Annotated in this window: 46 protein-coding genes and 1 pseudogene (1 of these 47 cut by a window edge); 29 read left to right on the top strand and 18 right to left on the bottom strand. The window is 67.1% G+C overall.

The genetic code is table 11. The features are described from left to right. From ACF8O7_RS08490 to ACF8O7_RS08455, 8 genes are all read left to right on the top strand, one after another. On the top strand, positions 1-1,846 hold the 3' portion of the coding sequence (locus ACF8O7_RS08490; protein ID WP_046988109.1) for a xanthine dehydrogenase family protein molybdopterin-binding subunit. Its footprint begins 545 nt before the window's first position; only the last 1,846 of its 2,391 coding nucleotides appear in the window; the start codon falls outside the window, past its left edge; the stop codon is at positions 1,844-1,846. Positions 1,847-1,856: 10 nt separating this feature from the next. Continuing rightward, positions 1,857-2,648, top strand: a complete 792-nt coding sequence (locus tag ACF8O7_RS08485; RefSeq protein WP_392443117.1) for an FAD binding domain-containing protein — start codon at positions 1,857-1,859, stop codon at positions 2,646-2,648. A gap of 157 nt (positions 2,649-2,805) precedes the next feature. Continuing rightward, complete coding sequence (locus ACF8O7_RS08480) at positions 2,806-3,747, top strand: MoxR family ATPase (RefSeq protein WP_043790495.1); 942 nt, start codon at positions 2,806-2,808, stop codon at positions 3,745-3,747. Further along, positions 3,744-5,000 carry a VWA domain-containing protein gene (locus ACF8O7_RS08475; protein WP_392443115.1) on the top strand — a complete coding sequence of 419 codons (1,257 nt, stop codon included), beginning with the start codon at positions 3,744-3,746 and terminating at the stop codon, positions 4,998-5,000. The genes ACF8O7_RS08480 and ACF8O7_RS08475 overlap by 4 nt, the downstream gene beginning before the upstream one ends. 38 nt (positions 5,001-5,038) lie before the next feature. Beyond that, the gene (locus ACF8O7_RS08470) at positions 5,039-5,770 is read left to right on the top strand and encodes a CoxG family protein (RefSeq protein ID WP_061288281.1); all 732 of its coding nucleotides are present in this window, start codon (positions 5,039-5,041) and stop codon (positions 5,768-5,770) included. A gap of 129 nt (positions 5,771-5,899) precedes the next feature. Then, positions 5,900-6,970: an XdhC family protein gene (locus tag ACF8O7_RS08465; protein ID WP_063326869.1), complete on the top strand. Its 1,071-nt coding sequence runs from the start codon at positions 5,900-5,902 to the stop codon at positions 6,968-6,970. Positions 6,971-7,140: 170 nt separating this feature from the next. Next, positions 7,141-7,833: an AzlC family ABC transporter permease gene (locus tag ACF8O7_RS08460; protein ID WP_392443111.1), complete on the top strand. Its 693-nt coding sequence runs from the start codon at positions 7,141-7,143 to the stop codon at positions 7,831-7,833. Between the two features lie 5 nt (positions 7,834-7,838). Next, a complete protein-coding gene (locus tag ACF8O7_RS08455) occupies positions 7,839-8,177 on the top strand; it encodes an AzlD domain-containing protein (protein ID WP_353178716.1) in 339 nt (112 codons plus the stop codon). A 2-nt stretch (positions 8,178-8,179) separates the two neighbouring features. Here ACF8O7_RS08455 and ACF8O7_RS08450 read toward each other — a convergent pair whose 3' ends face one another. After that, entirely contained in the window at positions 8,180-8,569 is a 390-nt protein-coding gene (locus tag ACF8O7_RS08450) for a nuclear transport factor 2 family protein (protein ID WP_046988116.1), read from the bottom strand. A gap of 422 nt (positions 8,570-8,991) precedes the next feature. On the opposite strand from ACF8O7_RS08450, the gene ACF8O7_RS08445 reads away from it, so the two are divergent. From ACF8O7_RS08445 to ACF8O7_RS08430, 4 genes are all read left to right on the top strand, one after another. Next, positions 8,992-10,599 carry an efflux RND transporter periplasmic adaptor subunit gene (locus tag ACF8O7_RS08445; protein ID WP_392443107.1) on the top strand — a complete coding sequence of 536 codons (1,608 nt, stop codon included), beginning with the start codon at positions 8,992-8,994 and terminating at the stop codon, positions 10,597-10,599. 45 nt (positions 10,600-10,644) lie between these two features. Next, a complete protein-coding gene (locus ACF8O7_RS08440) occupies positions 10,645-13,776 on the top strand; it encodes an MdtB/MuxB family multidrug efflux RND transporter permease subunit (protein WP_047471886.1) in 3,132 nt (1,043 codons plus the stop codon). Positions 13,777-14,124: 348 nt separating this feature from the next. After that, entirely contained in the window at positions 14,125-17,286 is a 3,162-nt protein-coding gene (locus ACF8O7_RS08435) for a multidrug efflux RND transporter permease subunit (protein ID WP_047325839.1), read from the top strand. A 23-nt stretch (positions 17,287-17,309) separates the two neighbouring features. After that, a complete protein-coding gene (locus tag ACF8O7_RS08430) occupies positions 17,310-18,809 on the top strand; it encodes an efflux transporter outer membrane subunit (RefSeq protein WP_392443103.1) in 1,500 nt (499 codons plus the stop codon). 3 nt (positions 18,810-18,812) lie between these two features. On the opposite strand, the gene ACF8O7_RS08425 is transcribed toward ACF8O7_RS08430, so the two are convergent. Continuing rightward, positions 18,813-19,178: a hypothetical protein gene (locus tag ACF8O7_RS08425; protein WP_392443101.1), complete on the bottom strand. Its 366-nt coding sequence runs from the start codon at positions 19,176-19,178 to the stop codon at positions 18,813-18,815. 13 nt (positions 19,179-19,191) lie between these two features. Here ACF8O7_RS08425 and ACF8O7_RS08420 point away from each other — a divergent pair, with 13 nt between their 5' ends. Next, the gene (locus tag ACF8O7_RS08420; protein ID WP_392408512.1) at positions 19,192-19,965 is read left to right on the top strand and encodes an ATP-binding cassette domain-containing protein; all 774 of its coding nucleotides are present in this window, start codon (positions 19,192-19,194) and stop codon (positions 19,963-19,965) included. Between the two features lie 36 nt (positions 19,966-20,001). Here ACF8O7_RS08420 and ACF8O7_RS08415 read toward each other — a convergent pair whose 3' ends face one another. The 4 genes from ACF8O7_RS08415 to ACF8O7_RS08400 are packed head-to-tail and all read right to left on the bottom strand — an operon-like array spanning position 20,002 to position 22,708. Continuing rightward, positions 20,002-20,808 carry a LytR/AlgR family response regulator transcription factor gene (locus ACF8O7_RS08415; RefSeq protein WP_392443098.1) on the bottom strand — a complete coding sequence of 269 codons (807 nt, stop codon included), beginning with the start codon at positions 20,806-20,808 and terminating at the stop codon, positions 20,002-20,004. Position 20,809: 1 nt separating this feature from the next. Continuing rightward, positions 20,810-21,898 carry a sensor histidine kinase gene (locus tag ACF8O7_RS08410; RefSeq protein WP_392443095.1) on the bottom strand — a complete coding sequence of 363 codons (1,089 nt, stop codon included), beginning with the start codon at positions 21,896-21,898 and terminating at the stop codon, positions 20,810-20,812. Positions 21,899-21,927: 29 nt separating this feature from the next. Beyond that, positions 21,928-22,263 carry a 2TM domain-containing protein gene (locus ACF8O7_RS08405; RefSeq protein WP_244386634.1) on the bottom strand — a complete coding sequence of 112 codons (336 nt, stop codon included), beginning with the start codon at positions 22,261-22,263 and terminating at the stop codon, positions 21,928-21,930. A 34-nt stretch (positions 22,264-22,297) separates the two neighbouring features. Beyond that, positions 22,298-22,708 (bottom strand): DUF2306 domain-containing protein, encoded by a 411-nt coding sequence (locus ACF8O7_RS08400; RefSeq protein WP_392443092.1) that lies wholly within the window; start codon positions 22,706-22,708, stop codon positions 22,298-22,300. A 336-nt stretch (positions 22,709-23,044) separates the two neighbouring features. Between ACF8O7_RS08400 and ACF8O7_RS08395 the strand changes: the two genes are divergently transcribed. Next, a complete protein-coding gene (locus ACF8O7_RS08395; protein ID WP_154835052.1) occupies positions 23,045-25,210 on the top strand; it encodes a TonB-dependent siderophore receptor in 2,166 nt (721 codons plus the stop codon). Between the two features lie 18 nt (positions 25,211-25,228). Beyond that, positions 25,229-26,458 (top strand): PepSY-associated TM helix domain-containing protein, encoded by a 1,230-nt coding sequence (locus ACF8O7_RS08390; protein ID WP_392443090.1) that lies wholly within the window; start codon positions 25,229-25,231, stop codon positions 26,456-26,458. A gap of 364 nt (positions 26,459-26,822) precedes the next feature. Here the strand turns inward: ACF8O7_RS08390 and ACF8O7_RS08385 are convergent, their stop codons facing one another. Beyond that, positions 26,823-27,101, bottom strand: coding sequence for a PsiF family protein (locus ACF8O7_RS08385; protein WP_016454694.1), 279 nt, complete (start codon positions 27,099-27,101; stop codon positions 26,823-26,825). A gap of 193 nt (positions 27,102-27,294) precedes the next feature. Here ACF8O7_RS08385 and ACF8O7_RS08380 point away from each other — a divergent pair, with 193 nt between their 5' ends. The 3 genes from ACF8O7_RS08380 (at position 27,295) to ACF8O7_RS08370 (ending at position 30,863) form a co-directional block, all read left to right on the top strand. Further along, positions 27,295-28,122, top strand: coding sequence for an undecaprenyl-diphosphate phosphatase (locus ACF8O7_RS08380; RefSeq protein WP_392443088.1), 828 nt, complete (start codon positions 27,295-27,297; stop codon positions 28,120-28,122). Positions 28,123-28,305: 183 nt separating this feature from the next. Next, positions 28,306-30,294 (top strand): acetoacetate--CoA ligase, encoded by a 1,989-nt coding sequence (locus ACF8O7_RS08375; protein ID WP_392443086.1) that lies wholly within the window; start codon positions 28,306-28,308, stop codon positions 30,292-30,294. Between the two features lie 128 nt (positions 30,295-30,422). Beyond that, positions 30,423-30,863, top strand: a complete 441-nt coding sequence (locus ACF8O7_RS08370; protein ID WP_047325831.1) for a MarR family winged helix-turn-helix transcriptional regulator — start codon at positions 30,423-30,425, stop codon at positions 30,861-30,863. A gap of 140 nt (positions 30,864-31,003) precedes the next feature. Here the strand turns inward: ACF8O7_RS08370 and ACF8O7_RS08365 are convergent, their stop codons facing one another. The 5 genes from ACF8O7_RS08365 to ACF8O7_RS08345 all read right to left on the bottom strand — a co-directional run bounded on the left by ACF8O7_RS08365 (position 31,004) and on the right by ACF8O7_RS08345 (position 36,929). After that, entirely contained in the window at positions 31,004-31,891 is an 888-nt protein-coding gene (locus tag ACF8O7_RS08365) for an alpha/beta fold hydrolase (RefSeq protein ID WP_016454697.1), read from the bottom strand. Then, positions 31,888-32,964, bottom strand: coding sequence for a proteasome-type protease (locus ACF8O7_RS08360; RefSeq protein ID WP_392443082.1), 1,077 nt, complete (start codon positions 32,962-32,964; stop codon positions 31,888-31,890). The genes ACF8O7_RS08365 and ACF8O7_RS08360 overlap by 4 nt, the downstream gene beginning before the upstream one ends. A 55-nt stretch (positions 32,965-33,019) precedes the next feature. Then, a complete protein-coding gene (mutS, locus tag ACF8O7_RS08355) occupies positions 33,020-35,608 on the bottom strand; it encodes a DNA mismatch repair protein MutS (protein ID WP_392443199.1) in 2,589 nt (862 codons plus the stop codon). A gap of 319 nt (positions 35,609-35,927) precedes the next feature. Beyond that, complete coding sequence (locus tag ACF8O7_RS08350) at positions 35,928-36,677, bottom strand: hypothetical protein (RefSeq protein ID WP_392443081.1); 750 nt, start codon at positions 36,675-36,677, stop codon at positions 35,928-35,930. A gap of 75 nt (positions 36,678-36,752) precedes the next feature. Then, the gene (locus tag ACF8O7_RS08345) at positions 36,753-36,929 is read right to left on the bottom strand and encodes a hypothetical protein (RefSeq protein WP_239974266.1); all 177 of its coding nucleotides are present in this window, start codon (positions 36,927-36,929) and stop codon (positions 36,753-36,755) included. A gap of 33 nt (positions 36,930-36,962) precedes the next feature. Here ACF8O7_RS08345 and ACF8O7_RS08340 point away from each other — a divergent pair, with 33 nt between their 5' ends. The 3 genes from ACF8O7_RS08340 to ACF8O7_RS08330 all read left to right on the top strand — a co-directional run bounded on the left by ACF8O7_RS08340 (position 36,963) and on the right by ACF8O7_RS08330 (position 39,464). Beyond that, positions 36,963-37,592, top strand: coding sequence for a helix-turn-helix domain-containing protein (locus ACF8O7_RS08340; RefSeq protein WP_392443077.1), 630 nt, complete (start codon positions 36,963-36,965; stop codon positions 37,590-37,592). 154 nt (positions 37,593-37,746) lie between these two features. Beyond that, the gene (locus ACF8O7_RS08335) at positions 37,747-38,589 is read left to right on the top strand and encodes a hypothetical protein (RefSeq protein ID WP_392443075.1); all 843 of its coding nucleotides are present in this window, start codon (positions 37,747-37,749) and stop codon (positions 38,587-38,589) included. Then, on the top strand, positions 38,586-39,464 hold the full coding sequence (locus ACF8O7_RS08330; protein ID WP_012204201.1) for a hypothetical protein: 879 nt from the start codon (positions 38,586-38,588) through the stop codon (positions 39,462-39,464). Before ACF8O7_RS08335 ends, ACF8O7_RS08330 begins: the two co-directional genes overlap by 4 nt. A 6-nt stretch (positions 39,465-39,470) precedes the next feature. Here the strand turns inward: ACF8O7_RS08330 and ACF8O7_RS08325 are convergent. Continuing rightward, positions 39,471-40,280, bottom strand: a pseudogene (locus ACF8O7_RS08325) (IS5 family transposase). 181 nt (positions 40,281-40,461) lie between these two features. Next, complete coding sequence (locus ACF8O7_RS08320) at positions 40,462-41,172, bottom strand: GntR family transcriptional regulator (RefSeq protein ID WP_047468874.1); 711 nt, start codon at positions 41,170-41,172, stop codon at positions 40,462-40,464. 147 nt (positions 41,173-41,319) lie between these two features. Here ACF8O7_RS08320 and ACF8O7_RS08315 point away from each other — a divergent pair, with 147 nt between their 5' ends. The 4 genes from ACF8O7_RS08315 (at position 41,320) to ACF8O7_RS08300 (ending at position 46,055) form a co-directional block, all read left to right on the top strand. Continuing rightward, complete coding sequence (locus ACF8O7_RS08315; protein WP_392443071.1) at positions 41,320-42,276, top strand: SMP-30/gluconolactonase/LRE family protein; 957 nt, start codon at positions 41,320-41,322, stop codon at positions 42,274-42,276. A gap of 90 nt (positions 42,277-42,366) precedes the next feature. Then, positions 42,367-44,094 (top strand): acetolactate synthase catalytic subunit, encoded by a 1,728-nt coding sequence (locus ACF8O7_RS08310; protein ID WP_392443069.1) that lies wholly within the window; start codon positions 42,367-42,369, stop codon positions 44,092-44,094. Next, positions 44,094-44,861, top strand: a complete 768-nt coding sequence (locus ACF8O7_RS08305) for an SDR family oxidoreductase (protein WP_043824507.1) — start codon at positions 44,094-44,096, stop codon at positions 44,859-44,861. Before ACF8O7_RS08310 ends, ACF8O7_RS08305 begins: the two co-directional genes overlap by 1 nt. A 201-nt stretch (positions 44,862-45,062) precedes the next feature. Next, positions 45,063-46,055: a tripartite tricarboxylate transporter substrate binding protein gene (locus ACF8O7_RS08300; RefSeq protein ID WP_310037894.1), complete on the top strand. Its 993-nt coding sequence runs from the start codon at positions 45,063-45,065 to the stop codon at positions 46,053-46,055. Between the two features lie 249 nt (positions 46,056-46,304). Here the strand turns inward: ACF8O7_RS08300 and ACF8O7_RS08295 are convergent, their stop codons facing one another. The 3 genes from ACF8O7_RS08295 to ACF8O7_RS08285 are packed head-to-tail and all read right to left on the bottom strand — an operon-like array spanning position 46,305 to position 49,274. Next, complete coding sequence (locus tag ACF8O7_RS08295; protein ID WP_392443067.1) at positions 46,305-47,402, bottom strand: DNA glycosylase AlkZ-like family protein; 1,098 nt, start codon at positions 47,400-47,402, stop codon at positions 46,305-46,307. A 53-nt stretch (positions 47,403-47,455) separates the two neighbouring features. Further along, entirely contained in the window at positions 47,456-48,388 is a 933-nt protein-coding gene (locus tag ACF8O7_RS08290; RefSeq protein ID WP_392443064.1) for a DUF4349 domain-containing protein, read from the bottom strand. Between the two features lie 58 nt (positions 48,389-48,446). Then, entirely contained in the window at positions 48,447-49,274 is an 828-nt protein-coding gene (locus tag ACF8O7_RS08285) for a hypothetical protein (RefSeq protein ID WP_126311766.1), read from the bottom strand. Between the two features lie 357 nt (positions 49,275-49,631). Between ACF8O7_RS08285 and ACF8O7_RS08280 the strand changes: the two genes are divergently transcribed. The 3 genes from ACF8O7_RS08280 (at position 49,632) to ACF8O7_RS08270 (ending at position 53,087) form a co-directional block, all read left to right on the top strand. Further along, positions 49,632-50,876, top strand: coding sequence for a cyclopropane-fatty-acyl-phospholipid synthase family protein (locus tag ACF8O7_RS08280; RefSeq protein WP_183018804.1), 1,245 nt, complete (start codon positions 49,632-49,634; stop codon positions 50,874-50,876). Positions 50,877-51,340: 464 nt separating this feature from the next. Then, a complete protein-coding gene (locus ACF8O7_RS08275; RefSeq protein WP_392443060.1) occupies positions 51,341-52,114 on the top strand; it encodes an SDR family oxidoreductase in 774 nt (257 codons plus the stop codon). Positions 52,115-52,154: 40 nt separating this feature from the next. Further along, positions 52,155-53,087: a LysR substrate-binding domain-containing protein gene (locus ACF8O7_RS08270; protein ID WP_392443057.1), complete on the top strand. Its 933-nt coding sequence runs from the start codon at positions 52,155-52,157 to the stop codon at positions 53,085-53,087. Here ACF8O7_RS08270 and ACF8O7_RS08265 read toward each other — a convergent pair. Beyond that, positions 53,041-54,165 (bottom strand): sterol desaturase family protein, encoded by a 1,125-nt coding sequence (locus tag ACF8O7_RS08265; RefSeq protein WP_392443054.1) that lies wholly within the window; start codon positions 54,163-54,165, stop codon positions 53,041-53,043. The genes ACF8O7_RS08270 and ACF8O7_RS08265 overlap by 47 nt on opposite strands. Before the next feature lie 303 nt (positions 54,166-54,468). Between ACF8O7_RS08265 and hsdR the strand changes: the two genes are divergently transcribed. Continuing rightward, entirely contained in the window at positions 54,469-56,925 is a 2,457-nt protein-coding gene (gene hsdR / locus ACF8O7_RS08260; protein WP_272205905.1) for an EcoAI/FtnUII family type I restriction enzme subunit R, read from the top strand. Positions 56,926-57,127 lie beyond the last annotated feature (202 nt).

Here is a 57,127-nt window from a genome sequence, read left to right as displayed (position 1 = left end):
CGCCGTGGATGCCGTGTTCGCCGGTGCCGCCCACATCGCCCAGCTGGACCTGGTCAACAACCGCCTGGTTCCCAACGCCATGGAGCCGCGCGCGGCCATCGGCAGCTACAGCCGCGCCAATGACGAGTACACGCTGTACGTGGCCAACCAGAACCCGCACGTCGAGCGGCTGCTGATGACGGCCTTCGTCATGGGCCTGCCCGAGCACAAGGTGCGCGTGATCGCGCCCGACGTGGGCGGCGGCTTCGGCTCCAAGATCTTCCTGTATGCCGAGGATGTCTGCCTGACCTGGGGTGCGCGAAAGCTCAACCGCAACATCAAGTGGACGGCCGACCGCAGCGAGTCCTTCCTCACCGACGCCCATGGCCGCGACCACGTCAGCCATGCCGAGATGGCCATGGACGCCAGCGGCAAGTTCCTGGCCATGCGCGTGCACACGGATGCCAACCTGGGCGCCTACCTGAGCACCTTCGCCAGCGCCGTGCCCACCATCCTCTATGCCACCTTGCTGGCCGGCCAGTACGCCACGCCCCAGGTCTATGTGGAGGTCGATGCCTGGTTCACCCACACCGCGCCCGTCGATGCCTACCGGGGCGCGGGCCGGCCCGAGGCCACCTACCTGCTGGAGCGCCTGGTCAGCCGCTGCGCCTGGCAGCTGAACCTGTCCCAGGCCGAGATACGGCGGCGCAACTTCGTCACCAGCTTCCCCTACCAGACGCCCGTGGCCCTGCAGTACGACGTGGGCGACTACGGCGCCTGCATGGACAAGGCCGAGGCCCTGGCCGACGTGGCCGGCTTTGCCGCGCGCCGTGCCGACAGCGAGGCGCGGGGCCTCAGGCGCGGCCTGGGCTACAGCAGCTACATCGAGGCCTGCGGCCTGGCGCCCAGCAACATCGCAGGCGCCCTGGGCGCGCGGGCCGGCCTCTTCGAATGCGGCGAGGTGCGCGTGCACCCCACGGGCAGCGTCACCGTGTTCACGGGCTCGCACAGCCATGGCCAGGGGCACGAGACCACCTTCGCCCAGGTGGTGGCCGCGCGCCTGGGAATACCCGTGGAGAACGTGGACATCGTCCACGGCGACACGGGCCGTGTGCCGTTCGGCATGGGCACCTATGGCTCGCGCTCCATCAGCGTGGGCGGCGCGGCCATCATGAAGGCACTGGACAAGATCGAGGCCAAGGCCAAGAAGATCGCGGCCCACCTGATGGAGGCCAGCGACGCCGACATCGACTTCGCAGGCGGCGAGTTCACGGTGCGCGGCACCGACAAGAAAATCCCCTTCGCCCAGATCGCGCTCACCGCCTATGTGCCGCACAACTACCCGCTGGACAAGCTGGAGCCCGGCCTCAACGAAACCGCCTTCTACGACCCCACCAACTTCACCTTTCCCGCAGGCACGTACATCTGCGAGGTCGAGGTGGACCCGGCCACGGGCGTGGTGCGCGTGGACCGCTTCAGCGCCGTGGACGACTTCGGCACCATCATCAATCCCATGATCGTCGAGGGCCAGGTGCACGGCGGCGTGGCCCAGGGCATAGGCCAGGCGCTGCTGGAAAACTGCGTCTACGACCGCGAGACCGGCCAGCTGCTCACCGGCAGCTTCATGGACTACGCCATGCCGCGCGCCGACGATTTCCCCGAATTCAAGCTCGGCACCGTCTGCACGCCCTGCACGCACAACCCGCTGGGCACCAAGGGCTGCGGCGAGGCGGGGGCCATAGGCTCGCCGCCCGCCGTCATCAATGCCGTGCTTGACGCACTGCATCCCCTGGGTGTCAGGGACCTGGACATGCCGGCCAGCCCGCACCGTGTCTGGTCGGCCATCGACGCCGCAGCCACCTCCTGAGGAGAGCGCCATGTACGCATTCACCTATGAAGCCCCTGGCACCACGGCCGACGCCGCTGCCCTGGCCGCCCAGGGCGGCCAGTACCTGGCCGGCGGGCAAAGCCTGCTGCCATCGATGCGCTTGCGCCTGGCGCGGCCCGAACAGATCGTGGACCTGAACCGCGTCCAGGGCCTGGCCGGCGTCGCCGTCAACGGCCAGACCGTGGAAATCCGCGCCATGACACGCCACGCCGACGTGGCCGCCAACCCGCAGGTCCAGGCCGCCATCCCGGCCCTGGCCGAGCTGGCCGGCGGCATCGGCGACCGCCAGGTGCGTGCGCGCGGCACCATCGGCGGCTCGCTGGCCAACAACGACCCCGCTGCCTGCTACCCCAGCGCCGTGCTGGGCCTGGGTGCCACCGTCGTCACCGACCGGCGCGAGATCGCGGCCGACGACTTCTTCCAGGGCATGTACACCACGGCGCTGGGCAGCGGCGAGCTGATCACGGCCGTGCGCTTTCCGGTCCCGAGGAAGGCCGCCTACCTCAAGTTCAAGCAGCCCGCCTCGCGCTTCGCCCTGGTGGGCGTCTTCGTCGCCCAGACCGACAGCGGCGTGCGCGTGGCCATCACGGGCGCCGGGCTCAGCGTGTTCCGCCATGCGGGGCTGGAGGCCGCGCTCAACCAGAGCTTCACGCCCGACGCGGCCGCCCAGGTGCTGATCGACCATGCCGACCTCAACAGCGACCTGCATGCCAGCGCGCGCTACCGGGCGCAGTTGATCAGCGTGCAGACGCAGCGTGCGGTATCGCAGATGCTGGGGTGACTATGGTGACCCCCTGAGTCGCTTCGCGCCTTCCCCCTTGAAGGGGGACGACACCCTCGGTGCGGGGCGGCCCTTCCTCGGTGTCCCTGAGTTGGATTGCGCCAGTTTTGCGCAGCGCAGACGAAGCGCAGTTCCATGACGATTGGATAAGGACTGAATGAAGGTTCCCGAGCAAGCCATTGCCTCCATAGACGCCCTGGTCGCCGCGCTGCAGGCCGAAGGCTATTTCGCCGACCGGCGCCTGGCCACGGCCGTCTTCCTGGCCCTGCGGCTGCAGCGGCCGCTGCTGCTGGAGGGCGAGCCCGGCGTGGGCAAGACCGCGCTGGCCCAGGCGCTGGCACGCGTGCTGGAGCGCCGCCTGATCCGGCTGCAGTGCTATGACGGCATGGAGCAGCGCGAGGCGCTGTATGAATGGAACTACGCGGCCCAGCTGCTGCACCTGCGCGCGGCCGAGCTGGCCTCGGCGCAGCCCGCGGCCGCACCGCAGCAGGACCGACTGCAGCGCGCCGAGCAGGAGGTCTACCAGGAGCGCTACCTGGTAAGCCGCCCGCTGCTGCAGGCCCTGCAGCAGCCCGAGCCCGGCGCCGTGCTGCTGATCGACGAGATCGACCGCGCCGACGAGCCCTTCGAGGCCTTCCTGCTCGAATACCTGGGCGAGTACCAGGTCAGCATCCCCGAGCTGGGCACGGTGGCGGCACGCGTGCCGCCCGTGACCGTGCTCACCAGCAACCGCACGCGCGACCTGCACGATGCCGTCAAGCGCCGCTGCCTCTACCACTGGCTGGACTATCCCGGGCGCGAGCGCGAGCTGGCCATCGTGCGCGCCCTGGTGCCTGGGGCCGGGCAGGCCCTGACGGCCCAGGTGGCGAGCTTCGTGGGGCGGCTGCGCAGCCAGCCCTTTTCCGACGCCTTCCAGCGCGTGCCCGGCATTGCCGAAAGCGTGGAATGGGCCAAGGCCCTGGTGGCGCTGGACACCCTGGTGGTCGATCCCGAAGTCGTGCACGACACGGCCGGCATCCTCTTCAAGCAGCGCGAGGACGTGGCCGCGCTCACGCCCGAGCGGCTGCAGCAACTGCTGGCGCCGGAGCCCGCGCCGTGACGGCTGGGGCAGCCGGTGCCGCCGGTGCCGCCGATGGGGGCGAGCGCACCAGCTGGCTGGGCGATGCGCGCAGCGGCAAGCTCGCTGGCAACCTGGTCGGCTTTGCGCGTGCGCTGCGCCGCGCGGGCGTGCCCGTGGATGGCGGGCGCATGGCGCTGGCCCAGCAGGCCCTGTCCCTGGTCGGCCTGGCGCGCGAGGACATGGCCGCCGCGCTGGAGGCCGTATTTGTGAGCAACGCCCAGGACCGCGCCGTGTTCCGCGAACTGTTCGACGCCTACTTCCGCAATCCCGACGTGGCCCGGCAACTGCTGGCCCAGTTGCTGCCGCAGGCGCCCCGGCCGTCCGCGCCGCGCCACCGCCCGCGCGTGCAGGAAGCGCTGTCGCCTCGCCAGGCAGGCGAGGGCTGGGCCGCCGTCGATGAAGAACTGAAGCTGGACGCCGCCATGACGGCCAGCGAGCGCCACCGCCTGCGCCATGCCGACTTCAACCAGCTCAGCGCCAGCGAATACCTGCTGGTGCAGCGCCTGGCCAGGGACATTGCCCTTCCCTTGCCCCGCTACAGCAGCCGCCGCACGCGCACCGGCCAGCGCGGCGCGGTGCCCGACTGGGCTGCCAGCCTGCGCGCGGCATCGCACCACGGCGGCGAAATGCTGCAGCTGCTGCGGCGCGAACGGCGGCGCCTGCCGCTGCCCTGGCTGGCCCTGGTCGATGTCTCGGGCTCCATGGAGCGCTATGCGCGGCTGCTGCTGGCCTTCCTGCACGCGGCCACCAGCACGCAGCGCCATGCGGGCCTGCGCCGCCAGGTCTACAGCTTCGGCACCGAGCTGCGCGACCTGGGCCCGGCCTTTGCCCAGGCCGACACCGACGCCATGCTCGAGCGCGCCAACGCCGCCATTGCCGACTTTGGCGGCGGCACCCGCCTGGGCAGCAGCCTGGGCGAACTGCGCCGCCTGCATGCGCGCCACCAGGTTTCAGGCCTGGTGGGCCGGCGCACCCTGGTGCTCATCATCAGCGACGGCCTGGACACCGGCGATGCCGCCGAGCTGGACCGCGAACTGGCCTGGCTGCGCCGCCACAGCGCGCGGCTGCTGTGGCTCAACCCGCTGCTGCGCTTTGACGGGTATGCCCCACTGGCCCAGGGGGCGGCCGTGCTGCATCGTCATGCCCATGCCATGCTTGCGGTACACAACCTGGAATCGCTGCAGCAACTGGCCGGTCACCTGGCGCGGCTGCTGGCGGCGCCAGGCCGCTGAGCCGCTTGCGGCCACCCCCATCGCAGAAAGGAATTGCCATGGAAATGCAAGCCAGCCGTTCCCTCGCCGTCAGCCAGCAGCAGGCCTGGGAGGCGCTCAACGATCCCGAAACGCTCAAGGCCTGCCTGGCCGGCTGCGACCGCTTCGAACCCCAGGGCGATGACCAGTACGCCGTGGGCATGGCGGTCAAGGTGGGGCCGGTATCGGCCAAGTTCAGCGGCAAGGTCACGCTGTCCGACATCACGCCGCCCGAGCGCTACCGCATCGCCTTTGAAGGCCAGGGCGGCGTGGCCGGCTTCGGCAAGGGCGAGGCCGACGTCACCCTCACCCCCGAGCCCGCTGACGCCGCAGGCCAGCCGCGCTGCCTGCTCAGCTACAGCGTGCAGGCCCAGGTCGGCGGCAAGATCGCCCAGCTGGGCCAGCGGCTGATCGACGGCGCCGCCCGCAACATGGCCGACGACTTCTTCGCGCGCTTCGACACGCTGATGCAGCAGCGCCACCCGCGCGCGGCGGCAGCGCCTGCCGATGCAGGCGACACCGCCGACCTGTCCCACCTGCCTGCCGGCCTGGCCGATGAAACCGGCCACATCGAGCCCACCGTGGACGCCCAGGCCTGGGAGCACGACGCCGCAGCCGGCGTGGCCACGCCGCTGGATGCCGCACCGGCCACCGAGGCCGAGGAACGCTCGCGCCGCGCCATCCCGCTGTGGTGCTGGGGGCTGGCCATCGTCGTCGTCCTGGGCGCCGGCTGGCTGCTCTCGCGGTACTGAGTCCTTGCGCCGACCCACGGCTTTTTCCACCCACCCTGAACGATGCGCGCTGGCGCAGCACAATAGCCGCCGAAAAACGCCAGGCGCCCAGCTGCACAGGCAAGCCAGGTGCCGGCGTGGAGATTTGCAATGGAAAACCTGGATGTTCATGTTCTGCGCCACCTCGCGCAATGGCGCGCTCAGGGCGAGCGCGCGCTGCTGGCCACGGTGGTGCGTACCTGGGGCTCGTCGCCCCGGCCCATCGGCTCCATCATGGCGCTGGGGGCCTCGGGCGCCGTGGTCGGCTCCGTGTCCGGCGGCTGCATCGAGGACGACCTGATCGCCCGCTACAGCCACGCCTCGGACGCCGACGCCCTGCGCGACGGCGCGCCCCGGCTGCTGCGCTACGGCGTCAGCGCCGACGAGGCCCACCGCTTCGGCCTGCCCTGCGGCGGCACGCTGGAGCTGCTGCTCGAATTCAATCCCGACGCTGCTGCGCTGCAGCAACTCGTCCAATGGCTGGACGAAGGCCGCATGGTGCGGCGCACCGTGGACAAGGCCACCGGCCAGGTCGCCCAGCAGGTCAGCGACGCGCCCGAGCCGCTGGTGCATGACGGGCAGCAGGTCGCCAACAGCTTCGGCCCCGAGTACCGCATGCTGCTCATCGGCGCAGGCCAGCTGTCCGAATACCTGGCCACCATGGCGCTGTTCAACGGCTTTGCGGTCACCGTCTGCGACCCGCGCGAGGAATACAGCCGCCACTGGAGCGTGGCCGGCGTGCAGCTGTCGCGCGAGATGCCCGACGACCTCGTGCGCACCATGCGCGCCGATGCGCGCACCTGCATCATCGGCCTCACGCACGACCCCAAGCTCGACGACCTGGCCCTCATGGAAGCCCTGGAATCCCCGGCCTTCTACGTCGGCGCCATCGGCTCGCGCCGCAACACCGCGCTGCGCCTGCAGCGCCTGAGCGAGCACTTCGGCCTGGGCGACGCACAGCTCGCGCGCCTGCGCGGCCCCATCGGCCTGTACATAGGCAGCAAGACGCCTCCCGAAATCGCCGTCAGCATCATGGCCGAGGTCCTGGCCGCCAAGAACGGCGTGGCCCTGCCGCGCGGCATGACCGTGGAAGAAGGCAAGCTCGCCGCCGCCCAGCCCCCGCAGCCGCTGGAGGATGACGGGCCCGAGGGCATCACGCCCCTGGTGTGCGGGGTGGGTTAGACGGGGCGCCGCAGGCGGGCGGCATGGGGCTGCAGTGACGGGAGTTGAGGCGCTATATTGATCGATCTTCTTTCATAGAGGGAGGCGATCATGTGTTTGGCTGGGAATGAGGCCGGCTTGCCCGGCACGATTGTCGGCAATCCTGTGGCGAAAGGGTTCGGAGGCGCGGCGTGAGCGGCGCTCGTCCGCTGGCTGCCGGCCTGACCGCCAGCCTCTCCGTGGCAACAGGCTATCTGCCGATTGCTTTTTCCTTTGGCGTGGCGGCCGTTCAGGCGGGTCTTGCTCCATCCATTGCCGTGATGGCTTCCGTGCTGGTCTATGCCGGAGCCAGCCAGTTCCTGCTGATTTCGTTGCTGGCTTCGGGAGCCGGGCTGTGGACCGCTTTGCCCACGGTGCTGTTGATGAATGCGCGGCATGTGCTGTATGGCCCGGCCCTGCACGTGGTGCTGGGGCCGCGGCAGCGCCTGGCCACGCCCTGGTTGGCCTTTGGCCTGACCGACGAGGTGTTTGCCACCGCCATGAGCAAGATGCAGGGCGTGCCAGAGGCCGAGCGCGAGCACTGGCTTCTGGGCCTGCAACTTGGCGCCTACGCGGCCTGGGTGGGCGGCACGGTGATGGGGGTGACGCTGGTGGGCGAGGTGGATCGGTGGCCGGCAGCCGTCCGCGAGGGGCTGGCCTTCGTTCTGCCGGCATTGTTCTTTGCGCTGCTGCTGGAGGCGGGGGTGCTGCGCTGGTGGCGTGCGGTGCTCACGGCCGCCGTGGTCGCTGCGGTGCTGGTTTGCTTCATTCCGGGCTACCACGCACTGGCGCTGGCGATCCTGTGCGGTGCGCTGGCGCATGCGGCCACGGCCGATAGGGGCTGATCACCATGTCGTACACATTCTGGATCTTGCTGTTGTGCGGTGCCGGCACCTTTGGCCTGCGCTGGTTGCCGTTGTGGCAGGCACGCCGCAGAGGGCACTCTGCACGGGCGTCCCCGCAGGTGCAGAGGTGGCTGGCGGGTGTCGGGCCCGCCGCCATCGCTGCCCTGTTCGTGGTGTCAACCTGGGGGCTGTTGGTCAGCGATGTCCGCTGGGGGCGGGTGGCCGTGATCTCCGTGGCTTTGCTGGCCATCTGCCTCGCACGCCTGGTGCGGGGAGGCATTGCCATGCCGACCTTGGCTGGTGCGCTGACCTACGGCCTGCTGGCCCATTTCAAGCCCTGGTGATGTCAGTGCGGCTGGGCATGGAAGGCCTTGTTGGCAATCTTCCAGCCCGCTTCCGTCTTGAGCAGCACGAAGTAGTCGATGAAGGTGATGGCGCCGTGCACCAGGGTGATCTTGGCGCTGGCCGCCGTGCCGCCGATGTCGATGGCGTCGATGCTGCGGCGGCGCGTGGCCTCGTCGGCGGCGGGCTGGCCCTTGAAGCGGGCGCAGTAGGTGTCGATGTCCCAGGAGGTCAGCGGGCCTTCGCGCACGCTTTCGATGCGGGCGGTGGGCATGAAGGCGGCGCGCATGTGGGCGCTGTCGTCCTCGGCATGGCCGCGCATGTACAGCTCCAGCGGCACGCGCACGGCGGCTTCTTCGGGGTGGTCGGTCAGGCGTGGGTTGGCAGTCGTCATGGTGTTCTCCTGGGACGGATGGATGGCGGCCTGCGCCTGCAGGCCGGCGGCCGCGCATCGTAGCCACAAGCGCGGGGTGCAGTCCAACGGGGTGACAGGCGCGACCTGCGCCGGGCTGGGGTGCAATGCCTTGTTTTCAATGGGCTTTCGGGCCGGTGCGCCCCGCATTGGCCGTGCCTGGGTCAACAGTGTTGTGAGCGCCGTGCCCTGTCTGAGGCCCTGCCGACGGGTGGCCGACCTGTTTCCGAAAACGCTCTGGCCAGGGCGGGTAAAGCCGGGGTAAAGCGGGGGTAATGCCTGCGTAAAACGGCGATCTGCCTCGTTTTGGAGAGCATGGGACTGGCTACCATAGCCGCATCCGCCGCCGTGCCCCGTTCCGGGGCCGGGCCCACGGCTTCCTCCCACGATTTCCCGCAGTGACCATGAAACGCCTGTCCAGCAGCCCCCTTGTTGCAGATGCCAACGGCGCACGCCAGCGTGGCCGGGTACGGCCTGCCCTGATGTGGGGCGTGGTGGCATTGGCCCTGGTGGCGGGGGGCGGGCTGTGGTGGTGGAACAAGCGGGCGCCGGCGCAGGGCGAGCAGGCCTCGGCCGGTGCGCCCGGCCCGGGTGGCGGGCGTGCGGGAGGCGGCCGGCGCGGCCCCGGCGGGCCGGGTGGGCCTGGCGGCCCCGGCGCCATGGGTGCCCAGGCGCAGCCGGTGTCCGTGGGCGTGGTGGAGCGGCGCGACATGCGCGTGCTGATCAGCGCCATCGGCACCATGAACCCGCGCGCCACGGCCGTGGTGCGCGCCAAGGTGTCGGGCGAGTTGCTGCGCCTGCATTTCAAGGAAGGCGACGAGGTCAAGGCCGGCCAGCTGCTGGCCGAGATCGATCCGCGCAGCTTCCAGGCCAGCTTCAACCAGATCCAGGGCACGCTGCAGCGCGACCAGGCGCTGCTCAAGAACGCCCAGCTGGACCTGCAGCGCTACAAGGAGCTGCAGGCCCAGGATTCCATTGCCGGCCAGCAGGTCGATACCCAGGCTGCGCTGGTGCGCCAGTACCAGGGCACGGTGGCCGCCGACCAGGCCCAGGCCGATGCGGCCAAGCTGCAACTGAGCTACACGCGCATCACGGCGCCCATTGCGGGCCGGCTGGGCCTGCGCCAGGCCGACCGGGGCAATGTGGTCAACCCTTCGGATGCCAACGGCATCGTCACCATCACCCAGGTCAAGCCCATCGACGCGGTGTTCTCCGTGCCCGAGGCCCATGTGGGCACGCTGGCACGGCGCCTGGCCGAGGGCCGCGAGCTGCCCGTGGAGCTGTGGGACCGGGACCTCAAGCAGCAGCTGGGGCGCGGCCGGCTGAATGCGGTGGACAACAGCATCGACATCGCCACCGGCACCATCAAGGCCAAGGCCGCCTTCGACAATGCCGAGGGCCGGCTGTTCGCCAACCAGTTCGTCAACGTCAGGCTGGAAGTGGACCGGCTGGAGCAGGCGCTGACCGTGCCGACCACGGCCGTGCAGAACAACTACGTCTATCTGGTCCAGGAGGATGGCACGGTGACGCAGCGGCGCATCACCGTGGGCGTGACCGATGGCGACCGGGTGAGCGTGAAGGGCGAACTCAAGCCTGGCGAGCAGGTGGTGGTCGATGGCATTGACCGCCTGCGCGAAGGTGCCAAGGTCACGGTGATCGAGCCCGACAAGGTGCAGAAGGTGGACCAGGCCGTGCAGGACGCCTCCAGCCAGCCGCGCGGCATGCGCAATCTGCCGCCCGATGTGCGCGCCAAGCTGGCGACCATGAACCCCGACGAGCGCAAGGCCTACCTGCAGAAGCTGCGCGCCGAGCGCGGTGGGCAGCGCAATGGCGGCAATGGCGGTGGCAACAGTGGCGGCAGCAATGGCGCCGGCAGCGGCGCACCGGCCGCCGAAGGTTCCGCGCCTGCATCCCAGGCACCTGCGCCGTCACCGGGCTCGCCCCAGCCATCGCCCGGCCCGGCGTCTGCCGCTCCGGCGGCTCCAGCGGCTCCCGCTCCTGCCGGGCGCTGAGCAGCGCCCGGCACCTGAAGACCGCAAGCCCTTCCAGGCGGCCCCATGAATCTTTCCCGCATCTTCATCCTGCGACCCGTCGCCACCTCGCTGCTGATGGTGGCGGTGCTGATCGCCGGCCTGCTGGCCTACCGGCTGCTGCCGATTTCGGCCCTGCCCGAGGTGGACTACCCCACCATCCAGGTCACCACGCTGTACCCGGGCGCCAGCCCCGACGTGATGACCTCCAACGTCACCGCGCCGCTGGAGCGCCAGCTCGGCCAGATGCCGGGGTTGTCGCAGATGTCGTCCACCAGTTCGGGCGGCGCCTCGGTGATCACGCTGCGCTTTGCGCTGGACATGGCCATGGACGTGGCCGAGCAGCAGGTGCAGGCCGCCATCAACGCGGGTGCCAACCTGCTGCCCAGCGACCTGCCCATGCCCCCGCTGTACAGCAAGGTCAATCCGGCGGATGCGCCCATCCTCACGCTGGCCATCACCTCGCCCTCGCTGCCGGTGATCCGCGTCAATGACCTGGTGGAAAACCGCCTGGCGCCCAAGCTCTCGCAGGTCAACGGCGTGGGGCTGGTGGCGATTGCCGGTGGGCGCCGTCCCGCCGTGCGCATCCAGGCCAACCCGACGGCGCTGGCCGGCCTGGGCATGACGCTGGACGATGTGCGCACCGCCATCGCCGCCGCCAACGTCAAGCAGGCCAAGGGTGGCTTCGACGGGCCGGCGCGTGCCTCCACCATCGATGCCAACGACCAGCTGCAGTCGGCGGCCGAGTACCGCAACCTCATCATCGCCTTCAAGAACGGCCTGCCCGTGCGCCTGTCCGACATCGCCCAGACCGTGGACGATGCCGAGAATACGCGCCTGGCCGCCTGGGCCGGCACGCCCGAGGGTGGTTCGCGCGCGGGCGTGATCCTCAACATCCGGCGCCAGCCCGGCGCCAACGTGATCGAGACGGTGGATCGCATCAAGGCGCTGCTGCCCCAGCTCAAGGAGACCCTGCCGGCCTCGCTGGACGTGCAGGTGCTGACCGACCGCACGGTGACCATCCGCGCCTCGGTCAACGACATGCAGCTGGAGCTGATGCTGGCCATCGCCCTGGTGGTGGCGGTGATCTTCGTCTTCCTGCGCAGCGCCTCGGCCACGCTGATACCGAGCTTTGCCGTGCCGCTGTCGCTGATCGGCACCTTCGGCGTGATGTACCTGGCCGGTTTTTCCATCAACAACCTCACGCTGATGGCGTTGACGATCTCCACCGGCTTCGTGGTGGACGATGCCATCGTGATGATCGAGAACATCGCGCGCTTCGTGGAAAAGGGCGAGCCGCCCATGCAGGCCGCGCTCAAGGGCGCCAGGCAGATCGGCTTCACCATCATCTCGCTGACGATTTCGCTGATCGCCGTGCTGATCCCGCTGCTGTTCATGGGCGACGTGGTGGGGCGGCTGTTCCACGAGTTCGCCATCACCATGGCGGTGGCCATCCTGATCTCGGCCGTGGTCTCGCTGACGCTCACGCCCATGCTGTGCGCGCGGCTGCTGCGCCACCAGCCCGAAGGGGCCGAGGAGGAAAAGCATGGCCGCCTGTACCACGCCACGGGCCGCTTCTTCGACCGCACCATCGCCGGCTACGGCCGCATCCTCACCTGGGTGCTGGACCGCCGGGGCCTGACATGGATCGTCTTCCTGGCCACGCTGGCCGTGACCGTGCTGCTGTACTTTGCCGTGCCCAAGGGCTTCTTCCCGGACCAGGACACGGGCACCATCCAGGCCACGACCGAGGCCGACCAGTCCATCTCCTTTGCCGCCATGGCCGAGCGCCAGCAGGCCCTGGCCGAGCTGCTGCTCAAGGACCCTGCCGTGCAGAGCATCTCGTCCTTCATCGGCGTCGATGGCAGCAACACCACGCTGAACACGGGCCGGCTGCTGATCGACCTCAAGCCCCATGGCCAGCGCGATGGCGTGCCCGCCGTGCTGCGCCGCCTGTCCGACGATGCGCTGCAGATCCCGGGCATACGCCTGTACGCCCAGCCCGTGCAGGACCTGACCATCGAGGACCGCGTGGCGCGCACCCAGTACCAGCTGCTGATGTCCTCGCCCGACATGGCGCAGCTGGCCAAGAGCACCCAGGCCCTGGTCGAGCGCATGCACGACCTGCCCGAGCTGGTGGACGTGGGCAGCGACCTGCAGGACCAGGGCCTGCAGGCCTTCGTGCAGATCGACCGGGCACAGGCCAGCCGGCTGGGCGTGACGGTCTCGGCCATCGACACGGCGCTGTACAACGCCTTCGGCCAGCGGCTGATCTCCACCATCTTCACGCAGTCCAACCAGTACCGCGTGGTGCTGGAGGTGGCGCCGCAGTTCAAGGTCGGGCCCGAGGCGCTGCAGTCCATCTACGTGGCCTCCAGCGCGGGCGCGCCCGTGCCGCTGTCCTCGGTGGCCACGGTCAGCGAGCGGCCCATGGCCCTGGCCGTGAACCATGTGGGCCAGCTGCCCGCCGCCACCATCTCGTTCAACACCGCGCCCGGCGTGTCGCTGGGCCATGCCGTCAAGGCCGTGCAGGACCTGATGGCCCAGCTGCGCACCGAGGGCCATATGCCGCTGTCGGTGGACGCCGCCTTCCAGGGCGCGGCCCTGGCCTTCCAGGCTTCGCTGTCCAACACGCTGCTGCTGGTGCTGGCGGCGGTGATCACCATGTACATCGTGCTGGGCGTGCTCTATGAGAGCACCATCCACCCGGTGACCATCCTGTCCACGCTGCCCTCGGCCGGCGTGGGCGCGCTGCTGGCCCTGCTGCTGGCGGGGCTGGACCTGGACATCATCGCCATCATCGGCATCGTGCTGCTGATCGGCATCGTCAAGAAGAACGCGATCATGATGATCGACTTCGCGCTGGAGGCGCAGCGCGAGGAGGGGCACACGCCGCGCGAGGCCATCTACCAGGCCTGCCTGCTGCGGTTCCGGCCTATCTTGATGACGACCTTGGCGGCTTTGCTGGGGGCCTTGCCGTTGATGCTGGGGACGGGGGTGGGCAGTGAGTTGCGGCATCCGTTGGGGGTGACGTTGGTGGGGGGCTTGCTGGTGAGTCAGTTGCTGACTCTGTTCACTACTCCGGTGATCTATCTGACTTTTGAAGGGTGGGCGCAGCGGTGGCGGGATCGTTCTTCTCGGGAGAGCGTTCATGCCTGAGCTTGCGCTCTTGTCTTGGCTGGCGCCGCTGGCCGGGGTTCGGCCCGGCGGCCGACCTACTTTCTTGCCTCGCAGCAAGAAAGTAGGCAAAGAAATGCGCCCCCACTGCCCACGACCCTTCGCTTCGCTGCGGGCAACCTGCGTTGGGCACGATGCGGGGTGTGCCGCAGAACTCGCTTTGCGCTTCGCGCGCCGCTCAGACAACTGCGGCAAGTCAGATGACGAAGCAAGCCTGTCCTTCGGCAGGCTTGCCACCCCGCATCGCCCCCAACGCAGGCGTGGGCAGAGGGGGGAAGGCCGGGGGACGGGCCATCGCTTCGCTCGGCCTGGGGTTTTTGGGGCTGGGTCATGAGCCAGCTTTCCAATCTCTCGGCGCCGTTCATCTTCCGGCCCATTGCCACCATGCTGATGACCCTCGGCCTGGCGCTGGCGGGGGCGGTGTCGTATTTCCTGCTGCCGGTGGCGCCGCTGCCGCAGGTGGACTATCCGACGATTTCGGTGTCGGCCAGCCTGCCCGGTGCAAGCCCCGACACGATGGCGGCGACGGTGGCGACGCCGCTGGAGCGGGCGCTGGGGGCGATTGCGGGGGTCAATGAGATCACGTCCAGCTCCAGCCTGGGCAGTACGCGCATCACGCTGCAGTTCGATCTGTCGCGCACGGTGGACAGCGCGGCGCGCGATGTGCAGGCTGCCATCAATGCGGCGCGCACGCTGCTGCCTTCGGGCATGCCGGGCAATCCTACGTATCGCAAGGTGAATCCGGCTGATGCGCCGATCATGATCCTGGCGCTGACGTCCAGCGCGCTGACGCGCGGGCAGATGTATGACGCGGCATCCACCGTGCTGGCGCAGAAGCTCTCGCAGGTGGAGGGCGTGGGCCAGGCCTCCATCAGCGGGGGGGCGCTGCCGGCCGTGCGCGTGGAGCTGGACCCGGTGAAGCTGGCGGCCAATGGCGTGTCGCTGGACCAGGTGCGTACCGCCATTTCGGCCACGAATGCCAACCGCCCGCTGGGCGCGGTGGAGCGCGAGGACCATTACTGGCAGGTGACCGCCAATGACCAGGCCCGCGTGGCGGCCGACTATGCGCCGCTGGTGCTGCGCTGGAGCAATGGCAATGCGATCCGGCTGCAGGACGTGGCCGATGTCACGGATTCGGTGCAGGACGTGCGCAACTACGGCGTGGCCAATGGCAAGCCCGCCATCTTGCTGCAGATCTTCAAGCAGCCCGATGCCAACATCCTGGAGGCCGTGGCGCGCGTGCGCTCTTTGCTGCCGCAGCTCAAGGCGTCCATTCCCGAGGCCATCGATCTGACCATCGTGTCCGACCGCACGCCCACGCTGCGCGCCTCGGTGGTGGAGGTGGAGCGGGCGCTGTTGATCGCCGTGGCACTGGTGATCCTGGTGGTGTTCCTGTTCCTGCGCAATGGCCGGGCCACGCTGATTCCGGCCGTGGCCGTGCCGGTGTCGCTGGCGGGCACGTTCGGCGTGATGTACCTGGCCGGCTATACGCTGGACAACCTGTCGCTGATGGCGCTGACCGTGGCCACGGGCTTTGTGGTGGACGATGCCATCGTGGTGCTGGAGAACGTGATGCGCCACATGGAGCGCGGCAAGACCGCGCTGCGCGCGGCGCTGGACGGGGCGCGCGAGATCGGGTTCACCGTGGTGTCCATGAGCCTGTCGCTGATCGCGGTGTTCGTGCCCATCCTGTTCATGGGCGGCATCGTGGGGCGGTTCTTCCGCGAGTTCGCGGTGGTGATGTCGGCGGCGATTCTGATCTCGATGGTGGTGTCGCTGACCACCACGCCCATGATGTGCGCGGCGCTGCTGCGGCCGCAGCGGCCTGCTGCACAGGCGCGTCCGCGCGGGCCAATGGGCCGCGCCTGGGACCGCTTCGGCGCCTGGGTGGGCCGTGCCGAGCGGCGTGCCATGTCCGGCTACCGCGCAAGCCTGGCCTGGTGCCTGCGCCACCAGCCGCTGGTGCTGCTGGTGCTGGCCGGCGTGGTGGCGCTGAACGTGCACCTGTACATGGCCATCGACAAGGGCTTCATGCCCAGCCAGGACACGGGCCGCGTGATGGGCTTCATCCGGGCCGACCAGTCCACCTCCTACCAGGCCATGGAGCAGCGGCTCAAGCGCTTCCTGTCCATCGTGCAGGAAGACCCGGCCGTGGAGTACGTGACGGGCTTCACGGGCGGGGGGCAGCGCAATGCGGCCAACATGTTCATGTCGCTCAAGCCGCTGGCCGAGCGCAAGGTGTCTTCCGACGAGGTGATCAACCGCCTGCGCGACAAGCTCAAGAACGAGCCCGGCGCGCGGCTGTTCATGGTCACGCAAAGCGATATCCGCATCGGCGGGCGGCAGAGCTCGGGCTCGTACGACTACACGCTGCAGGCCGACGACATCCAGGATCTGCGCACCTGGGAGCCGCGCATCCGCCAGGTGCTGTCGCAGCTGCCCCAGCTCACGGACGTCAACAGCGATGTCTCCGACTTCGGCCTGCAGACCTCGCTGGTGATCGACCGCGACGCGGCCACGCGCCTGGGGCTGACGGTGGCGCAGATCGACGGCACGCTCAACAACGCCTTCGGCCAGCGCCAGGTGGGCGTGATCTACAACCCGCTCAACCAGTACCGCGTGGTGATGGAGGCCGCGCCGCGCTACCTGCAAAGCCCCGAGACGCTGCGCGGCTTCTTCTTCGTGAACAACCAGGGCGAGCAGGTGCCGCTGACCTCGTTTGCGCGCATCACCACCACCAACACGCCGCTGTCCGTGAACCACGACCGGGGCACGCCGGCCAGCACCATCAGCTTCAGCCTGGCCGAAGGCGTGGCGCTGTCGGATGCCAGCGACGCCATCCGCGCGGCCGTGGCCGAGCTGGGCGTGCCCGTGTCGGTGCGCGGCAGCTTCAGCGGCACGGCAGGGGCCTTCCAGCAGGCGCTGTCGGGGCAGCCGCTGCTGATCCTGGCGGCCATCATCACCATCTACCTGGTGCTGGGCGTGCTCTACGAGAGCCTGGTGCACCCGCTGACCATCCTGTCCACGCTGCCTTCGGCCGGCGTGGGTGCGCTGATGGCGCTGATGCTGTTCAAGACGGAGTTCTCGCTGATCGCGCTGATCGGGGTGATTTTGCTGATCGGCATCGTCAAGAAGAACGCGATCATGATGATCGACTTCGCGCTGGAGCGGCAGCGCGGCGGCCATGCGACGGCCGCCCAGGCCATCTACCGCGCCTGCGAGCTGCGGCTGCGCCCCATCCTCATGACCAGCCTGGCGGCCATCTGCGGCGCGCTGCCGCTGGCCCTGGGCCGGGGCGATGGCGCCGAGCTGCGCCAGCCGCTGGGCATTGCCATCGTGGGCGGCCTGATGCTGAGCCAGCTGCTCACGCTCTACACCACGCCCGTGGTCTATGTGCTGCTGGACAGGCTGCGCCAGCGTGCCTTGGGCCTGCGTGGCCGCGTGCAGGGCAAGGACCGCGGCACCCCTGTGCCCGCCGCATCACCCCAGTGAACCGAATCCGAAAGCCCAAGGCCATGCAGCTGAAGACACCCCAAACCCCGGCGATCTGGCTGGCCGCCGCGCTGCTGGCCGGCTGCTCCACGCAGAGCGCCTACCAGCGCCCCGCACTCGAGGTGCCGGCCCAGTTCAAGGAAGCCACGCCCGAGGCGGCCGAGGCCGGCATCTGGCGGCCCGCGGACCCGTCGCGTGCGCAAGTGCCCGACAACTGGTGGGAGCTGTTCGGCGACGAGCAGCTCAACCGCCTGCAGCAGCAGGCCGCCACCGGCAACCAGAGCATTGCCCAGGCCGCCGCGCGCCTGCGTGCCGCGCAGGCGGCCGTGGCCAGCAGCCAGGCCGGGCTGTTCCCCACGCTGGGCAGCACGGCCGGCGCCACGCGCTCGCGCAGCGGCGGGGCATCGGGTGCATCGGGTGCATCAGGCACGGGCGGCAACACCGGCAGTAGCGGCAACATCTCGACCAACTACTCGCTGGGCCTGAACGCCAGCTGGGAGCTGGACCTGTGGGGCCGCGTGTCGGGCACGGTCAGCGCCAGCCAGGCCAGCGCCCAGGCCAGCAGCGACGACCTGGCCGCCGCGCGCCTGTCGGCCCAGGCATCGATCACGCAGACCTATTTCTCGCTGCGCGCGGCCGATGCCAGCGTGCGGCTGCTGCAGGAAACGCTGCAGAGCTACGAGCAGAGCCTCAAGCTCACCAACAACCGCTACCGCGCGGGCGTGGCCTCGTCGGCCGACGTGGCCCAGGCCGAGGCGCAGTACAAAAGCACCCAGGCCCAGCTCATCGAGGCGCAGACCAGCCGCGCCCAGCTGGAGCACGCCCTGGCCGCGCTGCTGGGCCTGCCGCCGGCCGCCTTCAGCCTGGAGGCCGGCGCCGAGCTGCCGCCGCCGCCCGAGGTGCCGGCCATGCTCTCGTCCCAACTGCTGGAGCAGCGCCCCGACATTGCTGCGGCCGAGCGCCGCGTGGCCGCCGCCAATGCCCAGGTGGGCGTGGCGCGCGCGGCCTTCTTCCCGGCGCTCACGCTGTCGGCCACGGCCGGCTACCGGGGTGCATCGCTGTCCAACCTGGTGAGTGCGCCCAACCTGTTCTGGTCGCTGGGCCCGTCGCTGGCGCTGGCGCTGTTCGACGGCGGCGCGCGCACGGCGGCCGTGGAGTCGGCGCGTGCCTCGCTGGACCTGGCCGCCGCCACTTACCGCCAGACCGTGCTGACGGCGTTGCAGGAAGTGGAGGACAACCTGGTCACCGCATCCGCCCTGGCGCGCGAGCAGCAAGTGCAGATCGAGGCCGTGGCCGCCGCGCAGAAGGCGCTGGATGTCGTCAACAACCAGTACCGCGCGGGTACGGTGGCCTATCTGAATGTGCTCAGCGCTCAGACCACGGTGCTGTCGGCGCGGCGCAGCCTGATCGATGTGCGCAACCGGCGCCTTGCCGCCGTCAACACCTTGCTCAAGAACGTGGCCGGGCGCTGGGAGCCGCTGGGGCCGGTGTCCGCGCAGGGGCCGCAGGCTGTCGCGCGCTGATGTTCAGTCCTGCAGCTCGAAGGCCTGGCGCAATGCTTCGCCGAAGGCCGCGCTGCCGCTGATCGACAGGTTCACCGTGGTGCGGCCATCCCCGGCCGCCACGGACTGCAGGCGCGCCGTGGCTGCGTCAAAGCGCCAGTCCAGCGGCTGGCCGCCGTCGTCCTGGGCCTGCAGCTCGTAGTCCCAGTCGCCGCCTTCCTCGATGGGGCCGCGCCGGCCCCTGAAGCGGCGGTGCGCCCAGGCCAGCAATTGCTCCACCTCGGCCGCCAGGGCCGGCACGCGCGTGGCGGGCACGCTGGCCATGGCGTCCCAGCAGCCCGTGCCTTCGTCGTCTTCGCTGTAGTCGAAATCCAGGTAGTCGAGGGTCATGGTGGCGGTCCGCATGCGTAGTGCGTGGTTGGAAAAGGGAAAGCCCGGCATTGTGCCGCGTGCACAATCGCCCGCATCGCAGAACCGGAAAGACATTCAGATGGACACCGCACAGCAATCGATGGCGCCGCCGATGGTGAGCGCGCAGGCCCTGCGCTTCGGGCAGCCGGGCCTGCTGCTGTGGGATGGCGCCTCGCACGACTGGCCCGTGGGCCTGTGCCTGGTGCGCGGCGGCGAGGGCTGCGGCAAGACCAGCCTGCTGCAGGCGCTGGCCGGCCATTTGCCCTTGCAGGGCGGGCGCCTGGTATATCCGCAGCAGCCGGACCCGTCGCAGCGCCCTGCATTGTTCTGGCGCGACCCGCGCGCCGAGCTGTCCAATGCCGAGCGCGCCCGGCCCGCGCAGGAATGGGTGCAGGACCAGCGGCAATTGCATCCGGCGTGGAGCGAGGCGGCATGGCAGGCCCATGCCGACGGCCTGGGCCTGGAGCCCCATCTGCACAAGCCCCTGCTGGCCCTGTCCACGGGCAGCCTGCGCAAGCTGTGGATGGCGGCGGGCTGGTCCAGCGGCGTGCCGCTGCTGCTGATCGACGAGCCGCTGGCCGCGCTGGACCGGGGATCGATCGACCATGTGCAGCGCACGCTGGCAGGGCTCAACCGTGCTGGCCAGCAATCGGCCCCCGTGGCCGGGCATGGCCCCCGCTGCGTGATCGTCGCCCACTGGGACGAGATGCAGGGCGTGGCCTGGGACGACGTGCTGGACCTGCCCGATCAGCCGCCGCTGCGCTGACGGAGCCGGCGTCTACATCGCCACCTACATCGCCGCCTACATCGCCTTGAACCGCTGCGCGTAGAGGCGGCTGACGGCCAGTTTCTCCGCTCGCTCGCGCAGCTGCAGCCACAGCCGGCCGGCCTCGTCGCGCTGGGCGCTGGCAATGGCGGCTGCGCGCACCACGGTGCCACGGTGCACCTGCCAGAATTCCTCGGCGTCCAGCCGGGGCAGCAGTTCCTTGAGCGGCGTGCGCACCAGGTACTCATGTGATGCCGTGAGCACGCGCACGTACTTGTCGGCGGCCTCGAAGTAGACGACGTCGTGCACGGGCACCATCTGGATCTGCGTGCCCACGCCGGCCTGGATCATCTGCAGCGGCGGCTCGGTGGCGGCGGGGGCCGTGGCACCGGCCAGGTGCCGCAATTGCTCCAGCGCCTGCGCCAGCGCAGCGCCGGCCGGGGCCGCCGTGCGCTGGGCCAGCAGCTCGCGCAGGCGCTGCACGCTGCGCGCCAGCCGCTCGGGCTGCACGGGCTTGAGCAGGTAGTCCACGGCCTGGGCCTCGAAGGCGTCCATGGCGTACTGGTCATAGGCGGTCACGAAGACCAGGATGGGAAACGGCTGCGCCTCTGGCCAGGCGTCGGCCAGTTCGGCAGCGGCCTCCAGGCCGCTCTGGCCCGGCATGCGGATGTCGAAGAACAGTACGTCCGGCTGCAGCGCCAGCGCCTGCCGGGCGGCACTCAGGCCGTCGCCCACCATGGCGGCAATCTGCAGCTCGGGCCAGGCGCGGGCCAGGGCCTGGCGCAGGTCCTCGGCCAGCAGGGGTTCGTCTTCGGCGATCAGGGCGCGGGGGGAGGAGGTCATTTCAACCGGCGTTGGCAATGGTTATTTTGGCGAGCGTGCCGCCTTCGGGCAGGGCGGCCAGTTCGAAGTGCGCGGCGTCGCCATAGCGGCTGGCCAGGCGCTCGCGCAGCTGGGCCGTGCCGAAGCGGCTGCCGGGCAGGGCGGGCGCACCTGTGTCCAGGCCCATGCCGTTGTCGGCCACGGTCAGCTCCAACGGGCCGCCGTCCATGCGGCGCGCGCGCACGGCGATATGCCCGCCTTCCAGCTTGGGCTCCAGTCCGTGGCGTATGCAGTTTTCCACCAGGGGCTGCAGCAGCAGCGGCGGCACGGGCACCTGGCCCAGGTCCTCGGGCAGGTCCAGCGTGTATTGCAGGCGCGGGCCCATGCGGATGGACATCAGCGCCAGGTAGTCGCGCAGGCGTGCGAACTCTTCGCCCAGCGCATGCTCGGTGCTGCGCGAGCCGCCCAGCGTGGCGCGCAGGTAGGCGATCAGATGGTCCAGCATGGCCTGGGCGCGCTGCGGGTCGCTGGCCACCAGCACGCGCAGGTTGGCCAGGGTGTTGAACAGCATGTGCGGCTCCAGCTGGGCCTGCAGCAGGGTCAGTCGCGCCTCGGCCGCCTGGCGGCTGGCCTGCTCGGCCTGCATCTGCAGATGGCGCGAGTAGCCCAGCAGGAAGAAGGCCAGCGACATCACCGTGCTGGCGACGATGGTGACGGCCAGCGGTATCCACAGCCGGTGCATCAGGGCCGTGCTGGCGTCGGGATCGGCCCACTGCCTGTAGGCCGTGCCGATCAGCGACCCGATCACGAACCCCGTCACGATGCCAGCCACCACCAGCGCGGCGCCCCGCCAGCCGCCGGGCCAGGGAATGTCCTGGCCCCGCGTCAGGCGCCAGCGGCCCAGTTCGATGGTGAGCCAGCTGGTCAGGCCGATCGACAGCGAGTAGATGAGGTTCACGTCCCAGCGGCCGTGGTTGCTCAGGCTGAATGCGGCGGCAATCAGGGCGCAGGCCGAGGTCGTCGCGATGCCGTGGCGCAGCAGCGTGGTCCGTTCCACGATGTGGCCAGGGGCGGCCGGCTGGCGTGTGGCGTTGGATGCGGGGTCGGGCATGGAGGGCAATGGTAGTCCCATGGCGTCGCTCAGCGGGCGCGGCCCTGGCGTGACTGCAGCGCCTGCCGCTCACGCTCCACCATGCGCCCGTGCCAGCCGTTGCCCGGCAGGGCCAGCCAGACCACGGCCCCGTGGATGGCCAGTCCCAGGCCCCAGCCCAGGGCCGGGAAGATGGCCCAGTGCCTGCCCTGGGACAGCGACAGCGCCGCCAGCCCGAGGTTGACCAGCACATAGACGCTGGCGTGGATCATCCAGCCCAGCTTGGCGCCTGCGCGGCGGCGCGCCATGCGCTCCAGGGCATCGTCGTCGTGGCGGGCAGAGGGATCGAGGGGATCAAGGGGATCAAGGGGATCAAGGGTGCGCATGGGGAGTTCTCCGTCAGGGGGAAGGAAAGCGGCGTCAGGCCAGGCCCAACTGCTGCCACAGCAGGTCGCCCAGATAGCGGCCGGGCAGCAGGGTGAACAGGCCCGCCACGACGCAGGCGCCGATGTAGACGCTGCGCATGATCTTGCGGTGGCCGGCGATGTTGCCGTGGTACAGGTGCCAGAACGACCGGCCCAGGCCGGCAAAGGTCAGCGGCACCAGCAGGTGGACGGGCGTGTAGCCGGCCCAGTTGGGCAGGCGGTAGTCGCGGATGAAGCAGGCGGACACCGCCGCGCAGACCATGAGCGTGACAAAGGCATGGCCGGCCGCGCGGTGCAGGCGGGGATGGGCGGCGGCCTGGCGGCGTGCCAGCAGGGCGATGGCGCCCGTGGCCGTGGCCCCGAGGGCGGCACTCATGTGGATGGCGATCAGCGGTGTCATTTGCATGGCGGTGTCCTGGCGTGCGGCCCGGGTTGGCGGGCCTGTATGGGACAGGACTGTCGCTGCCGGGCGCCGCAGGGGCCAGCGCCATGCGACGGACGGACGAGGGCAGGGTGCCAGCTGCATCCTGGCGCCGCGAACGGCAGGCACGTCCACGGCATCTGGAGGATGCAGTCCGCAGGGTGGAGGTCAGGGTGAGTGCGCACAGACTATCGATCAGGGCCTTTGAAACCAATCACCCCCAGGATTGCTTCGATGCAACAGATTGAGAAAACTCATAGTTGCGTGCCCAGGTGGTTGGTAAGCTAACGGGTTCTGCAAATCATTCTCAATCCCATCCCCATGCCTTCCATTCGCCCCATATCCCTGGCCGTTCTTTGCCTGTGCAGCCATCAGGCGCTGATTGCCCAGACCCGGGGCGGTGACACCGTGCTGGAGGCCGTGACGGTGGAGGCCAGCGCCGACGCATCGGCCCAGGGCCTGTCCAAGCCCTTCGCAGGCGGCCAGGTGGCCACGGGGGCGCGCAACGGCGTGCTGGGCACGCTGGACTGGAAGAACTCCTCGTTCTCCACCACCAGCTACACCCAGCAACTGATCGAGGACACCCAGTCCAAGAGCGTGGGCGATGTGCTGCTCAACGACCCGGGCGTGCGCCAGGCGCGCGGCTTCGGCAACTTCCAGGAGCTGTATGTGCTGCGCGGCTTCCCGGTCTATTCGGACGACATCGCCTACAACGGCCTGTACGGCCTGCTGCCGCGCCAGTACATCGCCTCGGAGTTCTTCGAGCGTGTGGAGGTGCTGCGCGGCGCCAATGCCTTCCTCAATGGCGCAGCACCGGGCGGCAGCGGCATTGGCGGCACCATCAGCCTGCTGCCCAAGCGCGCCGGCAACGATGCACTGACGCGCGTGGGCGCCGGCATACAGACGGGCGGCCAGGCCTTTGTCTCCACCGACATCTCGCGCCGCTTCGGCCCTGACCGGAGCACCGGCATCCGCCTGAACGCCGTGCGCCGCGACGGCGGCACGGGCGTGGATGGCGAAGACCGCTCGCTCACCGCCCTGGGCCTGGGCCTGGACTGGCGCAGCCGCAACGTGCGCCTGTCGGGCGACGTGGGCTACCAGCGCAACAGCTACAACGGCGGTCGCCCCAGCGTGACGCCCGGCAACTTCATCCCGGCCGTGCCCGACAACAAGACCAACTACGGCCAGAACTGGTCGTACTCCACCGAGCGCGACCTGTTCGCCACGCTGCGCGCCGAATGGGACATCAACGACACCACCACGGCCTGGGCCGCAGGCGGCCTGCGCCGCGGCAAGGAAGACAACTCCCTGAGCGGCGTGACCGTCACGAATGCGGCCGGCGACACCACGGGCACGCGCTTCGACAACAAGCGCAAGGACAGCGTGGGCACGGGCGAGGTCGGCATCCGCACGCGCCTGGCCACGGGCAGCGTGGGCCATGAGCTGGTGGCCACGGCCAGCACCTACTCGGCCACCGAGCGCAATGCCTGGGGCATGGGCTTTGGCGTGGTCAACAACATCTACAACCCCTGGAGCAGCGCGCGCCCGGCGATGACGCTGTTCGGCGGCAACCTGGCCGATCCCACGCGCGTGGGTGAAACCCGGCTCAACAGCTTTGCCATCGGCGACACGCTGACGATGCTGGACGAGCGCCTGCGCCTGACCGTGGGCGTGCGCCGCCAGAGCATCGAGCAAAGCAGCTACGACTACAACACGGGCGCGCAGACCGACCACTACAAGAAGTCGGCCACCACGCCCATGCTGGGCCTGGTGTTCAAGACCAGCGAGAACACCTCGGTCTACGCCAACTACATCGAAGGCCTGACCAAGGGCGCCGTGGCGCCGCAGACAGCCAACGACCTGCCCGTGTCCAACGGTGGCCAGGTGTTCGCGCCCTACAAGTCGCGCCAGAAGGAAATCGGCTTCAAGTGGCAGGGCCGGCAACTGGGCGCCACGGTGGCGCTGTACACCACGGACATGCCTTCGGCCTATGTGGCCAACCAGGTCTTCGGCCAGTACGGCAAGCAGCGCAACAGCGGCCTGGAGGCCACGGTCTTCGGCGAGCCCGTCAAGGGCCTGCGCGTGCTGGGCGGCGTGACCTTCAGCGAGGCCAAGATCCGCGAGGCCGCCGATGCCGCCACCATCGGCAACTACGCCATCGGCGTGCCCAAGCGCCTGCTCAACCTGGGCGTGGACTGGGATGTGCCCGGCGTCTCGGGCCTGGCCCTCAATGCGCGCGTGATGCACACCTCCAGCCAGTACGCCAACGGCGCCAACACGCTGAAGGTTGCCTCGTGGACGCGCACCGACATCGGCGCGCGTTATCTCATGGACATCGGCAACAACCGCCTGCTGACCTTGCGCGCGCGCATCGACAACCTGTTCGACAAGGGCTACTGGTCGTCCGTGGGCGGCTACCCGGGCGCCAACTACCTGGTGCAGTCCATGCCGCGCACCTTCTCGCTGAGCGCATCGGTGGATTTCTGAGCCGGAGCGATCTGAAGCATGCGCGCGTTGTGGACGGTGGTGCACCGCTGGATCGGCCTGGTGCTGGCCGGTTTCCTCACCATGGCCGGCCTCACGGGGGCCGTGCTGTCCTGGGACCATGAAATCGACGAATGGCTCAACGCCGACATGCTGGAGACCCCGGCACGCGGCCCGCTGAAGACCCCGCTGGAGCTGGCCGCCGCCGTGCAGGCCAGCGAGCCGCGCGCCGAGATCAGCTACATGACCCTGGGCCTGGTCGAGGGCGAAGCCGCCATGTTCATGGTGCGCCCCCGGCCCGACCCGGCCACGGGCCAGGCGCCTGCGCTGGGCTATGACACGGTCTTCGTCGATCCGGTCAGTGGCCACATCACGGGCCAGCGCAACGGGCGCAGCTTTGCGCTCAGCCAGCGCAACCTCATGCCCTGGCTGCGCCACCTGCACGAAAGCCTGCTGGCCCCGCGCTTTTGGGGCACGGACCGCTGGGGCTACTGGTTCATGGGCAGCCTGGCCCTGCTGTGGGTGGCCGACAGCTTTGTCGCGCTGCTGCTGACCTTTCCCGTCAAGCTCAGGAAAGGCGCCCCGCGCCTGACGGCGGCCGTGGGATCGTGGTGGCGGCGCTGGCTGCCCTCATGGCGCGTGCGCTGGGGCGGCGGCGCCTACAAGCTCAACTTCGACCTGCACCGCGCGGGCGGCTTGTGGGTCTGGGCCGTCATCGTCATCGTGGCCTTCACCTCGTTCTCGCTGAACCTGTACCGCGAAGTCTTCTACCCGGTGATGAGCACCGTCTCCACCACCACGCCCGGCCCCTACGAAACCCTCAAGCCCGCACCCCAGGGCACGCTCCTCGTGCCCAAGGTCTCGTTCGCCCAGGCCATCGCCATCGCCCAGAGCGAGGCCAAGCGCCTGGGCTTCGCCCAGCCCGCAGGCGGCATCTGGTGGGGCGGCGACTTCCCGTTCTACAACATCTCCTTCTTCGACCCGCACGACGAAACCGGCGCCATGGGCATGGGCCTGTCCAACATCTACGTCAGCTCCGACAACGGCGAAGTCCTGGGCACCTACCGCCCCTGGCACGGCACGGCCGCCGACGTCTTCGTCCAGCTGCAGCTGCCCCTGCACAGCGGCCGCATCCTCGGCACCCCCGGCCGCGTGCTCATGTCCTTCGTCGGCGTGCTTGTCGCCGTCCTGTCGATCACCGGCGTCATCATCTGGTGGCGCAAGCGAAGGGCCAGGAAGATGACCCCCTGAGCGGCTGCGCCGCTTCCCCCTTCCCGCTTCGCGGAGGGGGACGCAGCCCTCACTGCGGGGCGGCGCGGCCGGCGTAGGCCCTTGCTCGGCTGCCCGCGCTTGAGCCCTGCGAGTTTGAGCGGCTGTCGGTAGTGCACGGCTCCATTGATAGCCAAATCAGAAAACTATCCGCCGAAACAGCAAAGCCACCGAAAACGGTGGCTTCAATGAAGGCTTGCTGCAGAAATAGGGCGCAGCCTCCAAATCTGGCGCGGCCCGACACCAGAGACGCCGAGCAAGAGCCGCCTCGCGGCGAGGGCGTCGTCCCCCTCCCCCGCGAAGCGGGTAGAGAGGGGGAAGCGGCGTCAGCCGCTCAGGGGGAGCTTCAGTCCTTCTTCAAGCATTCACTCATGAACGCCTTGCGCTCGTCGCCCTTCTTGCCGGTGGCGTCGGCATTGCAGGTCTTCATGCGTTCCTGCTGGCGCTTCTTGCCGTCGGACAGGCAGGACTTCATGAACTCCTTGCGCTCGTCGCCCTTCTTGCCGGCGGCTTCGGTGTTGCAGGTGCCCATCAGCTTTTGCTGGGCCGTGGGGGCCTTGTCTCCGGCGGCCATGCCGATGCTGCAGGCCAGGGAGACAACTGCCAGAACAACGATTTTTTTCATGATGGAATGGTTTTGAAGGCGCGCCGAAATCCAGCGCCCCCACATTGCAGCACAGCGCCGGGCGCACAGCAACGTTGCGCGCCGGCCGTTGTAAAAGTTTGCGATTGCCGCCGGCGGGCCGGCAGGCGTCCATCGTCAGGCCATGGCCAGCGCAGATAATGGCGCACTTTTGCATTGCGACAGGACGCTTGCCGTGGACATTCTTTTGCTGATCAAGGCCGCCATCATGGGCATCGTGGAAGGGCTGACGGAGTTCCTTCCCATCTCCTCCACCGGACACCTCATCCTGGCCGGTTCGCTGCTGGGCTTCGACGATGCCAAGGCCAAGGTCTTCGACATCGCCATCCAGACCGGTGCCATCTTCGCCGTGGTGCTGGTGTACTGGCAGAAGATCCGCTCCACCGTGGTCGACCTGCCCACCAGCGGCCAGGCGCAGCGGCTCACGCTGAACGTCATCATCGGCTTCCTGCCGGCCGTGGTGCTGGCGCTGATCTTCGGCAAGTTCATCAAGGCGCACCTGTTCACGCCCACCGTGGTGGCCACCACCTTCATCCTGGGCGGCTTCGTCATCCTGTGGGCCGAGCGCCGGCCCGCCTCGGCCATGCGCGTGCAGACCGTGGACGAGATGACGCCGCTCGATGCCCTCAAGGTCGGCCTGGTGCAGTGCCTGGCCATGATCCCCGGCACCAGCCGCAGCGGCGCCACCATCATCGGCGGCATGCTCATGGGCCTGTCGCGCAAGGCGGCGACCGACTTTTCGTTCTTCCTGGCCATTCCCACGCTGATCGGCGCCGGCGTCTACAGCCTCTACAAGGAGCGCGCCCTGCTGTCGGTGGACGACATCCCCATGTTCGCCGTGGGCCTGGTGTTCTCCTTCATCAGCGCCTGGCTGTGCGTGCGCTGGCTGCTGCGCTACATCTCCACCAACAGCTTCGTGCCGTTTGCCTGGTACCGCATCGCCTTCGGCATCATCGTGCTGGTCACGGCCTTCACGGGCCTGGTCAACTGGAGCGGCGGCTGACCAGGGCCGGGCCATCGATGGGGACAAGCCACCTTCGGGTGGCTTTTTTGCGTCATGTACCCGGGGGAGCAACCGCATGACGAGCGCGTGGTTGCCCCATGAAAACCCCTGTACTCCTGAGAATGATGATGTTCTATGGTTATAAAAAATATGTTTTTTTTATAACTTTTTCCGAGGGTTGCCATGGCCATCGAACAAGGGCAGTTGATGTGGCGTCCCAGCCCGCAGCAGGTCGCGCAAAGCGGCCTGGCGCGCTACATGGATTGGCTGGCTGCGGCAAGGGATAGGCGCTTCGATGGCTACCAGGCGCTGTGGCAGTGGTCGGTCACGGATCTCGATGGCTTCTGGCGCTCGATCTGGGACTACTTCCAGGTCATGGCCGACGGTGACCCCACGCGCGTGCTCGGTGAGCGCGGAATGCCGGGCGCGCAGTGGTTTCCCGACACGCACCTGAACTATGCCGAGCATGTGTTCCGCAGCGCCAGCGCCGAGCACCCGGCCATCATCGCGCGCTGCGAAGGCGCCGAGCCGGTGGAGCTGTCATGGCGGCAGCTGGAGCGTGACGTGGCGGCGCTCGCGGCCCGGATGCGCGAACTCGGCCTGGGCCGCGGCGATCGCGTCGTGGCCTACCTGCCCAATGTGCCCCAGGCGGTCGTGGCCTTCCTGGCCTGCGCCAGCATAGGCGCCATCTGGTCCAGCTGCGCGCCCGAGATGGGCGTTTCCGTGGTGCTGGACCGCTTCCAGCAGATCGGCCCCAAGCTGATTTTCGCCACCGATAGCTATGTCTACGGGGGACGGTGTTTCGATCGCCGCGCCGTACTCGGCGAGGTGCTGCGGGGATTGCCCGAGATAGGCCATGTGATCCACGTGCCCGGCCCCCTGTTCAGGCCCGGGGACCCCGCATGCGAGCTGCCCTGGCGCGATGTCATGGCCTGGGCCGACGCGCTGGTCAGGCCCGCAGAGCCGGTCTTCGAGCGCTTGCCGTTCTCGCACCCGCTGTGGGTGGTCTATTCCTCGGGCACCACGGGACTGCCCAAGGCCATGGTGCACAGCCATGGCGGCATCGTGCTCACCCACCTCAAGACCCATGGGCTGCAGCACGACGTGCGGCCCGGCGACCGCTTCATGTTCCTGGGCAGCACGGGCTGGATCGTCTGGAATCTCATGGTGGGCAGCCTGCTGGCTGGCGCCACCGTGGTGCTGTCCGATGGCAACCCGACCTCGCCCGACGATGGCCCATTGTGGGACTTCATCGATCGCCAGCAGGTCACGCTGTTCGGTTGCGGCGCGGCCTTTCTGGCCAAGACCATGAAGGATGGCGTGGTGCCCGCCCGGGACCGCCGCTTCGAGAAACTGCGCGCCATCAATTCCACGGGGTCGGCGCTGCCGCTGGAGGCCTACGGCTGGGTCTACGAGAACATCAAGCGCGATCTGTGGCTGGCCTCGGTCAGCGGTGGAACGGATATCGCCTCGGGCTTCGTGGCCTGCGCGCCCCTGCTGCCCGTGCGTGCGGGCGAGATCCAGTGCCGTGAACTGGGCGTCGCCGCGCACGCCTTTGACGAGCAAGGGCGCAGCGTGACCGGCGAGGTGGGCGAACTGGTGATCACCGAACCCATGCCTTCCATGCCCTTGTATTTCTGGAACGACGCCGATGGCCTGCGCTACCGTGAAAGCTACTTCGACGTCTTTCCCGGCTACTGGCGCCATGGCGACTGGATCTCGTTCAGCGAGCATGGGTCGGCCGTGATCTACGGCCGCTCGGACACCACGATCAACCGTTTCGGCATCCGCATGGGAACGGCCGAGATCTACCGTGTCGTCGAGGAAGTTGACGAGGTCTTGGACAGCCTCGTCGTGGACCTGGAGTTTTTGGGGCGCCCCTCTTTCATGCCCTTGTTCGTGGTGCTGGCCCCGGGCCTGGTGCTGACGGATGCGCTGGTGGCCCGGATCAAGGATGCCATCAGGGCCCAGGCCTCTGCGCGCCACGTGCCCGATGCGGTCATCCAGGTCGCCGAGATTCCGCGCACCCTCACGGGCAAGAAGATGGAACTGCCCGTGCGCAAGCTGCTGCTGGGTGCAGAGCCCGCCAAGGTGGCCAGCCCCGACGCCATGGCCAATCCGCGCAGCATCGATTTCTTCGTGCAATACCGGGCACGGGTCCCGCTGGCCTGAGGTGCGGCGACCCTGGCCGATTTCATCCATGACGCAGGAGACAAACCCATGACCGTCTCTATCGAAAGGTCCGCCAGGCCCCGTTCGATGCGCCTGGCCCCACCTTGGACCGAGCCACCCCATCGCCCATGAAGCCAGCACTCCAGCAGAATTTTCTGATGCAGCAGTTGGGCCACTGCACGCGCCTGGCCCATGCCACCGTAAGGCCTCACTATGCGAAGCACATGCTGGCGCTGGATCTCAAGCCGTCGGAGTTTGCCGTGCTGTCGCTGATCTCGGCCAATCCCGGCGCATCCCAGCGCCAGATCGCCGAGACCGTGATGATTTCCCAGCCCAATATGGCGGCGCTGATGGAAAGACTGCAGGTGCGCGGCCTGCTCAGGCGCGAGGCCGATCCTGCGGACAGGCGCCTGTCGCTGCTGTATCTGACGGCCGAGGGCGAGCGCCTGCACGAAAAGGCGGCGGCGCAGGTGGAAATTCTGGAGCAAGAGGCCAGCCGCATGCTGAGCGCTGAGGACAAGCAGCAGCTGCTGCGCCTGCTTCACAAGATGATCGATTGCGCCGGGTAGCCGGCCCACCATCGCCAAGACCCTCGCCCGCTGCCGTGAACGCCGATGGGGCCCGATCCTTGAGGAAGGCGCCAAGGGGTTCACGCTCCATCCCATGGTCCAGGGTTGCCATCCGGATCTCGGCCTGAGCCGGACGCCGCTCAGGTTTGCATGTTCAGCAGCGCGGCCTCGATGGCGGCGGCCGTGGCGTGGGGCCGCTCCATGGGGAACAGGTGGCTGCCGTCCAGCATCATCACGCGCCCGCGCGTGATGCGGCGCGTGAGGTCCATGCCCACCTGGCGCATCTCCACCGAGGCACGCCCGCCGATGAAGGCCGCCGGGCAGCGCAGCGGATGGTGGTGCAGCAGCGAGGCCAGGTTGTGCGGCAAGGTGTTGTAGATGGCGGTCTCCACCTCGCGCGTGAAGTGTAGCGTGCGCCGGCCGTCCAGGTCGGCCAGGCCGCCCTGCACATAGTCCTGGAGCACCTGCGGATGCCATTGCGCAAACACCTTCTTGGCGCGGAAATAGGCCAGCGCCTCGTCATCGCTGTCCCAGGCATTGCGGCGGCGCGCGCTGATCTTGCCTGGCGAGACCGAGCCCACCAGCTGCGTGCGCTTGGCCACCCCCACCGCATTGGCACGCCAGCCGCTGAGCAATGGCGAGTCGATCAGCAGCACGCCGCGCGCCAGCTCGGGATGGCGCGCGGCCGTCATCACGCTCAGGAAACCGCCCAGCGAATGCCCGACCAGGAAGACCGGACCGCCCACGCGCTCGACCTCGGCGCGCGTGAACTCGGCCAGTTGCTCGACCAGGTGCGGCCAGTTGTTGGTGACGGGAAAGCGCGGGTCATGGCCGAAGCGCTCCACGCCCTGCGCCGCGATGCCGCGCTCGGCCAGCAGCGAGAGCAGCAGCCGGTAGGTGGGCAGCGGAAAACTGTTGGCATGCGAGAACACCACGGGCAGCGGCGCCGATGCAGTGCCCGCGCCCGTACCCGTGCCGGCAACCGCCGCATCGCTCTCGGCCCGCTGTGCGGACCGGGCTGCGTTCACGGCCGAGGCTCCTGGCCGGCCTGTGCGGCGCCATCGGGCACGCCTTGCTGGTGGCCCGAGGGCTGGCCTGCATCGGGCCGCACGGGCGATGCCGGGCCCGGCTGCTGGGGCGTCATGGGTGTCATGGGCGTCATGGGGGATGTCGCAAGACCGTCTGCCGTGGAGGTGCCCAGGCCCGCGCCCGTGCCGCTGTGATAGGGCTGGCGCAGCGCCGCAGGCGGCAGCCGGCCCATGCTGCGCGCCGACGAGCGCAGGGCGCCTGCCGGCGCGTTGACCTTGGTCAGCGGCTGGGCCTGGCGGCTGTGCACGCGGATGGGCACCTCGGAGGCGCCGCCATCCCAGGCCGGGTCCTCGATGCTGTCGAAGACATGGCGCAGGCGCTCGCCCCAGCTGTCGTGCAGCATGCGGAAATACGGATTGCTCTCGTCGATGCTGACGATCTTGTCGGAGGCAAAGCGGTCCTTCTCGTACACGATCAGGTCCAGGGGCAGGCCCACCGACAGGTTGGACTTGAGCGTGCTGTCCATGGACACCAGGGCGCACTTGGCGGCCTCGTCCAGCGGCGTGCGCGGCGTGATCACGCGGTCCAGCACGGGCTTGCCGTACTTGGATTCGCCGATCTGGAAGTAGGGCGTCTCGCTCGTGGCCTCGATGAAGTTGCCTGCCGAGTAGACCTGGAACAGCCGCATGTTCTCGCCCTGGATCTGGCCGCCGAGCACCAGCGAGATATTGAAGTCCACGCCCGAGCGCGACAGGGCCACGCCGTCGCGCTCGTACACATGGCGCACGGCTGCGCCCAGCACGCGGGCCGCGTCGAACATGCTGCGCACGTTCCAGATGGTCAGCATGTCGCCCGTGGCCTCGTCGCGCAGCTGCTGGCTCTCCAGCAGCTCGCGAACGGACTGGGTGATGGACAGGTTGCCGGCCGACAGCAGCACCATGAAGCGGTCGCCGGGGTTCTCGTAGACCATGAGCTTGCGGAAAGAGCTGATCTGGTCCAGGCCGGCATTGGTGCGCGAGTCGGCCAGGAAAACCAGGCCGGCGTTGAGCTTGATGGCAACGCAATAAGTCATGGGAACATCCGAAACTGCGGGATCGACAAGTTTAGTGCGAGGCGATTGACCGCGTTCAGGCGGCGATCTTCTTGAGCTGGTAGAGGGCCTCCAGCGCCTCGCGCGGGCTCAGTGCGTCGGGATTGATGGCGGCCAGCGCCTGGGCCAGCGGGTCGTGGCGGCTCTCGGGCTCGGGCATGTCGGGCGCATCGAACAGGTCCACCTGCAGGCGGCCCTCGTCGGCATGGGCCTCCAGTGCCTCCAGCGCATGGCGCGCGTGGTGCAGCACGCCGGCCGGCATGCCCGCCAGCTTGGCCACCTGGATACCGTAGCTGCGGCTGGCCGGGCCGGGCTGGATCTCGTGCAGGAAGACGATGTCCTGGCCCGACTCCGCCGCGCTCACATGCATGTTCACGGCCGCGCGTGCCTTGGCCGGCAGCTCGGTCAGCTCGAAGTAGTGCGTGGCAAACAGCGTGAAGGCGCGCGTCCTGTCGTGCAGCTGGGTGGCGATGCCGCTGGCCAGCGCCAGGCCGTCGAAGGTGCTGGTGCCCCGGCCGATCTCGTCCATCAGCACCAGGCTGTGGGGCGTGGCTGAGTGCAGGATCTGCGCGGCCTCGGTCATCTCCATCATGAAGGTGGACTGGGCATTGGCCAGGTCGTCGGCCGCGCCGATGCGCGTGTGGATGGCGTCAATGGGCCCCAGCCGGCAGCTGGACGCCGGCACATGCGAGCCCATGCTGGCCAGCAGCACGATCAGCGCCACCTGGCGCATATAGGTCGATTTGCCGCCCATGTTGGGGCCGGTGATGATCTGCATGCGCGTGTTGGCGTTCATGCGCGTGTGGTTGGCGATGAAGCTGCCGCTGGAGGTCTCGGCCATGCGGGCCTCCACCACCGGGTGGCGGCCGGCCTCGATCTCGATGCAGGGATGGTTCACGAACTCGGGCGCGCACCAGTTCAGCGTCAGCGAGCGCTCGGCCAGCGTGCACAGCACGTCGATGGCAGCAATGGCACCGGCCACGCGCGTGAGCGCCGGCACATGGGGCTGCAACTGGTCCAGCAGCTGCTCGTAGAGGAATTTCTCGCGCTGCAGCGCGCGCTCCTGCGCGGACAGGGCCTTGTCCTCGAAGGCCTTGAGCTCGGGCGTGATATAGCGCTCGGCGTTCTTCAGCGTCTGGCGGCGGCGGTAGCGCTCGGGCACCGCGTCCTTGTAGCTGTTGGTGATCTCTATATAGAAGCCGTGCACCTTGTTGAACTGCACGCGCAGGTTGGGAATGCCGGTGAGCAGCTTTTCCTTGGCCTCCAGCTCCAGCAGGAAGTCGTCGCAGTTGTTCTGGATGGCGCGCAGCTCGTCCAGCTCGGCGTCGTAGCCCGTGGCAAACACGCCGCCGTCGCGCACCAGGGCGGCCGGCTCTTCCATGATGGCGCGCACCAGCAGCTCGGCGCAGCCTTCGGGCGGCTGCAAGTCGGCAAACAGCTGGGTCAGGTGGGCCGAGGGTGTCTGCCCGGCCTGGGCCAGCAAGGCCGCCTTTTGCAGCGTGCGGCCCAGTCCCACCAGCTCGCGCGGGCGCACCTGGCGCAGCGCGGTGCGCGCGGTGATGCGCTCCACATCGCTCACGCCCTTGAGCTGCTCGCGCAACTGCTGCCAGGGCGCGGCCATGCCGCCTGCGCTGGCGCCCTGCAGCGCCCGCGTGGCCTCCAGCCGCGCCATGGCCTGCGTGCGGTCGCGGCGCGGCTCCAGCAGCCAGGCCTTGAGCAGGCGGCTGCCCATGCCCGTCATGCAGGTGTCCAGCAGGGAGAACAATGTGGGCGAATCCTCGCCGCGCAGCGTCTTGACCAGCTCCAGGTTGCGGCGCGTGGCCAGCGGCAGCGCAATCAGCTCATCGTCGCGCTGCACCTGCAGAGCGTGGATGTGCGACAGGCTGCGGCCCTGCGTGTGCTCGGCATACGACAGCAGCGCGGCGCTGGCGCCATGGGCCAGCGGTAGGTCCTCGGCCTCCCAGGCCTTGAGGCTGGCCGCGCCCAGCAGCTCCAGCAGCTTGCGCTCGCCCAGGCCGCCGTCGAACTGCCAGTCAGGGCGCGGCGACAGCGGGCAGGCAATGGAGCCGCCATGGCGCAGCGCGAACAGGCTTTGCTCGAAACGCTCGGTCACGCCCGCGCTGTAGATCAGCTCGCTGGGCGCAATGCGTGAAATCCAGGCGCCCAGCTCGTCGTGGGAGCACTCGGCCAGGTGTATGCGCCCCTGCGTCACCGCCATCCAGGCCAGGCCGCAGCGCTGGCGCGCGGCCGTGTGCAGGGACAGCAAGATCGCCTCGCTCTTGTCCGACAGCAGCTCGCTGTCGGTCAGCGTACCCGGCGTCACCACGCGCACCACCTTGCGCTCCACCGGGCCCTTGGCGGCGCCCACCTCGCCCACCTGCTCGCAGATCGCCACCGACTCGCCCAACTTGATCAGCCGGCCCAGGTAGTTCTCCAGCGCATGGAAGGGCACGCCCGCCATCGGAATCGGCTGCCCCGCCGTCTGCCCGCGCGTGGTCAGCGTGATATCCAGCAGCCGCGCCACCTTCTCCGCATCCCCGAAGAACAGCTCGTAGAAATCCCCCATGCGGTAGAAAACCAGCGTGTCGGGGTAGTTGATCTTGATGCCCAGGTACTGCTGCATCATTGGCGTGTGCGCCGACAGATCAGGGGCCGGAGAGGGCTGTGTGCTTTGCGAAAGGTCGCTCATTGGCTTGGGAATCAACAGGTTGCGGCGGCGCGAAGGCGCCGGGCAAGGCCTGCCTGGGAGGCGCGGGGCCGCAGGAAGGCGCAAATGTTCTTGTGTCGTGCTGCCCGCCTCGGGCCGTATCCATCGTGTGGGGCGTGGTGGCGGACAAAGGTCACATTATTGACTACCCGAGGTTGGACGCCGCGCCAAGGGGGCGTAGATCGCGGCGCACAAATGCGCTGCGCTCAATCCAAGGGACCATTTCCGCCGTACGTCGTCACAGGGCTCCTTCTGGCAACTGCTTGGCCCCTTGGTACAGGGCGTGCTGCGCATCCGCCAGGGTGATTACTTCGTCCCCGGTGAGATGGCTCATCAGAACACTGTTGAGTTTCGCGATGCGTGCGCCATAGCAGCGAATCAGCGAGGCGATCTGAATCTGCTCCGGTTCCGTGATCTGATCGCCCAGCGCTGTCACGGCGTGGGCTGCTGCCTCGATGTCGAATGAGCAACGAATGAGCAACTCACTGGCCCGGTGGCCGCTTCCAAGCAACGGCGATGCCGCTGTGACTGGTGATGCTGTATCTGCCTGGCTGCCGAATGTATTGATACCGTTGCCAGCCTCCGTGGCTGCAGCAAAGCTGGCCAGGAAACGCAGGTCGTCCAAGGTGTGGGGAAGCTCGTTGTAGGCCCCGAACAGCCTGTCTGCGAATTCAAAGGCGTGTTCCAGCAGTCCATGAACAAAGGCAGCTTCACCTGCTGCACTGAGCCGGTTCTCTCGGAATGTGTCGCGAGCGAACTCCAGTTCCGAGCTGATGAGTGCGAGCAGTGAAAGTAGATCCACCCGCACCGGCTCATGTGGACTGCTTGCCGGGCAGCAACCGGGAGCAGGAAGCTGGTTGAGCGCTGCAAATGCCCGGCTGGCGTGAGGGCAGGAGTAGCGCTCCTGTGCTCCGTCGTACAGGATGCTTTTCACCGTGTGCTTGAGCGCTCCTGCTGCGAACAGGACTGCTTGGTGGGCATCGGCCATGCATTGGGCGTGGCGCTGGGGCTCAGGGCGCGCGTGATTTTTCATCGTGGCGCTGAATGTGTGGCCGCACTCGATTCAGCGCCGCTCGGCGGCGGTGTCGGGTTGACCCAGCACGATGCGGCCCTCGTGCTGGGCGCCGTCCCATGCGCGTTCCAGCTCTTCGCCGGTCATCCCCAGGGGAATGCGTTTGGAGTACATCAGGGGCTCGACCGTGGCCGAGCGGTGGCGGGTGTGGTGCGCTGGGGTGGTCATGTAGTATCTGGAGATAGGTTGTTACAAGGCGTGGTGGATTTTGCCCAATTTTTTGGGAAAGTCAACAGATTTACCAAAAAAATGGATGAATTCTCCCAAAGGTTGCGTGAGGAGCGCAAACGGCTTGGCCTAAGCCAAGAGGCGTTTGCATCCCTGGGCGGGGTGTCCAAGAACACTCAATCGAACTACGAGACGGGGGCAAATCTGCCTGATGTTGGCTACCTCAACACCATTCGCGGGTTCGGGGTGGACTCCGGCTATGTGCTCACGGGCATACGTACTTTTGACCCCAGCGCGATAGAGCATGCACAGCCCGCTGCCACGCTTGCGGACCGCTTGGTGCAAGAGCGCAAGCGTCTGGAGTTGACCGTGGGCCAACTGGCCACCAAGTCCGGCGTGGACCGCCTGGCCCTGCTGAAATTTGAAGAAGGCGAGTTTGCGCCCGATGCCAAGGCGCTGCAGCAGCTGCACGCCGTGGGTGTGGATGTGGGCTATGTGCTGCTGTCGCTGCGCGCAGGCGCGGCGGGCGGCGATGTTGGCGTGGCCGGCGCAGTCAGTGCTGACATTGAGGTGCTGATGCAACATTACGGCAAGGCCACCGCAGAAGGCCAAGCTGCCATAAGAACGGTAGCCTCACTGGCAGCACAGGCAGCTCGCGTGTAAGGGACGAACTCAAGCAGTGCGCCCTGGTGGATGACTCCGCCACGCGATCAAATGATCGCTCGGAGGTAAAGAACGGCCCATCATGGCTAAGAACAAGGAGGAGATCGCAGATGTTTAAGCACCAAGTCCGTTCCCTGGGGGTGGGAGTTCAAGTATGAGCAGCTTCCCTATTCTGAGCGACCATGACTACTTGAATTTTGTAGGTGCCATACGCCATCGTGGAGCCAACGAGTCCACACATGTTGCCGAGGTGCGTTATCCGGTGCAGCGTGCAGGAGTGACCAGTGTGGTCAAGCTCATGCGACCCGACGGTATCGGTTTGTGCAATGAAGCGATTGCTTGGCTTTTTCTACGAGCGATTGGCTTGCCAGTGCCTCAGCATGCTGGAATTCTGATCATGACAGAGAAAAAGGCAAAAGCTGTCTTGGGGCGAAGTGCTGTACCGACTGAGTTGGTGTCAGGCGGCTATGTTCTGGCTTGGGCATCGCAGCAGCTTGCGTTTTCCAGTATTCGTGCGCTCTTTTCGGGATGTGAAGGTGATGCGAAGTGGCTGGACGTGTTGCGGACAGATACTGGCGCCGCAATCGCTGCGTTCGATGAGCTATTTCACAATATTGATCGTAATCTGGGTAATGTGCTTTTCCATGGAAAAGGAAGTTGCATTCCAATTGATCATGAGCAGATTTTTGCAGTTCAAAATTGGATCGCAGGAGAAATCCAACAATTGGCTGGAAACGGGGATTCGCTTCGCGCACTAAATAGGGCGCATACGGGGAAGAAATTGTCTACCTCCGATTGGACACGCGTAAGAGATACTATGGTTGCTTGCTCGCAGCATCATAAGGGGGCGCTGGACGTATGCCGCGTTCAAGTTTTGGAGCTATTGACTACCTTGTTTAAAGGAGCTGGGTCAATTTACGCAAATAGGATTCTGTCATTTGTTGATTTGCGTTGTCAAGATAATTGGATGCAGCAGCGAGTTGGAGCTTTGACATGATTAACCTCCGAGCATTGGCAGAGTCCGTGAGCAGTGAGGCTCCAAATTTTGAAGGTAAATGGCATACCATTGATTTTCAGCCTGAGCTGGATGTGCCTCAAACCTTTGTTATTGGAGTTGCACTGTCTGAAAAGGGTCGACTTGTTGATTTCAGAGTTGCTGAAGATGCTTCACGATTAAAGTGCTTTTACGGTAAGCGATTTAGTAATGAGACTTGGGGTTGGTTGCGCAATGAATTATTGGCGGATTTGAAAGCTAATAAAGGCAATGGCATCGCGAAGTATGAGAGTCCAAGTCCGCAGATAAGCTTTGGCATTGGTCACTATGCAAGCGGAACTGACAGGTTGTCGGTGTTGGCACGTACATTTCAGCGCGTGGTTACGGTTATTCCAAATGAGGTAAAGCCAAGAGTCTACGGAATGGCTCAACAGGACTTGAGAAGTCAGATGGCGGGCTTACTAAAGCAGCGACTAGGTACGCAGTTTGAGGTGATACATCAAGATGAGGATTGCTATCGTGTGGTAGATGGCTCTACGGTACACACATTTGATGTTAACTATGACAATCTCAAGGTCGCTAGCAGCGTTGTATCTGCCAGTTATGTGAATTTGGCTACGGCTCAATTGAATTTGAGCTCGAGCATGAGCGATTTGCTTATGTTTAACAAGCTCCGGCCAAGAGAGCAATTAGGCCTTGCAATACTTGTTCCTTCCAAAAATACGCTGCCTAGTGCCAGTGTCTATGCTTGGGAAAAATGGTGGGAAAATATGTCTTATAAGCTCAAGGAGTCAGAGCTTATGTTATTGGCTGAAGCAGATCAGCCGGAAATTTTGGCGGAAATTATGCAAGATTGGTACGTGAGTGACATTTGCTAAGAGTGGCTAACACCACCGATCCACGAAGCGTGCACAGATGATCGCCGCTGCCAGTTTCAGCAGCGCTTCGTGGATATCCAGTCGTCTTTCAAAGCAGATTCGCAGCTTGCCAAAGCCTGCAAACCATCCATGGGGTCCGCTCCACCACCCAGCGATGCTTACCCAGTCGCTCGCTACTCTCAACGCCTCGCCTGGCAATGCGGCTGGCGATGCCCCGTTGTCTCAAGTGCGCACGGCAACGCTTGTAGTCATAGTCCTTGTCGGCGTGCAACTTCGATGGTCTTTTGCGGGGGCGCCCTCCCAAGCCTGCAATCGCAGAAATCGCGTCCACGCACCTCTCGAACATCTTGGAGACGTGCCGGTTCGCACCGCTGATCAAGATCGCCAGCGGGATGCCTCTGGCATTTACATCGATGTGCCGCTTTGAGCCGAGCTTGCCTCTGTCCGTGGGGTTTGGGCCCGTTTCCTGATCCCCCGGGGGCTTGGCACCGAGGAGCCATCAATGCTGGCTCGGCTCCAATCGATCTGGTCATGTTCACGCAAGCGAGTCAGCATTGCCTGGTGCAACTGCTCCCAGACACCAGCGGCATTCCAGTCGCGCAGGCGCCGCCGGCAAGTTATGCCGCTGCGGTACCCAAGGGATTGGGGAAGGTCTTCCCATGGAATGCTTGTTTGCAGCACGAACAGGATGCCGTTGATGGCGGCTTCATCGCTGGCTGCGAGCTTGCGCGCACCGCCTTTGGTAGAAGGGACGAAGGCTGGGATCAGGGGTCGTAGCTGTCGCCACAGCTCTTTGCTTACGGGTCGTCGTGCCATGAGGACAGCGAGCATAACTACTCTGCGAGGGCCTGTGACGAAGTGGTGTTAGCCACTCTTGCGAGATATCGCTCATTGGCCTGGAAATCAACGGGTTGCACAGCTGCACGAAGGCGCTAGACAAGACTTGCCTGGACGGCATGGAGCAACCACGAAAGCACAGGCGCGCGCGGCCACGCTCCTACCCCATGCCCGCCACCACCCACTCCTGCGGAAACGCCATCCCATCATCCTTGGCGATCTTCCTGAGGATATGCAGGCAGGCGCTTTGCAGATCCTGCACCACGGCCTGCCGGGCGGCGGGGCCGTCCCTTTGCTCCAGCGCATGGATCAGCCGGATGTGCGGATGTTCGGCCGCGCGGGCGTAGGTGCCCCGGTACAGGTAGCGCACGGAGGGGCCGCACTTGAGCCACAGCAGGCCGATGAGGCTGGCCAGCACGGGCTGCTGCGCGGCTTCGATGATGGAGAAGTGGAAGCGCTCGTTGGCGATCAGCGTGGCGTCGTCGTCCACGGCGATGGATTTTTCCAGGTCCTGGTGCAGCCGGGTGAGGGTGTCGATGAAGCCCTGGCCCGGATGGCGGCTGGCGGCGGCTGCGGCGGCGCGGCCTTCCAGTTCGATGCGCAGGGCGATGATTTCCACGTACTGCTCCACGCTGAGCACGGGCACGGTGGCCACGCCGCGGTCGTCCAGGTCCAGCGCGCCTTCGGAGGCCAGGCGCTGTATGGCATCGCGCACGGGCGTGGGGCTGATGCCGAACTCTTCGGCCAGGCTGCGGTAGACGAGGCGCTGCGCGGGTTGCAGCTGGCCTCTCACGATGGCGTCACGGATCTGCAGATAGGTTTTTTCGGCAAGGGTCTGATTGGTTCGGATCTGTGAAAAAACGCTGGACATCGGGCCTCCGCAACTGCTTGGGCGCAATGGTACCTCCCGGGGAAGGACGGTTTGTTCATGGCCACGGTGTGTGGCTGTGCCAAGGGCTAACCCTGTAATTGGTGTTTGATGCATCAAGTACCATGCATCATATCCAAGGGAGGGTGCATGCGGACATACAGGTTGGAAAAAGCAGAACCAAGGATTCGTGAGCTGGCCGACGGCCTGGAGTTTCCCGAAGGCCCGGTGGCCATGCCCGATGGATCGGTCGTGCTGGTGGAGATCGCCAATGGCTGGCTGACCCGGGTGACGGCCGATGGCACAAGGCGGCAGCTCGTCCACCTGGGCGCAGGCCCGAACGGCGCCGCCATAGGCCCCGGCGGCAAGCTGTTCATCTGCAACAACGGTGGCTTCCAGTGGCACCGCAGTGCGGAGCATGGACTGCGGCCCATAGGCCAGGCCAACGACTATTCAGGCGGGCGCATAGAGGCCGTGGACCTGGCCTCGGGCCAGGTCGAATGCCTGTACACGCAAAGCGGCAGCGGACCCTTGAAGGGGCCCAACGACCTGGTCTTCGACCGGCATGGCGGGTTCTGGTTCACCGACCACGGCAAGGTGCGCCCGCGCGAGGTGGACCGGGGCGGCGTCTGCTACGCGCTGGCCGATGGCAGCGCCATCCGCGAGGCCGTCTTCCCGCTGTGGTCGCCCAACGGAATCGGTCTTTCTCCCGATGAGAAGACGCTCTATGTGGCGGAGACCTTCACGGGGCGGCTGTGGGCCTTCGACATCGGCGAGCCCGGGCACATCCTGGCCCGGCCCTGGCCCGATTCGCCCAATGGCGGACGGCTGGTCTGCCGCCTGCCGGGCATGCAGAACATCGACTCCCTGGCCGCGGATGCCGAAGGGAACATCTGCCTTGCCACGCTGGGCGAGGGCGGCATCACCGTGGTCTCGCCAGCCGGGCAGGTGCTGCACCGGGTCGAGCTGCCCGACCCCATGACGACCAACATCTGCTTTGGCGGCAAGGACCTGAAGACGGCTTTTGTCACCCTGTCTTCCACGGGGCGGCTGGTGGCGCTGGACTGGCCGTGTCCTGGATTGCCTTTGAATTTCCTGAATAGATAAGTTCCCCCTGGCTTCCCTTTCCATATCGCTGGCGATTGCCATGGCGAGGGAGCCGCTACGCCTTTTTTTGTTGAACGGAAACCGCAACCCATGTCGAAACCCCTGAGCAACCCTGGATTGAACAAGCAGGACACCGTAGGCCACCTGGTGGCCCGGGTCCTGAAGCGGCACGGCATCACGCGGTTCTTCGGGCAGAGCCTGCCCAGCATGTTCGTGCTGGCTGCCGAGGAACTGGGCCTGCGCCAGATCGCCTACCGCACCGAGAACGCGGGCGGCTACATGGCCGATGCCCATGCCCGCATGAGCGGCAGGCCGGCCGTGATCACCGCGCAGAACGGGCCGGCCGCAGCGTTGCTGGTGGCGCCGCTGGCCGAGGCGCTGAAGGTCTCCATCCCCATCATCGCGCTGGTGCAGGACGTGGCGCGCGACCAGACCGACAGGAACGCCTTCCAGGACCTGGACCACATGGGCCTGTTCAAGCCCGTGACCAAGTGGGTGCGGCGCGTGGACCAGGCATCGCGCGTGGAGGACTATGTGGAGCAGGCCATCATCGCCGCCTGCAGCGGCCGGCCTGGCCCCGTGGCGCTGATGCTGCCGGCCGACCTGCTCACCGAGCCTGCCCAGCCCTCCAGCGTGCCCCGGCCCGCTGCACTGGCCCGCTTTCCGCTGGACCGCGCCGTGCCCGAGCGGCAATTGCTGGAACAGGCAGTAGGCGCGCTGCTCCAGGCCCGTGCGCCGGTCATCGTTGCCGGTGGCGGCGTGCACATCTCGGGTGCCAGCGAGGCACTGAGCGCCTTTGCCGATGCGCTGAGCCTGCCCGTGGCCACCACCAACATGGGCAAGGGTGCCGTGGCCGAAACGCATGAGCTGTCGCTGGGCGTGGTCGCCAACTGCCTGGGCCCCAATGGCTCGGGCCGCTACCTGAAGGATTTCGTGTCCGGGGCCGACGTGGTGTTCCTGATCGGCAACCGCACCAACCAGAACGGCACGGACAGCTGGACGCTGTACCCGCGCGATGCGCAATTCATCCATCTCGATATCGACGGCCAGGAGATAGGGCGCAACTACGACGCCATGCGCCTGGTGGGCGATGCGCGGCTGGCGCTGCAGGCCATGCTGGACATCGCCGGGCCGCTGGATCTGTCGGCCCGTACCGGCCAGCGCGCTGCACTGGCCGCACGCATTGCCAAGGGCAGGGAAAGGCACCGACAGGAATCAGCCGAAGTGCGCCTGTCCAGCGCCGCACCCATCCGGCCCGAACGCATCATGCATGAGCTCGACGCCCTGCTGACCGCCGAGGACACCGTGGTGGCCGATGCCAGCTACTCCACGCTGTGGGTCACCAACTACCTGACCGCGCGCCGGGCCGGCCAGCGCTTCATCACGCCGCGCGGCCTGGCGGGCCTGGGCTGGGGCATGCCCATGGCCATGGGTGCGCGCCTGGCGCAGGACGGCGGCCAGGTGTTCTGCCTGGTGGGCGACGGCGGCTTCGGCCATGTGTGGTCGGAGATGGAGACCTGCAGGCGCATGGGCATCAAGGTGATCACCCTGCTCATCAACAACGGCATCCTGGGCTACCAGAAGCATGCCGAGCATGTGAAGTTCGGCGAGCACACCTCGGCCGTGAACTTCAGCGGCGTGGACCATGCGGCCATCGCACGGGCCTGCGGCATCCACGGCGTGCGCGTGGAATCGGCCGATGCCATTGCCCCCGCGCTGCGCGCCGCCATGGCCGCCGAAGAGGCCACGCTGATCGAGGTCATGTGCACCGAAGACGCCTTTCCCCCCATCACCTTCTACACGCCGGAGAGCCACTGATGAGCGCGCCTGAGAACTTCCCCCTCCGCACGGCCCTGGTGACCGGCGCCGCACGCGGCATCGGCCTGGCCACCGCCATCGAACTGCTGCGCGACGGCCGCCGCGTGGTGCTGGCCGACCTGGCCGCGCCCGACCTGGATCTGGTTCCGCAGGAACTGCGTGCCCGGGCCAGCGCCGTGGTGCTCGATGTCTGCGACGAGGCAGCCCGCCAGCGCGTGGTCGCGGACATGGTGCAGCGCCATGGCGGCGTGGACATCCTGGTCAACAACGCCGGCATCAGCCTCAAGAACGCCAGCGGACAGTCCAACGGCATCCTCGAAGTGGGGCTGGGCGAGGTGCAGCAGATCCTGGACGTCAACCTGCTGTCCATGCTGCGCCTGTGCCAGCTGGCGCTGCCGGGCATGAAGCAGCGGGGCTGGGGGCGCATCGTCAACGTGTCCTCGCTGGCCGGGCGCGGCAAGTCCATCGTGGCCGGCCCTGCCTACATGCTGAGCAAGTCCGCCGTGCTGGGCCTGAGCCGCTCCATCGCCTCGGAGATGGGCCAGTACGGCATCACCACCAACTGCGTGGCGCCGGGCCGCATCCTGACGCCGATGGCGCAGCAGGCCGGCGATGAAGTCAACCGCCGCTATGCCGAGCAGATCCCGGTGCGGCGCCTGGGCGAGGCGGCCGAGGTCGGTGCCGCCATCCGCTACCTGTGCAGCGAGTCCGCAGGCTTCACCAATGGCGCCGTGATCGACGTCAACGGCGGCTTCTTCATGAATTGAAGATGGACGGCACCCCCTGAGCGGCTGCGCCGCTTCCCCCTCTTGCTTCGCGGGGGGGCGGCACCCTCGGTGCGGGGCTGCCCTTCCTCGGTGCCCCCACTTCCAGGGCGTGCCTGTTTCCCGGTCAGTGGGTAGTGCGCAGCACCGTGAAAGCCCGACTTCCAAAGACGACAGAACCCAAGATCGCAACGAGAGACAACCATGCATGCATATCCATCACCCGCATCTCGCAGATGCCTGCTTTCGGCCTTCTGCGCGGCAGCGCTGGCGGCCGCAGCCGGCGCCCCGGCGCTGGCCCAGGGCACGGACGCGTTTCCCGAGCGGGAACTGACCCTGATCATCAACTACGGCGCAGGCGGCAATACCGACGTGGCCTCGCGCGCCATCGGCAATGCCATGGAGGGCCTGCTCAAGAAGCCCGTGGTGCCCAACAACCGCGCGGGAGCGCAGGGCACGCTGGGTGTCTCGTCGCTGGCCCGGCAAAAGCCCGACGGCTATACGCTGGGCGTGGTGACGTTTTCGACCATCGCCATCACGCCCCACCTCATGAAGGTGGACTACAAGGTCGATGACTTCGACTTCATCGCAGGCGTGGCCCGCTACCGCTATGGCGTGGCCGTGCGCGCGGACTCGCCCTACAAGACCATGGCCGACCTGGTGGCCGCGTCCCGCCAGGGCAAGGGCATCTTCTTTGGCGCGCCGTCCGCGCCCAACAACCTGGCCATGTACGAGCTGGGGCGCAAGACCGGCGGCAAGTTCGAGGAGATCAACTACAAGTCCGGCGCGGAGACCGTGGCCGGCCTGATCGGCGGGCAGGTCGATGTCATCGTGCAGAACCCCTCGGACATCGTCCAGCACGTCAAGGCCGGAAAAATGCGCCTGCTGGCCAGCGCCAGCCCCATGCGCTGGAAGGAGTTGCCCGAGGTGCCCACGCTCAGGGAGCAGGGCTACGACGTGGAGATCGACTCCTGGATCGGCCTGGCCTATCCCAAGGGCGTGCCCCCGGCCCTGCGCGACAGGCTGGAGCGCGTCGCCATGGCCGCAGCCGAAGGTCCCCAGGTCGCGCGTGTCTTCGAGTCGGCGGGCGTGGACCCGGCAGCTCTCACCGGAGCCGAATACCGCAGGAAGCTGGTCCAGGGCCATGAGTCCATGGGCGCGGCCATCAAGGCAGCGAATCTGCCGCGCATGAACTGAGGGCGGTCCGGCGGCCTGCCGGCCTTGATGCACGGGTGCTGCTGCAGCATGTGCCGAAAGACCATGAAAGGCCGCTCGTCGGCGGGGGAGCGCTCGCGCCCGCTCCCTGCATTCGCTGCACCGGTCCGCCAGGTAGCCTGTGCGGTCCAGCCGGTGCAGTCCAGCCGGTGCGTTCGCGCGTCAACTGGGTGAACTTGACCAGTTCCCCCAATCACGTCCACCGCACGCAGGGGGGCGATTGCCTGCGCATCAGCGCGGCGCGAGGAACTGCTCCATGCGCTGCAGCTCCTCATCCAGCGCGCTGCGAAAGGCGGCATCGCCGGGCGCCGCGCCGGCCACATAGCCGAATGACGGCTCCAGCCGGCCGTCGCGCGCCTGCAGGTTGGCCCAGCCGATCACATGGCCCTGCCAGAGCATGGGCAGGGCGTAGTAGCCGAGCTGACGCTGAGCTGGTGGCGTGTAGGCCTCGAACTTGTAGGTCCAGCCCCAGAGCAGCGTGAAGCGGCGCCGGTCCCAGACCACGGGATCGAAGGGCGCGAGCAGGCGCAGCCGCTCGTCGAAGGCATGGCGGCGCGAGCGCGGGTTCTCGTCGGCGGGCCAGTACCAGGTGGTTCCGTCGATGCGGCAGCTGGCCAGTTGCTCGCGCGCCAGCCGCAGCGCCGCCTGGGTCTGTTGCGCCAGGTGGGGCGCGCCATAGCCCAGCAGGCGCACCAGGTAGGTCAGGCTGGGAGCCGGCAGCGGTGCGTACTTGCGCACCACCAGGTCGATCAGCGCGGCGGCGCGCCGGGCGCAGGCGTCGGGGCTGTCGTCGGCCGGCGGATGGGCGACTGCCTCGTAGACGCGCGTGCCGCTGTCACGGCGCTTGACGCGCAGCAGGCCGCGGTAGTGCATGCCGTCGAGCAACTGCGTGCTGGCGCTGCCCGAGCCGCCCCAGTAGTTCTTCACGCTTCCGTGCGAGAAATGCTGCTCCACCTCGCGCGGATGCGCGGCGCCGCGCTCGCGCACAAACGCCAGCACCTCGGCGGCCTTGCGCTGTGTCTCGGCATCCCAGGCCTTGCGGGCCTGGCGCGGGTGCATCAGCGCCAGGTGCTCACTGGGCAGAAAGCCGTAGTTGACCAGGCAGTCCTCGTCGATCGGCAGGCGCGCGTAGCGGCGTTCCAGGTCGCCGGCGCGGTAGTCCTTGACGCGGTGGCGCAGTGTCAGGTCCTGTGCCCGGGCCGGCGCGCGGATCGGGTCTGCCTGCACAAAACCCAGGCGCTGTATGGCCGCAGGCAGGGTGGTCGGTGTGAACAGGGTGCGCGCCACGGCATGGCGGCGCAGGTCGTCAAGGCTCGGTTCGGTGGGCATGGCTTGATTGGAGCACGGCAGGGCTGCCGTACTTCCTGATCCTGCCGTGCCGATCAGCCCTTCCTGGCACGCCTGCGCCGCCACAGCGCGCGCAGCACCCAGCCCAGCGGCAGCACCACCAGCACCAGCCAGGGCAGCACGGCCGCCACGAAAGTGATCAGCGCGGCCATGCTCTCGCCCAGCACATGGCCGGCATCGCGCAGCGCGCGGCCTATGGGGCTGTAGCTGGTGCCGCCCTGCACCAGGGCGCGGGTGGGCGTGAACTGGATCTGTATGTGCTGCTTGCTGGTCTGCTGCTCCAGCACCTTGCGCTGGGCGGCCATGGCGTCCAGCTCGGCCTGCGTGTCCGACAGCGTGCGCTGTATCTCCAGCAGGTCGGACATGGTGCGCTTGGTCGTGGTGTCGCGCAGCATCAGGCGCAGGCTGTCGCGGAACTCGGTGCGGTTCCTGATGCGCGCCTCCACGTCGATCACCTCGGCCGTCTTGTCCTCGCTGATGGTGTTCTGCGACACGATGGTGGCCACGCCGGCCAGCGTGCCCAGCAGCCGCTGCACATCGGCCGGCGCCACGCGCATCTCCAGCATGGCGTTGCCGGGCTGCTGGGGCGTCTCGCGCAGAAGGGATGCCGACAGCAGCTCGCAGCGCAGCGTGGCACACAGGTCGCGCACCTGGCCCCAGGCATCGGCCAGCTGCGCCTGCGGCACTTCCACGTTCAACTCCTGGCGCACGGCCAGGAAGCGCTGGGCCATTTCGTCCTGCACCGACGTCTCTGGTGCGGCTGATGCCGCATCCTCGGCCTGCACGGTGGCGGCGCGGCCTTGCTTCATGCCGGCGCCGCCCGCCATGGGCGCGGGGGCGGGCGCAGATTCCATGGCTGCTGTGTCATGCCGCTGGTTGCAGCCCGCAAGGGCCAGCGTGGCAGCCAGTGCCAGCACGGCCGGCAAGGCCATGCGGGAGGGCAGAGTGGAAGGCCGGGGATGCGTCATGAATTTCCTCTTGAAAACAGGCAAGAACAGGCCGCTGTCAGGGCTCAGGGCTCAAGGCTCAGGGCTTGCCGCCGGGGCCGAACATGGAGTCCACCTCGGACTGCAGCTCGAAGATGTCGGACACCGTGTAGAGCCAGTCGCCCTTTTGCAGATGGCCGGGGTCCGGCGGCGTCTCCACGCAGGCCTTGACCAGGGTGAACTGGCCGGCCGGGTCGGGCAGGAACTTCAGGCCCGATATGGAAAACCGCGCCACCCGTCCCACGCCATCGTTGTAGCGCCGGCCCCGGGCGCGCACGTCGGCCAGCTCCGCCATCTGCGGCACATGGTCGAACACCGCGTCGTAGAACTCGACGATGGGGCTCTGGTTGGTCCTGGCGCAGCCGTGCACGTACAGGGCGTAGAAGCGCCCGTCCAGCTCCATGGCCACCACGTCGGCCGCGCGGTAGAAAGTCAGGCTGTCGGGCAGGCCCGGCGAGCGCTTGGGCGGCGCGGGCGGCGTGTCCAGGAAGTCCTGGCGGATCTGCGCCGACTTGCGAAAGAAGTCATCGCTGAGCGCCACCTCGGCATTGAGCACATCGATGGCCGTGCGCGCGGCCGCGTTCAGGCCCGCGTCGGCCAGGCCGTTCCTGTGCAGCACGATGGCCAGGGCCAGCGCCGTCTTGTGCCGGTACAGCGCCGTTGCCTTGGCGTCACCGGCCTGCAGCACGCAGCTCCAGCGCCGCAGCAGGGGCGGCAGGGCATGGCCGCCGTAGTTGGCCGCGATAGCGGCATCGTGCCGGCCCAGCGCAAACGTGCGCGCCATCACGCGCGCCACGTCTTCCTCCAGGGTCTGCACCAGGGTGTCGGCTGCCAGCTTGGACAGCGCCTGGGTATGGGTCATGGCCATGGCGTCACTGGCTCCAGTTCGATGGCAGGTTCCTGAAATCCGGCAGGCCATAGCCGCCGGTGCTGCGTTGTTCGTTGCGGTGCTCGATGCAGTGTTCGATGCTCAGGTCATGGGCTTGCATGGGTCTGTCGCAGGCGCTTTCGCGCCGGGGCAGTTGGAACGCCGGCCAGTGTGCCCCAAGCCGGGCCGCTGGCGGGGTGTGGGCGCCATCGGGTCTGTATCGATCCGCTACCGGCGCGGGCTGTCGCCCTGACGTCTTGCCGTCACATGAACCGGCAAGACTCGTCATTTGCTTTGCATGCGGTTCATGCGGGTCATGTCAAAAGGGGGGCGCAGGCAGCCCCGGGGAGATGCACGATGTTCTGGGACAAGAAGCTCAGGCGCTGGGCCGAGGCCGTGCGTGCGCGGGCCGATCTGCCGGCGCGGCTGGTGCTGTGGAATGGCGAGCAGTTCGACTTCGGCCGCTTCGAGCAGCCGCGCGTCACGCTCACCGTGCGCAGCGCCTCGGCCCTGCCGCTGCTGCTGGACCCCAGCCTGGACCACCTGGGCCAGGCCTATGTGAAGGGCCAGATCGACATCGACGGGCGCCTGCCCGACATCATCGACTTCGGCTATGCGCTGGCGCGCCGCATGTCCAAGACTCAGGGCGCGGGCAAGGGGCCGGGGCGGCTGGCGCTTGCGGCGCGCGCGGCAAGGCGCTTTCGGCACAGCCGCAGCACGGACCGCGAATCCATCCAGTACCACTACGACGTGTCCGACGACTTCTACCGCCTCTGGCTGGACGAGGGCATGGTCTACTCCTGCGCCTACTTCGAGAACGGCGACGAGGACCTGGCCACCGCCCAGCGCAAGAAGCTGGACCACATCCTCACCAAGATCCGCCTGCAGCCCGGCCAGCGCCTGCTGGACATCGGCTGCGGCTGGGGCGCCCTGGTGCTGCGCGCGGCCCAGCACTTTGGCGCGCACTGCGTGGGCGTGACGCTGTCACGCAACCAGTTCGAAGCGGCCACCGAGCGCGTGCGCGCCGCAGGCCTGGCCGACCGCATCGAGATCCGCCTGCAGGACTACCGCGACGTGCAGGGGCGCTTCGACCGCATCACCAGCGTCGGCATGTTCGAGCATGTGGGCCGCCGCAACCTGCCCATGTACTTCGCGCACATGCGCGAGCTGCTGGCCGACGACGGCCTGGCGCTGAACCACGGCATCACCTCCACCGATGCGGACGTGGGCGCCACGGCCCTGGGCGGCGGTGCGTTCATCGACCGGTATGTGTTTCCTGATGGCGAGCTGCCCCACCTGAGCCTGGCGCTGGAGGCCATGCAGCGTGGGGGGCTGGAGGTGCTGGATGTGGAGGGGTTGCGGCGGCATTACGTGCGCACGTTGCAGTTGTGGCTGGAGCGGTTTGAGGCTTGTGTGCCGGAGATTCGGGCGTTGGTGGAGGAGGAGAGGTTTCGGATTTGGAGGGTGTATCTGGCGGGGTGTGCTTATGCGTTTGAACACGATGACGTGTCTATCTTTCAGGTTGTTTGTCGGAGGGCGGGGCAGGGGGCTGCTTCGTTGCCTTGGTCGCGGCGTTATATGTACGAGCGCGAGCTGTCCTGATGTCTTGGGGCGCGGGCGGTGTGTAGCTTGTTCTTGACCCTGCCGGGGGGTGTTTTTTCGAGGCCGGGTCTCGGCCCGGCGGCCGACCCGCTTTCTTGTCTCGCCAAGAAACCGGGCCAAAGAAGGCGACCCGGATGCCCGCGACCCTCCGCTGCGCTGCGGGCAACCTGCGTCGTGGCGCTTGCGGGGTTTGCCGCAGAACTCTCTGCGCGCTTCGCGCTCCGCTCAGACAACTGCGGCAAGTCAGATCACGAAGCAAGCCTGTCCTTCGGCAGGCTTGCAACCCCGCAAGCGCCACGACGCAGGCGCGGGCATACGGGAGGGGGCGGGGGAGCGGGGGCGGGGAGAGAGCTATCGGCGCGATTGTTCTGGTTTTCTGGATGATCCATCCCGGCTGCGCGGGTTTATCGCGGGGGGCTGGCTGCCTAAGCTGGGTGCTTCATACAAGCACAAGGAGCGTTTCCATGGCAGACCATTCCATTCGCGGCAAGGTGGCGCTGATTGCAGGCGGCGGCAAGAATCTGGGCGGGCTGATTGCCCGTGATCTGGCGGGGCACGGCGCGCGGGCCGTGGTGGTGCACTACAACAGCGAGTCTTCACGGGCCGAGGCGGAGACCACGGTGGCCGCAGTGCGTGCGCTGGGGGCAGAGGCCGTGGCGCTGCAGGGCGACCTGACGCGCGCTGGCGCTGTGGAGCAGTTGTTTGCCGATGCCGTAGCCGCCGTGGGCCGGCCGGACATTGCCATCAACACCGTGGGCAAGGTGCTCAAGAAGCCGCTGATGGAGATCAGCGAGGCGGAGTACGACGAGATGGCTGCCGTCAACGGCAAGTCGGCGTTTTTCTTCCTCAAGGAGGCGGGTCGCCATGTCAACGACCACGGCAAGATCGTGACCCTGGTGACTTCGCTGCTGGGCGCGTTCACGCCGTTCTATTCCTCCTACGCGGGCACCAAGGCGCCGGTGGAGCATTTCACGCGGGCGGCGGCCAAGGAGTTCGGGGCGCGGGGCATTTCGGTCACGGCCGTTGGGCCGGGGCCCATGGACACGCCGTTCTTCTACGGCCAGGAAGGCGCGGACGCCGTGGCCTATCACAAGAGCGCGGCGGCGCTGTCGCCGTTCTCACCCTCGGGGCTGACGCACATCGAAGACGTGGTGCCCTTCATCCGCCACCTGGTCAGCGATGGCTGGTGGATCACCGGGCAGACCATCCTGATCAACGGCGGCTACACCACCAAGTAGGCCAAGTAGAAGGACCGCTGCACGGACTATGCTGCGTCCCATGGACCGACTCGACCGATACCGGATCTTCATGCAGGTGGCCGAGATGGGCAGCTTCATCAAGGCCGCCCATGCGCTGGACCTGCCGCGCGCAACGGTCTCCGCCGCCGTGCAGCAGCTGGAAGAGCAGGTGGGCGCAAGGCTCCTGCACCGCACCACGCGCCAGGTGAGCCTGACGGCCGATGGTGCCCAGTTGCTGGAGCGTGTGCGCCCGCTGCTGTCAGAGGCCGAGGATGTGGAGCAGATGTTCCAGGCCCGCACGCGCCAGGCCACGGGCCGGCTGCATGTGGACGTGCCCAGCCGCATCGCGCGCCGCCTGCTGGCGCCTGCGCTGCCGGGGCTCATGCGCCGCCACCCGGGCCTGCAACTGGTGCTTGGTTCGTCAGACCGCGCCATCGACCTGGTGCAGGAAGGCGTGGACTGCGCCGTGCGCGTGGGCACCTTGCATGACAGCAGCCTGGTCGTGCGCCCGCTGGGCTGCATTGCCCTCATCAACTGCGCCAGCCCCGCCTACCTGCGCGAGCACGGCCTGCCCGAGCAGCCCCAGGACCTGCTGCACGGCCACTGGAGCGTGGGCTATGCCTCGCCGCGCACGGGGCGGGAACTGCCCTGGGAATGGAGTGGGGCGAGCGATGTGGATGGGGTGGGGGAGGTGTACGGGCCGCAGACCCTGGCCGTGCCCAGCCGCGTGGTGACCAACAATGCAGAAAGCTACATCGCCTGCTGCCGCGCAGGCCTGGGGCTGATTCAGATCCCGCGCTATGACGTGCAGCACCTGTTGGACACGGGCGAGCTGGTGGAGGTGCTGCCCGCCCACCGCGCAGCGCCCATGCCCGTGGCGCTGCTGTATCCGCACCGCCGCCAGCGCTCGCGCCGGCTGGCGGTTTTCATCGACTGGTTCGAGGCGCTGATGCGGCCGAACCTGGAGCCGTAGACGCAGCCCCTGTCGTCCCAGTCGTCCCAGTCACACCGGCCGCAGGGTGGGCCTGGGCCCCATCGTCGTCATGAATGGGCCGGTAGCCGGGCCCGAAGGACACATCCCCCAGCCGCCAGCCCTCGCGCCGGCGAAACGCTCCCCAGAACCGCTTGAGCGTATGCCACTGCATGGCCACCAGCCCGCGCTCGTTGTCGGCATCCACCTCGGGGTCGCTCACGCCCGTGGGGCGCACGGGCTCGTCGGTGTAGAGCGCCGTGCCAAACAGCATGTCCCACCAGGGCAGCACCTGCCCAAAATTGCAGTTGTGGCGCGTGGGCCGCTCGGGGTCGCGCAGCATGTGGTGGTGGCGGTGGAACAGCGGGCCCACCAGCACGCGCTCACCCACGCGGCCCAGCCAGCCCAGGCGCAGCCGCACATTGGCGTGCGAGAAGTTCTGCACCAGCTCGCTCAGCAGCCCCAGCAGCGCGAATTCCGAAGGCTCCACCCCCATCGCCAGCCCCACCGTGGCCAGGATGAAGGACTGCAGCATGCCGTCCAGATAGTGGCTGCGGTCATTGCTCCAGCAGCTCATTTGCCGCTGGCTGTGGTGCATGCTGTGCATGGCCCACCACCAGGGAATCACATGCTGGGCGCGGTGCATCCAGTAATACACCAGGTCGTAGACCACGTAGTACACCAGGAACAGCGCCACCGGATGGTCCGCAAACCACGGCACCCAGTGCTTGAGCCCCGTGGCCTCCTCGGCCGCCGGCCCGCCGCCCAGCATGCTGGCAAACGGCATCAGCACCAGAAAACTGAACAGCGGAAACAGCCCCAGCAGCATCAGCAGCGTGTAGTTGCGGTCCACCGTGGTCAGCCGCCGGTCGCTCCAGCGCTCGGCCGGAAACAGGCTCTCCAGCGGCCGCATCACCCCCGCGATCAGGAACAGCTGCAGCCCGGCAATCAGCACCGCCTCGGCAATCTCACGCGGATCACCGGCCGCCTGGGCGATGTCCAGCCAGTGAACGGTGGGTGTTACGGCGTGGGTGGCGAGCCAGGTGATGGCTGCCTGCCACAGCTCGGTCAGTGAAGTCATGTCTTGTGCCTGCAAGAAGGGCCGGGGGAGGGCTGGGGGTTGCGGGCGGGATTATGGGGTGGGGGTGTGGAGGGAGTGTGTGGGGGCGGGAGCAGAGGGGGGCAGTGGTTGACCCGCAGCAGCGGGTGGAGCGAGAAACTGCAATGCCTGCCCTCAAGCTGGAGCTGATGTGCAGGAGTTATGTCCCTCAAGACAAGGAGGCTGTAATTAACCTTCGCATCAAAAAAATTGTCGCAATCCCTCGCGCTGTAATGCCGGTAGTCTTCGGTGTATCTATTCGTATCGGACATCTATACTGACTCAATGGACAAAAGGTCACTCTCCGAAAGCGATATCTGCGACAAATTCATCCGCCCGGCCATGGTGAAGGCTGGATGGAACGGAATGGATCAGATCTACCGTGAATACCCCTTGCGCGCAGGCCGTGTAGTGGTGCGGGGAAAGCAGTCCTTCCGTGACCAGGGTTCAGTGCTCAAGGCCGACTTCGCCCTGTTCTACAAAACCAATATTCCTTTGGCGGTGGTCGAGGCCAAAGACAACAAGCATGCTGTGGGCGCAGGCATGGCGCAGGCGCTGAATTACGCCGATCTGTTGAACGTGCCGTTCAGCTTCACCAGCAACGGCGATGGCTTCGTCTTCCGGGACGCCACGCTGTCCGCAGGCGTGCTGGAACAGAACCTCTCCCTCGACGAGTTTCCGTCGCCGCAGGAACTGTGGAGCCGCTACTGTGCCTGGAAGGGCTGGTCTACCGAGGAAAGCCGCGTGGCTGGCTTTGACTATGCACCTCACAAGAGCCCGCGCTACTACCAGCTCAACGCAGTGAACCGCGCGGTCGAGGCCATCGCAGCCGGCCGGGACCGCGTTCTGCTCGTCATGGCGACGGGTACCGGAAAGACCTACACAGCGTTCCAGATCATCTGGCGCTTGTGGAAGAGCGGCGCCAAGAAGCGAATCCTCTTTCTGGCCGACCGCAACATCCTCATCGACCAGACCATGGTCAATGACTTCCGACCTTTCAAGGGTGCGATGGCCAAACTGAGTCCAAATGCCAAGGGCGTCGAGCGTGTCGATGCACAGGGCCAGGTGTCGATCGAGGATGTGGACCTAGCGGTGAACAAGACGACCAAGCTGGTGGACAAGAGCTACGAGATCTACCTCTCGCTGTATCAAGCCGTCACGGGAGCTGAAGAGCAGAGCAACATCTACAAGCAGTTCAGCCCCGACTTTTTTGACCTTATCGTGGTGGACGAGTGCCACCGCGGCAGCGCATCCGAGGACTCCGCTTGGCGTGACATCCTGACCTATTTCAAGGGTGCCACGCAGATTGGCCTGACTGCGACGCCAAAGGAAACCAAGAATGTTTCCAACATCGACTACTTTGGCGAGGCTGTCTACACCTACACCCTGAAGCAAGGCATCGAAGACGGCTACCTGGCTCCGTACAAGGTGATCCGGGTAGATCTGGACAAAGACACCTTCGGTTGGCGCCCCACTGCGGGCATGACTGACAAGCACGGTCACATCATCGAAGACCGTATCTACACCGGCGCCGATATGAACCGTAAGCTCGTGCTGGAGCAGCGCGATGTGACGGTGGCTGCCAAGATCACGGAATACCTTAAGGCCACTGACCGTTACGCCAAGACCATCGTCTTTTGCGAAGACATTGACCACGCCGCGCGCATGCGTCAGGCGCTGGCCAATGCCAACGCCGATATTTGCGCCTCTCAGTCCAAGTACGTGGTTCAGATCACGGGTGACAACCAAGAAGGCAAATTGGAGCTGGACAACTTCATCGACCCAGAGAAGCCGTATCCGGTGATCGCGACCACATCCAAACTCATGAGCACGGGCGTGGATGCACAGACCTGCAAGCTCATCGTGCTCGACCAGGGCATCAAATCGATGACCTTGTTCAAACAGATCATTGGCCGCGGCACGCGGCTGCGCGAAGACCTGGGCAAGACCTGGTTCACCATCCTTGATTTCAAGCGCGCCACCGAACTGTTTGCCGACAAAGATTTCGATGGTGAGCCCGTGCAGGTGTATGAGCCGGTTGCCGATGCACCTGTGGCCCCGCCTGAGCCTTCCCCTTGCGATGTCCCCGCCAGTGCGGGCGTCTCGCTCGCGGGTATAGATGCTCTCAAGCCTTTGGGCCCCTTTGCCGGCGCGCCATCAGATGGCCCGAAGAAGTACGTACTTGGCAGCAATGTCACCGTGGTCGTGGCGCGTGAGCGGGTGCAGTATCTCGACTCCAACGGTAAGCTGATCACTGAGAGCCTACGCGACTACACCCGTATCAATCTTCGCAAGCGATACGACTCGTTGGACCAATTTCTCCAAGCCTGGGACCAGGCCGACCGGAAGGCGGCTCTGTTGAAGGAACTGGAGGGGCAGGGTGTGTTGCTGGAAGCACTGGCTGACGAAGTTGGCAAGGAGCTAGACCCCTTCGATTTGCTTCTGCACGTCGCTTACGATCAACCCAGGCTCACCCGCAGCGAGCGCGCCCGGCGTGTGCACAAGCGCAACGTGTTCACACAGTACGGCCCCATGGCGCGCAAGGTCATGGACGCCCTGCTCGACAAGTATGCGGACGAAGGCATCACTACCATCGAGAGCAACGACATCTTCAAGCTTCAGCCTTTTACTGATCTGGGCAGCCCGGTGGAGTTGGTGCGCAGCTTTGGCGGTCGCACCCAATACCTGAGCGCCTTGCAGACCCTGGCGCGTGAGCTGTACGCTATGCCCCCCGCCACCTGACCGTGGCCCTCTGATCACCCGCATTTCTGAGCTCCGTGGGCGCGCGCATTGCCGCGCTATGCCCCGTTTCCCGTCAAGCCTGCATTCCATGTCCAACCTCACCCCAGTCATCAAATCCATCCAGGACATCATGCGCCAGGACAGCGGCGTCGACGGCGACGCCCAGCGCATCAGCCAGCTCACCTGGCTACTGTTTCTCAAG

The organism is Delftia sp. WSY_16 (assembly GCF_043104415.1).
GTDB classification, from domain to species: domain Bacteria; phylum Pseudomonadota; class Gammaproteobacteria; order Burkholderiales; family Burkholderiaceae_C; genus Comamonas; species Comamonas tsuruhatensis.
Note: the sequence above shows the minus strand (reverse complement) of the source record. Positions and strands in the feature narration are given on the sequence as shown.

What these genes read in the sequence shown, in the direction of transcription:
- ACF8O7_RS08485 (WP_392443117.1), top strand. Translation starts at nt 1,857, where the DNA reads ATGTACGCATTCACCTATGAAGCCCCTGGCACCACGGCCGACGCCGCT.
- ACF8O7_RS08480 (WP_043790495.1), top strand. Translation starts at nt 2,806, where the DNA reads ATGAAGGTTCCCGAGCAAGCCATTGCCTCCATAGACGCCCTGGTCGCC.
- ACF8O7_RS08470 (WP_061288281.1), top strand. Translation starts at nt 5,039, where the DNA reads ATGGAAATGCAAGCCAGCCGTTCCCTCGCCGTCAGCCAGCAGCAGGCC.
- ACF8O7_RS08465 (WP_063326869.1), top strand. Translation starts at nt 5,900, where the DNA reads ATGGAAAACCTGGATGTTCATGTTCTGCGCCACCTCGCGCAATGGCGC.
- ACF8O7_RS08455 (WP_353178716.1), top strand. Translation starts at nt 7,839, where the DNA reads ATGTCGTACACATTCTGGATCTTGCTGTTGTGCGGTGCCGGCACCTTT.
- ACF8O7_RS08450 (WP_046988116.1), bottom strand. Translation starts at nt 8,569, where the DNA reads ATGACGACTGCCAACCCACGCCTGACCGACCACCCCGAAGAAGCCGCC.
- ACF8O7_RS08445 (WP_392443107.1), top strand. Translation starts at nt 8,992, where the DNA reads ATGAAACGCCTGTCCAGCAGCCCCCTTGTTGCAGATGCCAACGGCGCA.
- ACF8O7_RS08440 (WP_047471886.1), top strand. Translation starts at nt 10,645, where the DNA reads ATGAATCTTTCCCGCATCTTCATCCTGCGACCCGTCGCCACCTCGCTG.
- ACF8O7_RS08435 (WP_047325839.1), top strand. Translation starts at nt 14,125, where the DNA reads ATGAGCCAGCTTTCCAATCTCTCGGCGCCGTTCATCTTCCGGCCCATT.
- ACF8O7_RS08430 (WP_392443103.1), top strand. Translation starts at nt 17,310, where the DNA reads ATGCAGCTGAAGACACCCCAAACCCCGGCGATCTGGCTGGCCGCCGCG.
- ACF8O7_RS08425 (WP_392443101.1), bottom strand. Translation starts at nt 19,178, where the DNA reads ATGACCCTCGACTACCTGGATTTCGACTACAGCGAAGACGACGAAGGC.
- ACF8O7_RS08420 (WP_392408512.1), top strand. Translation starts at nt 19,192, where the DNA reads ATGCGTAGTGCGTGGTTGGAAAAGGGAAAGCCCGGCATTGTGCCGCGT.
- ACF8O7_RS08415 (WP_392443098.1), bottom strand. Translation starts at nt 20,808, where the DNA reads ATGACCTCCTCCCCCCGCGCCCTGATCGCCGAAGACGAACCCCTGCTG.
- ACF8O7_RS08410 (WP_392443095.1), bottom strand. Translation starts at nt 21,898, where the DNA reads ATGCCCGACCCCGCATCCAACGCCACACGCCAGCCGGCCGCCCCTGGC.
- ACF8O7_RS08405 (WP_244386634.1), bottom strand. Translation starts at nt 22,263, where the DNA reads ATGCGCACCCTTGATCCCCTTGATCCCCTTGATCCCCTCGATCCCTCT.
- ACF8O7_RS08400 (WP_392443092.1), bottom strand. Translation starts at nt 22,708, where the DNA reads ATGCAAATGACACCGCTGATCGCCATCCACATGAGTGCCGCCCTCGGG.
- ACF8O7_RS08395 (WP_154835052.1), top strand. Translation starts at nt 23,045, where the DNA reads ATGCCTTCCATTCGCCCCATATCCCTGGCCGTTCTTTGCCTGTGCAGC.
- ACF8O7_RS08390 (WP_392443090.1), top strand. Translation starts at nt 25,229, where the DNA reads ATGCGCGCGTTGTGGACGGTGGTGCACCGCTGGATCGGCCTGGTGCTG.
- ACF8O7_RS08385 (WP_016454694.1), bottom strand. Translation starts at nt 27,101, where the DNA reads ATGAAAAAAATCGTTGTTCTGGCAGTTGTCTCCCTGGCCTGCAGCATC.
- ACF8O7_RS08375 (WP_392443086.1), top strand. Translation starts at nt 28,306, where the DNA reads ATGGCCATCGAACAAGGGCAGTTGATGTGGCGTCCCAGCCCGCAGCAG.
- ACF8O7_RS08370 (WP_047325831.1), top strand. Translation starts at nt 30,423, where the DNA reads ATGAAGCCAGCACTCCAGCAGAATTTTCTGATGCAGCAGTTGGGCCAC.
- ACF8O7_RS08360 (WP_392443082.1), bottom strand. Translation starts at nt 32,964, where the DNA reads ATGACTTATTGCGTTGCCATCAAGCTCAACGCCGGCCTGGTTTTCCTG.
- mutS (WP_392443199.1), bottom strand. Translation starts at nt 35,608, where the DNA reads ATGATGCAGCAGTACCTGGGCATCAAGATCAACTACCCCGACACGCTG.
- ACF8O7_RS08350 (WP_392443081.1), bottom strand. Translation starts at nt 36,677, where the DNA reads ATGGCCGATGCCCACCAAGCAGTCCTGTTCGCAGCAGGAGCGCTCAAG.
- ACF8O7_RS08345 (WP_239974266.1), bottom strand. Translation starts at nt 36,929, where the DNA reads ATGACCACCCCAGCGCACCACACCCGCCACCGCTCGGCCACGGTCGAG.
- ACF8O7_RS08335 (WP_392443075.1), top strand. Translation starts at nt 37,747, where the DNA reads ATGAGCAGCTTCCCTATTCTGAGCGACCATGACTACTTGAATTTTGTA.
- ACF8O7_RS08330 (WP_012204201.1), top strand. Translation starts at nt 38,586, where the DNA reads ATGATTAACCTCCGAGCATTGGCAGAGTCCGTGAGCAGTGAGGCTCCA.
- ACF8O7_RS08320 (WP_047468874.1), bottom strand. Translation starts at nt 41,172, where the DNA reads ATGTCCAGCGTTTTTTCACAGATCCGAACCAATCAGACCCTTGCCGAA.
- ACF8O7_RS08315 (WP_392443071.1), top strand. Translation starts at nt 41,320, where the DNA reads ATGCGGACATACAGGTTGGAAAAAGCAGAACCAAGGATTCGTGAGCTG.
- ACF8O7_RS08310 (WP_392443069.1), top strand. Translation starts at nt 42,367, where the DNA reads ATGTCGAAACCCCTGAGCAACCCTGGATTGAACAAGCAGGACACCGTA.
- ACF8O7_RS08305 (WP_043824507.1), top strand. Translation starts at nt 44,094, where the DNA reads ATGAGCGCGCCTGAGAACTTCCCCCTCCGCACGGCCCTGGTGACCGGC.
- ACF8O7_RS08300 (WP_310037894.1), top strand. Translation starts at nt 45,063, where the DNA reads ATGCATGCATATCCATCACCCGCATCTCGCAGATGCCTGCTTTCGGCC.
- ACF8O7_RS08295 (WP_392443067.1), bottom strand. Translation starts at nt 47,402, where the DNA reads ATGCCCACCGAACCGAGCCTTGACGACCTGCGCCGCCATGCCGTGGCG.
- ACF8O7_RS08290 (WP_392443064.1), bottom strand. Translation starts at nt 48,388, where the DNA reads ATGACGCATCCCCGGCCTTCCACTCTGCCCTCCCGCATGGCCTTGCCG.
- ACF8O7_RS08285 (WP_126311766.1), bottom strand. Translation starts at nt 49,274, where the DNA reads ATGGCCATGACCCATACCCAGGCGCTGTCCAAGCTGGCAGCCGACACC.
- ACF8O7_RS08280 (WP_183018804.1), top strand. Translation starts at nt 49,632, where the DNA reads ATGTTCTGGGACAAGAAGCTCAGGCGCTGGGCCGAGGCCGTGCGTGCG.
- ACF8O7_RS08275 (WP_392443060.1), top strand. Translation starts at nt 51,341, where the DNA reads ATGGCAGACCATTCCATTCGCGGCAAGGTGGCGCTGATTGCAGGCGGC.
- ACF8O7_RS08270 (WP_392443057.1), top strand. Translation starts at nt 52,155, where the DNA reads ATGGACCGACTCGACCGATACCGGATCTTCATGCAGGTGGCCGAGATG.
- ACF8O7_RS08265 (WP_392443054.1), bottom strand. Translation starts at nt 54,165, where the DNA reads ATGACTTCACTGACCGAGCTGTGGCAGGCAGCCATCACCTGGCTCGCC.
- hsdR (WP_272205905.1), top strand. Translation starts at nt 54,469, where the DNA reads ATGGACAAAAGGTCACTCTCCGAAAGCGATATCTGCGACAAATTCATC.